At 63.3% G+C, this 55,949-nt stretch carries 55 protein-coding genes and 3 pseudogenes (1 of these 58 only partly in view); 24 read left to right on the forward strand and 34 right to left on the reverse strand.

Annotated features, from left to right (window positions below):
* Both ileS and IG197_RS04450 read right to left on the reverse strand, forming a co-directional pair.
* On the reverse strand, positions 1-2,581 hold the 5' portion of the coding sequence (gene ileS / locus IG197_RS04445; protein ID WP_192317227.1) for an isoleucine--tRNA ligase. The gene continues 341 nt to the left of window position 1, outside the view; the window shows 2,581 of its 2,922 coding nt (coding positions 1-2,581); its start codon is at positions 2,579-2,581; its stop codon lies beyond the left edge, outside the window.
* Between the two features lie 231 nt (positions 2,582-2,812).
* Positions 2,813-3,616, reverse strand: coding sequence for a MipA/OmpV family protein (locus tag IG197_RS04450; protein ID WP_182573669.1), 804 nt, complete (start codon positions 3,614-3,616; stop codon positions 2,813-2,815).
* Between the two features lie 227 nt (positions 3,617-3,843).
* Between IG197_RS04450 and IG197_RS04455 the strand changes: the two genes are divergently transcribed.
* Positions 3,844-4,410 carry an HdeD family acid-resistance protein gene (locus IG197_RS04455; RefSeq protein ID WP_246765302.1) on the forward strand — a complete coding sequence of 189 codons (567 nt, stop codon included), beginning with the start codon at positions 3,844-3,846 and terminating at the stop codon, positions 4,408-4,410.
* 13 nt (positions 4,411-4,423) lie between these two features.
* Here the strand turns inward: IG197_RS04455 and IG197_RS04460 are convergent, their stop codons facing one another.
* Entirely contained in the window at positions 4,424-5,407 is a 984-nt protein-coding gene (locus IG197_RS04460; protein WP_192317229.1) for a bifunctional riboflavin kinase/FAD synthetase, read from the reverse strand.
* 8 nt (positions 5,408-5,415) lie between these two features.
* A complete protein-coding gene (locus tag IG197_RS04465) occupies positions 5,416-6,276 on the reverse strand; it encodes a TIGR01459 family HAD-type hydrolase (RefSeq protein WP_182573667.1) in 861 nt (286 codons plus the stop codon).
* A gap of 266 nt (positions 6,277-6,542) precedes the next feature.
* Between IG197_RS04465 and IG197_RS04470 the strand changes: the two genes are divergently transcribed.
* Positions 6,543-8,522 carry a pilus assembly protein gene (locus tag IG197_RS04470; RefSeq protein ID WP_192317231.1) on the forward strand — a complete coding sequence of 660 codons (1,980 nt, stop codon included), beginning with the start codon at positions 6,543-6,545 and terminating at the stop codon, positions 8,520-8,522.
* 81 nt (positions 8,523-8,603) lie between these two features.
* On the opposite strand, the gene IG197_RS04475 is transcribed toward IG197_RS04470, so the two are convergent.
* From IG197_RS04475 to IG197_RS04485, 3 genes are all read right to left on the reverse strand, one after another.
* Positions 8,604-10,145: a DHA2 family efflux MFS transporter permease subunit gene (locus IG197_RS04475; protein ID WP_192317233.1), complete on the reverse strand. Its 1,542-nt coding sequence runs from the start codon at positions 10,143-10,145 to the stop codon at positions 8,604-8,606.
* Between the two features lie 117 nt (positions 10,146-10,262).
* The gene (locus IG197_RS04480) at positions 10,263-11,411 is read right to left on the reverse strand and encodes an HlyD family secretion protein (protein ID WP_192317235.1); all 1,149 of its coding nucleotides are present in this window, start codon (positions 11,409-11,411) and stop codon (positions 10,263-10,265) included.
* On the reverse strand, positions 11,408-11,878 hold the full coding sequence (locus tag IG197_RS04485) for a MarR family winged helix-turn-helix transcriptional regulator (protein WP_154385466.1): 471 nt from the start codon (positions 11,876-11,878) through the stop codon (positions 11,408-11,410). Before IG197_RS04485 ends, IG197_RS04480 begins: the two co-directional genes overlap by 4 nt.
* Positions 11,879-12,048: 170 nt before the next feature.
* Here IG197_RS04485 and IG197_RS04490 point away from each other — a divergent pair, with 170 nt between their 5' ends.
* The 3 genes from IG197_RS04490 to groL all read left to right on the forward strand — a co-directional run bounded on the left by IG197_RS04490 (position 12,049) and on the right by groL (position 14,835).
* On the forward strand, positions 12,049-12,663 hold the full coding sequence (locus tag IG197_RS04490; RefSeq protein WP_192317237.1) for a DsbA family protein: 615 nt from the start codon (positions 12,049-12,051) through the stop codon (positions 12,661-12,663).
* 158 nt (positions 12,664-12,821) lie between these two features.
* Complete coding sequence (gene groES / locus IG197_RS04495) at positions 12,822-13,118, forward strand: co-chaperone GroES (RefSeq protein ID WP_018427182.1); 297 nt, start codon at positions 12,822-12,824, stop codon at positions 13,116-13,118.
* Between the two features lie 64 nt (positions 13,119-13,182).
* On the forward strand, positions 13,183-14,835 hold the full coding sequence (gene groL, locus IG197_RS04500) for a chaperonin GroEL (RefSeq protein WP_067963396.1): 1,653 nt from the start codon (positions 13,183-13,185) through the stop codon (positions 14,833-14,835).
* Between the two features lie 95 nt (positions 14,836-14,930).
* On the opposite strand, the gene IG197_RS04505 is transcribed toward groL, so the two are convergent.
* Complete coding sequence (locus IG197_RS04505; protein WP_192317239.1) at positions 14,931-15,689, reverse strand: DeoR/GlpR family DNA-binding transcription regulator; 759 nt, start codon at positions 15,687-15,689, stop codon at positions 14,931-14,933.
* A 122-nt stretch (positions 15,690-15,811) separates the two neighbouring features.
* Here IG197_RS04505 and IG197_RS04510 point away from each other — a divergent pair, with 122 nt between their 5' ends.
* Together IG197_RS04510 and IG197_RS04515 are read left to right on the forward strand one after the other, a co-directional pair.
* Positions 15,812-16,168, forward strand: a complete 357-nt coding sequence (locus IG197_RS04510) for a DUF4406 domain-containing protein (protein WP_192319568.1) — start codon at positions 15,812-15,814, stop codon at positions 16,166-16,168.
* A gap of 223 nt (positions 16,169-16,391) precedes the next feature.
* The gene (locus IG197_RS04515) at positions 16,392-17,789 is read left to right on the forward strand and encodes an MATE family efflux transporter (RefSeq protein WP_192317241.1); all 1,398 of its coding nucleotides are present in this window, start codon (positions 16,392-16,394) and stop codon (positions 17,787-17,789) included.
* Between the two features lie 200 nt (positions 17,790-17,989).
* Here IG197_RS04515 and IG197_RS04520 read toward each other — a convergent pair whose 3' ends face one another.
* Positions 17,990-19,441 carry a patatin-like phospholipase family protein gene (locus tag IG197_RS04520; RefSeq protein ID WP_371746507.1) on the reverse strand — a complete coding sequence of 484 codons (1,452 nt, stop codon included), beginning with the start codon at positions 19,439-19,441 and terminating at the stop codon, positions 17,990-17,992.
* Positions 19,442-19,513: 72 nt separating this feature from the next.
* Positions 19,514-19,828, reverse strand: coding sequence for an EthD family reductase (locus tag IG197_RS04525; protein WP_067966780.1), 315 nt, complete (start codon positions 19,826-19,828; stop codon positions 19,514-19,516).
* 381 nt (positions 19,829-20,209) lie between these two features.
* Here IG197_RS04525 and IG197_RS04530 point away from each other — a divergent pair, with 381 nt between their 5' ends.
* Positions 20,210-20,389, forward strand: a complete 180-nt coding sequence (locus IG197_RS04530; protein ID WP_067963408.1) for a CsbD family protein — start codon at positions 20,210-20,212, stop codon at positions 20,387-20,389.
* Between the two features lie 155 nt (positions 20,390-20,544).
* Here the strand turns inward: IG197_RS04530 and IG197_RS04535 are convergent, their stop codons facing one another.
* On the reverse strand, positions 20,545-21,324 hold the full coding sequence (locus IG197_RS04535) for a TetR/AcrR family transcriptional regulator (RefSeq protein WP_371746508.1): 780 nt from the start codon (positions 21,322-21,324) through the stop codon (positions 20,545-20,547).
* Here IG197_RS04535 and IG197_RS04540 point away from each other — a divergent pair.
* From IG197_RS04540 to IG197_RS04555, 4 genes are all read left to right on the forward strand, one after another.
* A complete protein-coding gene (locus tag IG197_RS04540; protein ID WP_192317243.1) occupies positions 21,300-22,055 on the forward strand; it encodes an NIPSNAP family protein in 756 nt (251 codons plus the stop codon). The two genes, IG197_RS04535 and IG197_RS04540, sit on opposite strands and share 25 nt — an antisense overlap.
* Positions 22,056-22,152: 97 nt before the next feature.
* On the forward strand, positions 22,153-23,550 hold the full coding sequence (gene fumC, locus IG197_RS04545) for a class II fumarate hydratase (protein WP_192317245.1): 1,398 nt from the start codon (positions 22,153-22,155) through the stop codon (positions 23,548-23,550).
* A 203-nt stretch (positions 23,551-23,753) separates the two neighbouring features.
* Positions 23,754-24,179 carry a DoxX family protein gene (locus tag IG197_RS04550; protein WP_192317247.1) on the forward strand — a complete coding sequence of 142 codons (426 nt, stop codon included), beginning with the start codon at positions 23,754-23,756 and terminating at the stop codon, positions 24,177-24,179.
* A gap of 133 nt (positions 24,180-24,312) precedes the next feature.
* A complete protein-coding gene (locus IG197_RS04555) occupies positions 24,313-24,726 on the forward strand; it encodes a DoxX family protein (RefSeq protein ID WP_182573663.1) in 414 nt (137 codons plus the stop codon).
* Positions 24,727-24,734: 8 nt separating this feature from the next.
* Here the strand turns inward: IG197_RS04555 and ppx are convergent, their stop codons facing one another.
* Together ppx and IG197_RS04565 are read right to left on the reverse strand one after the other, a co-directional pair.
* A complete protein-coding gene (gene ppx / locus IG197_RS04560; RefSeq protein ID WP_192317249.1) occupies positions 24,735-26,270 on the reverse strand; it encodes an exopolyphosphatase in 1,536 nt (511 codons plus the stop codon).
* Positions 26,270-28,477, reverse strand: coding sequence for an RNA degradosome polyphosphate kinase (locus IG197_RS04565; protein ID WP_192317251.1), 2,208 nt, complete (start codon positions 28,475-28,477; stop codon positions 26,270-26,272). Before IG197_RS04565 ends, ppx begins: the two co-directional genes overlap by 1 nt.
* 154 nt (positions 28,478-28,631) lie before the next feature.
* Here IG197_RS04565 and IG197_RS04570 point away from each other — a divergent pair, with 154 nt between their 5' ends.
* A complete protein-coding gene (locus tag IG197_RS04570; RefSeq protein WP_154385476.1) occupies positions 28,632-28,880 on the forward strand; it encodes a zinc-finger domain-containing protein in 249 nt (82 codons plus the stop codon).
* Positions 28,881-28,895: 15 nt separating this feature from the next.
* Positions 28,896-30,131 carry an FAD-dependent monooxygenase gene (locus IG197_RS04575; RefSeq protein ID WP_192317253.1) on the forward strand — a complete coding sequence of 412 codons (1,236 nt, stop codon included), beginning with the start codon at positions 28,896-28,898 and terminating at the stop codon, positions 30,129-30,131.
* Here IG197_RS04575 and IG197_RS04580 read toward each other — a convergent pair.
* From IG197_RS04580 to IG197_RS04605, 6 genes are all read right to left on the reverse strand, one after another.
* Positions 30,074-30,787 (reverse strand): TIGR02117 family protein, encoded by a 714-nt coding sequence (locus tag IG197_RS04580; RefSeq protein WP_192317255.1) that lies wholly within the window; start codon positions 30,785-30,787, stop codon positions 30,074-30,076. The genes IG197_RS04575 and IG197_RS04580 overlap by 58 nt on opposite strands.
* A gap of 187 nt (positions 30,788-30,974) precedes the next feature.
* Entirely contained in the window at positions 30,975-31,778 is an 804-nt protein-coding gene (locus IG197_RS04585; protein WP_305866842.1) for an amino acid ABC transporter ATP-binding protein, read from the reverse strand.
* A 23-nt stretch (positions 31,779-31,801) separates the two neighbouring features.
* Complete coding sequence (locus IG197_RS04590) at positions 31,802-32,959, reverse strand: amino acid ABC transporter permease (protein ID WP_067963434.1); 1,158 nt, start codon at positions 32,957-32,959, stop codon at positions 31,802-31,804.
* A 10-nt stretch (positions 32,960-32,969) separates the two neighbouring features.
* Positions 32,970-34,160 (reverse strand): amino acid ABC transporter permease, encoded by a 1,191-nt coding sequence (locus IG197_RS04595; RefSeq protein ID WP_192317257.1) that lies wholly within the window; start codon positions 34,158-34,160, stop codon positions 32,970-32,972.
* Between the two features lie 63 nt (positions 34,161-34,223).
* Positions 34,224-35,252: an amino acid ABC transporter substrate-binding protein gene (locus IG197_RS04600; RefSeq protein ID WP_192317259.1), complete on the reverse strand. Its 1,029-nt coding sequence runs from the start codon at positions 35,250-35,252 to the stop codon at positions 34,224-34,226.
* A 260-nt stretch (positions 35,253-35,512) separates the two neighbouring features.
* Positions 35,513-36,340: a phosphatase PAP2 family protein gene (locus tag IG197_RS04605; protein ID WP_192317261.1), complete on the reverse strand. Its 828-nt coding sequence runs from the start codon at positions 36,338-36,340 to the stop codon at positions 35,513-35,515.
* Positions 36,341-36,392: 52 nt separating this feature from the next.
* On the opposite strand from IG197_RS04605, the pseudogene metC reads away from it, so the two are divergent.
* Positions 36,393-37,274: pseudogene (gene metC, locus IG197_RS04610) on the forward strand (cystathionine beta-lyase); the annotation flags it as partial.
* 44 nt (positions 37,275-37,318) lie between these two features.
* Here the strand turns inward: metC and IG197_RS04615 are convergent.
* A pseudogene (locus IG197_RS04615) lies at positions 37,319-40,326 on the reverse strand (Tn3 family transposase).
* A gap of 5 nt (positions 40,327-40,331) precedes the next feature.
* Positions 40,332-40,958, reverse strand: a complete 627-nt coding sequence (locus IG197_RS04620; RefSeq protein WP_192317263.1) for a recombinase family protein — start codon at positions 40,956-40,958, stop codon at positions 40,332-40,334.
* 206 nt (positions 40,959-41,164) lie between these two features.
* Here IG197_RS04620 and IG197_RS04625 point away from each other — a divergent pair, with 206 nt between their 5' ends.
* The 3 genes and pseudogenes from IG197_RS04625 to IG197_RS04635 all read left to right on the forward strand — a co-directional run bounded on the left by IG197_RS04625 (position 41,165) and on the right by IG197_RS04635 (position 42,649).
* Positions 41,165-41,557, forward strand: coding sequence for a hypothetical protein (locus IG197_RS04625; RefSeq protein ID WP_192317265.1), 393 nt, complete (start codon positions 41,165-41,167; stop codon positions 41,555-41,557).
* A gap of 48 nt (positions 41,558-41,605) precedes the next feature.
* Positions 41,606-41,911: pseudogene (locus tag IG197_RS04630) on the forward strand (PLP-dependent transferase); the annotation flags it as partial.
* 213 nt (positions 41,912-42,124) lie between these two features.
* Positions 42,125-42,649, forward strand: coding sequence for a cupin domain-containing protein (locus IG197_RS04635; RefSeq protein ID WP_192317267.1), 525 nt, complete (start codon positions 42,125-42,127; stop codon positions 42,647-42,649).
* A gap of 175 nt (positions 42,650-42,824) precedes the next feature.
* Here the strand turns inward: IG197_RS04635 and IG197_RS04640 are convergent, their stop codons facing one another.
* From IG197_RS04640 to IG197_RS04650, 3 genes are all read right to left on the reverse strand, one after another.
* Positions 42,825-43,373 (reverse strand): hypothetical protein, encoded by a 549-nt coding sequence (locus tag IG197_RS04640; RefSeq protein ID WP_192317269.1) that lies wholly within the window; start codon positions 43,371-43,373, stop codon positions 42,825-42,827.
* Between the two features lie 203 nt (positions 43,374-43,576).
* A complete protein-coding gene (locus IG197_RS04645; protein ID WP_192317271.1) occupies positions 43,577-44,005 on the reverse strand; it encodes a hypothetical protein in 429 nt (142 codons plus the stop codon).
* Between the two features lie 214 nt (positions 44,006-44,219).
* Entirely contained in the window at positions 44,220-44,918 is a 699-nt protein-coding gene (locus IG197_RS04650; protein WP_192317273.1) for an SOS response-associated peptidase, read from the reverse strand.
* A gap of 167 nt (positions 44,919-45,085) precedes the next feature.
* On the opposite strand from IG197_RS04650, the gene IG197_RS04655 reads away from it, so the two are divergent.
* From IG197_RS04655 to IG197_RS04665, 3 genes are all read left to right on the forward strand, one after another.
* The gene (locus IG197_RS04655) at positions 45,086-45,811 is read left to right on the forward strand and encodes an outer membrane protein (RefSeq protein ID WP_192317275.1); all 726 of its coding nucleotides are present in this window, start codon (positions 45,086-45,088) and stop codon (positions 45,809-45,811) included.
* A gap of 467 nt (positions 45,812-46,278) precedes the next feature.
* On the forward strand, positions 46,279-46,836 hold the full coding sequence (locus IG197_RS04660; protein WP_192317277.1) for a hypothetical protein: 558 nt from the start codon (positions 46,279-46,281) through the stop codon (positions 46,834-46,836).
* Between the two features lie 342 nt (positions 46,837-47,178).
* Positions 47,179-48,744, forward strand: a complete 1,566-nt coding sequence (locus tag IG197_RS04665; RefSeq protein ID WP_192317279.1) for an inverse autotransporter beta domain-containing protein — start codon at positions 47,179-47,181, stop codon at positions 48,742-48,744.
* Positions 48,745-48,824: 80 nt separating this feature from the next.
* Here IG197_RS04665 and IG197_RS04670 read toward each other — a convergent pair whose 3' ends face one another.
* From IG197_RS04670 to IG197_RS04690, 6 genes are all read right to left on the reverse strand, one after another.
* On the reverse strand, positions 48,825-49,124 hold the full coding sequence (locus IG197_RS04670; protein ID WP_192317281.1) for a hypothetical protein: 300 nt from the start codon (positions 49,122-49,124) through the stop codon (positions 48,825-48,827).
* 103 nt (positions 49,125-49,227) lie between these two features.
* The gene (locus IG197_RS04675; protein ID WP_154385493.1) at positions 49,228-49,443 is read right to left on the reverse strand and encodes a hypothetical protein; all 216 of its coding nucleotides are present in this window, start codon (positions 49,441-49,443) and stop codon (positions 49,228-49,230) included.
* A gap of 52 nt (positions 49,444-49,495) precedes the next feature.
* Positions 49,496-49,726, reverse strand: a complete 231-nt coding sequence (locus IG197_RS04680) for a hypothetical protein (protein WP_154385494.1) — start codon at positions 49,724-49,726, stop codon at positions 49,496-49,498.
* Positions 49,723-49,854, reverse strand: coding sequence for a hypothetical protein (locus IG197_RS36635; RefSeq protein WP_256441234.1), 132 nt, complete (start codon positions 49,852-49,854; stop codon positions 49,723-49,725). Before IG197_RS36635 ends, IG197_RS04680 begins: the two co-directional genes overlap by 4 nt.
* Positions 49,851-50,051, reverse strand: a complete 201-nt coding sequence (locus tag IG197_RS04685; protein ID WP_067963503.1) for a hypothetical protein — start codon at positions 50,049-50,051, stop codon at positions 49,851-49,853. The genes IG197_RS36635 and IG197_RS04685 overlap by 4 nt, the downstream gene beginning before the upstream one ends.
* A complete protein-coding gene (locus IG197_RS04690; RefSeq protein WP_192317282.1) occupies positions 50,039-50,743 on the reverse strand; it encodes a glycoside hydrolase family 108 protein in 705 nt (234 codons plus the stop codon). The genes IG197_RS04685 and IG197_RS04690 overlap by 13 nt, the downstream gene beginning before the upstream one ends.
* A 250-nt stretch (positions 50,744-50,993) precedes the next feature.
* Between IG197_RS04690 and IG197_RS04695 the strand changes: the two genes are divergently transcribed.
* On the forward strand, positions 50,994-51,257 hold the full coding sequence (locus IG197_RS04695; protein ID WP_067963511.1) for an XRE family transcriptional regulator: 264 nt from the start codon (positions 50,994-50,996) through the stop codon (positions 51,255-51,257).
* Between the two features lie 486 nt (positions 51,258-51,743).
* Positions 51,744-51,980: a hypothetical protein gene (locus IG197_RS04700; protein ID WP_192317284.1), complete on the forward strand. Its 237-nt coding sequence runs from the start codon at positions 51,744-51,746 to the stop codon at positions 51,978-51,980.
* Positions 51,981-52,248: 268 nt separating this feature from the next.
* On the opposite strand, the gene IG197_RS04705 is transcribed toward IG197_RS04700, so the two are convergent.
* The gene (locus tag IG197_RS04705) at positions 52,249-52,857 is read right to left on the reverse strand and encodes a hypothetical protein (RefSeq protein ID WP_192317286.1); all 609 of its coding nucleotides are present in this window, start codon (positions 52,855-52,857) and stop codon (positions 52,249-52,251) included.
* Positions 52,858-53,143: 286 nt separating this feature from the next.
* On the opposite strand from IG197_RS04705, the gene IG197_RS04710 reads away from it, so the two are divergent.
* Complete coding sequence (locus IG197_RS04710) at positions 53,144-53,617, forward strand: hypothetical protein (RefSeq protein WP_210346895.1); 474 nt, start codon at positions 53,144-53,146, stop codon at positions 53,615-53,617.
* On the opposite strand, the gene IG197_RS04715 is transcribed toward IG197_RS04710, so the two are convergent.
* Genes IG197_RS04715 through IG197_RS04725 form a run of 3 tightly spaced genes read right to left on the reverse strand, consistent with a single transcriptional unit; the run spans position 53,562 to position 55,769 of the window.
* Positions 53,562-53,828 (reverse strand): hypothetical protein, encoded by a 267-nt coding sequence (locus IG197_RS04715; protein ID WP_192317290.1) that lies wholly within the window; start codon positions 53,826-53,828, stop codon positions 53,562-53,564. The genes IG197_RS04710 and IG197_RS04715 overlap by 56 nt on opposite strands.
* Entirely contained in the window at positions 53,825-54,112 is a 288-nt protein-coding gene (locus IG197_RS04720) for a hypothetical protein (protein WP_192317291.1), read from the reverse strand. The genes IG197_RS04715 and IG197_RS04720 overlap by 4 nt, the downstream gene beginning before the upstream one ends.
* Positions 54,113-54,116: 4 nt before the next feature.
* A complete protein-coding gene (locus tag IG197_RS04725) occupies positions 54,117-55,769 on the reverse strand; it encodes a hypothetical protein (protein WP_192317293.1) in 1,653 nt (550 codons plus the stop codon).
* Positions 55,770-55,949: the final 180 nt, after the last annotated feature.

Raw genomic sequence — 55,949 nt, forward strand, 5'->3', positions numbered from 1 at the left:
CCAGCTCGAGCGCGCCCGTAACCACGCTGCGCACCTGGCGGACCTTGCGCCACTTCTCGGCCAGCGCTTCGTCGCGCCAGGCAGCCGGCACGTCGGGGAACTGTTCGAGATGCACCGACTCGGCGCCCGGGTTGCGTTCGAGCCAGGCCTCTTCGGTGGTGAAGGGCAGCATCGGCGCGAGCCACTTGACGACGCAGTTGAACAGCGCGCGCACGACATGGACGGCCGCCTTGCGGCGGATGCTCGACGGCGCATCGCAGTAGAGCACGTCCTTGCGGATGTCGAAGTAGAAGGCCGACAGCTCGACGACCATGAAGTCGATCAACGCACGGGTGATACGCTTGAACTCGAAATCGTCATAACCCTTGCGCACCAGCGCATCGAGCTCCGACAGCCGGTGCAGCATCAGCCGCTCCAGCTCCGGCATCTCGGCCAGCGCCACCTCCTCGCCGTCGTCATGAGCGAGCGTGCCGAGCATCCAGCGGATGGTGTTGCGCAGCTTGCGATAGGCGTCGATGTTGGTCTGCAGCACGTTCTTGCCGAGGCGCTGGTCTTCCCAATAGTCCGTCGTCATCACCCACAGGCGCAAAATGTCGGCGCCCGACTGCTTCATGACGTCCTGAGGCACGACGGTGTTGCCGAGCGACTTCGACATCTTGCGGCCTTCCTCGTCCATGGTGAAACCATGGGTGACGACCGTATTGTAAGGCGCGCGGCCGCGCGTGCCGCAGCTTTCGAGCAGCGACGAGTGGAACCAGCCGCGATGCTGGTCCGAGCCTTCGAGATAGACGTCGGCCGGCCATTTCAGGTCGGGGCGATCCTCCAGCGTGAAGACATGGGTCGAGCCCGAGTCGAACCAGACGTCGAGGATGTCCATCACCTGGGTCCACGCCTCGTTGGCGCGGGAGCCCAGGAAGCGCTCGCGCGCGCCCTCGGCGAACCAGGCGTCGGCGCCCTCGTCCTCGAAGGCCGCGACGATGCGGGCATTGACCGCCTCGTCCTTCAGCACATTGCCGTCGGCGTCGGCAAAGATGGCGATCGGCACGCCCCAGGCGCGCTGGCGCGACAGCACCCAGTCGGGGCGGTCCTCGATCATGGCGCGCAGGCGGTTCTGGCCGGCGGCGGGCACGAAACGCGTGTCGTCGATCGCCTGAAGCGCGCGGCTGCGCAAGGTCGTGCCGTCGCCGAGCTCCTTGTCCATATAGACGAACCACTGCGGCGTGTTGCGGAAGATGATCGGCTTCTTCGAACGCCAGCTGTGCGGGTAGCTGTGCTTGAGCCGGCCGCGCGCAAACAGCGCCGCGTGCCTGATCAGCTCGTCGATGACCGCCTTGTTGGCGTCGCCCTTCTTGCCGTTGTCGTCGATGACGCGCGCCGCACCACCTTCGCGGCCGGGACCGAAGCCCGGCGCGTCCTTGGTGAAGAAGCCGCCATCGTCGACGGTAAACGGGATCGCCGGGTCGATGCCGCGCGCGTGCAGATCCTTCGCCGCATCCATCCAGGCGTCAAAGTCCTCGCGGCCATGGCCGGGTGCCGTGTGCACGAAGCCGGTGCCGGCATCGTCGGTGACATGGTCGCCGGCAATCATCGGCACGCCGAACAGATAGCCGCCGCCGAAGCCCTTGAGCGGATGCGAAAGCACAGCCTTTCCAAGCTCTTCGCCGGAAACGCTGGCGATCTGATTCAACGTCACCTTGGCCTTGGCCGCGGCCTCGTCGGCAAGGGCTGCGGCAAAGATCAGCTTTTCGCCCGGCTGCGGGCCGAAATCGTTTTCGGCAGCGGTGACCTCATAGAGGCCGTAGGCGATGCGCGGCGAATAGCTGACGGCGCGGTTGCCGGGGATGGTCCAGGGCGTTGTCGTCCAGATGACGACATGGGCGCCGGCCAGGGCTTCGGAGCCGGAAGCGACCGGGAACTTCACCCAGATCGTGTCGCTCTCGTAATCCTGGTATTCGACCTCGGCCTCGGCGAGCGCGGTGCGCTCGACGACCGACCACATCACCGGCTTCGAGCCGCGATAGAGCTGGCCCGACATGGCGAACTTCAACAGCTCGCCGGCGATGCGCGCCTCGGCGTGGAAGTTCATCGTCGTGTACGGGTTCTTGAAGTCGCCGATGACGCCGAGACGCTGGAACTCCTCGGCCTGGATGCCGATCCAGCCGGCGGCGAATTCACGGCATTCCTTGCGGAATTCGTTGATCTCGACCTCGTCCTTGTTCTTGCCGGCGGCGCGGTATTTTTCCTCGATCTTCCACTCGATCGGCAGGCCGTGGCAGTCCCAGCCCGGCACGTAGTTGGAATCGTAGCCGCGCATCTGGAACGAGCGGGTGATGACGTCCTTGAGGATCTTGTTCAGCGCATGGCCGATATGGATGTTGCCGTTGGCATAGGGCGGGCCATCGTGCAGCACATATTTTTCGCGGCCGGCGGCACTTTCGCGCAGGCGCTTGTAGAGGTCCATCTTCTGCCAGCGCGCAACCGTCACCGGCTCCTTCTCGGGCAGGCCGGCGCGCATCGGGAATTCCGTCTGCGGCAGGTAAAGCGTCTTGGAATAGTCGAGCTTTTCGAACGTGTCGGTCATTTGTCTTGCCATCTTGCCCGGCAAAGCTGCCACGGGCGTTCAACTGTCATGATCTGGAAAAGGCGCCGGTAGCGCGCAGGCAAAAAGTCCCGGACTTGCGGACAGCCTCAGGCCACCCGGAAGGCCGGGCCTGTAATTCGTATCGACGTCGCAAAGACGGGCGCGAAAAATCTCATGGCCGCGCTTTTAGCGGAGCCGGAGCGCGGAATAAAGCGCCTAATTCGCCTGATATCAAAGGTTGAAGTCGAAGCGGTAGCTGGTCGACACGCCGATCGTCAGCTGGTCGCGCGAGCCGCGCTCCCTGACGATGGTCGAATCGGCCGCCGGCCCCATCAGGCGCGAATACTCGGTAAACAGGCTGGCGGTGACATTGTCGGTCGCCTTCCAGGTGACCGCGCCGCCGAGACCCGCCGAGCGCATGCCGCTGCCGGGATTGTACTGGCTGATGCCGGAAGCGGCGGCTTCCTGGGCGCTGACGCCGTAATAGGTGTCGAAATAATCGTTGGAGGCAAAGGACACACGCGGGCCACCCGAGACCCGGATTTCGGGGGTGACGTCGTGGAACGCATCGACGGCGATGTCGGCGACGATGCCGCTATGGGCGCGAATGCCATGCCGGACCTCGGCGCGGGCGCGCATCCAGTCGGTCGGGTAGAATTCGAAGAAGCCACCGACCTCACCGCCCCAGCGCACGTCGTGCAGGCCCTGCAGCTCGTGCTCGGCGTCGCGGCCGAAGATGATCTTGCCGTTCAGGCCGGCGCGGACGCCGCCATCGTCGATCAGCGCCAGGGAGATGTTGTCGTTGCGCGAGGAAAAGCGCACCTCATTGCCGGCCTTCCCCAGCGAAATGATCGGCTGGGCGCTGAACAGATATTTCTTGGAGCCCTCGAAACGGGGCGCGACCATGCCGGTGGCGCCGAGCGTCAGGTACCAGTCGCCGGAGAGAAAGCCGAATGCGCCCTCGCCGGCCGTTGCCGGAACCGTCACCAAGGCAAGCGCGGAGGCTGCCGCCAAAATACGAGCGAAACTAGGCATCACAACCCCGCGTACACGAAACACACCCAACAGGACACCCCCGGGTTTGGCCCAACTCGGTAAAATTTGATTTAATTTCTAGCCCTGGCACAACATTGGCCCACGCCCCGACGAAACCGGAATGCCGAAACCGGAATGCTGGACGGATACAACCGCCGGTACTAGCGTTGGCGGTGTGGCCGGAGGTCACGCAACTGAAGCAGGCAACTTTTCAGGAGAAGGGACCGATGGCAATTTCCGATCAAATGCCGCAAGGCGACATCGCCGCGTTGCGCTCCAAATGGGGCTGGTTCGTGCTTTTGGGCGCAGCACTCACCGTGCTGGGGATCGTCGCTGCCGGCAACCTGATGATCGCGACCGTCGCGTCGGTCTATTTCGTCGGCTGGCTGATGATCCTGGCAGGCGTCTTCGAAATCATCCACGCCTTCGGCATAAAGAACTGGGGCGGCTTCCTACTCTGGCTGCTCGGCGGCGTGCTCTACATCGTCGCCGGCTTCCTCACCTTCAACAATCCGCTGTTGGCATCCTCGATCCTGACGCTGTTCCTGGCGGCCAGCCTCGTCGCCTCGGGCCTGATGCGCATCTGGATGGGCATCAAGGGCAGAGGCCTGCTCGCCAGCTGGGGCTGGATCGTTGCCGCAGGTGTCGTGACATTGCTCGCCGGCATCGTCATCGCCATCGGCTGGCCGGTGAACAGCCTGATCGTGCTGGGCGCCTTCCTGGCGATCGACCTGATCTTCCAGGGCATCGGCTACATCGCCTTCGGCTTCGGCCTGAAAAGCGCCAACGCCTAGCGCTTTCGCATTTCTAGAACGCGATGGCCTGGTCCAGTTCGGAGAGGGGGCGCACGCCCTGGAGCAGCGCCCTCGCCTCGGCCTCGTCCTGTTTCATCTGGACGACGAGGGCGTCGAGGCCTTCGAACTTGACCTCGCCCCTGAGGTAGCCGAACAGCGACACCGCAGCGATCTCGCCATAGAGATCACCGGTAAAGTCGAAGACGAAGGTTTCGAGCAGCGGCGCCAGATTGTCGCCCACCGTCGGGCGGCGGCCGAAGCTGGCGACGCCGTCAAACAGCGTTCCGTCGGCGCGGCGGAAACGCACGGCATAGATGCCTTCCTTGAGACCGCTCTCCGAAGACAGCCGCATATTGGCGGTCGGAAAGCCCAGGGTGCGGCCCAGCTGCGCCCCGCCGACGACCTCTGCTTCGACCGTGTAGCGATAGCCGAGCAATCCGGCCGCTTCCGCCGCCTCGCCCCTGGACAGGAGTTCGCGGATCCGGCTCGACGAGATGATCTCGGTGCCTTCGTCGCGGAAGGCGTCGACAAGGGTCACGCCGAAGCCGTGCCGCTCGCCCGCCGCCATCAGGAAAGCCGGTCCGCCCTGCCGGTTCTTGCCGAAATGGAAATCGAAGCCGGTGACGACGTGGCTGATGCCGAGGCGCTGCTCCAGGATGGAGGTGACGAAATCCTCGGCCGATAGGCCGGCAAATTCGCGCGTGAACGGCGTTTCGACGACACCGGCAAAGCCGAGCGCCTCGATCAGCCGCGCCTTGACCGGCGGCGGCGTCAGCACGAACAGCGGCACGTCGGGCCGGAACACTTTGCGCGGATGCGGTTCGAAGGTCAGTACCAGTGCCGCCACGCCGCGCCGCTGCGCCTCTTCGAGGGCGCGCTCGAGCACCGCCTGGTGGCCGCGATGGATGCCGTCGAAATTGCCGATGGCAACGACGCTGCCGCGCAACCGCTCCGGCACCGGCTCTTCCCCCGAAATGCGAAGAAAGCTCTGTGTCATCTTGGCGCTTACCGCAGCTTCGGAATGGTCGCCACCGGCGAATAGCCATGCTTGTCGAGGAACGCCGCGAGCATGTCAGGATCGGGCGCATGCGCCTCGCCATAGTCGCGGGCATGGATGCCGCCCGAGACGTAGAGCACGTCGATGCCGTTGTCGGCGGCACCCTTGACGTCGGTGAACATGCCGTCGCCGATCGCCAGCGCATCAGCCAGCTTGACCTCGCGGCCGAGCACTTCGCCCGCCGCCGCCAGTGCCGCCTCATAGATCGGCCGGTGCGGCTTGCCCGACACCAGCGTGCGGCCGCCGAGCTGGCCGTAGTCACGCGCCAGCGCGCCGGCGCACCAGATCAGCTCGTGGCCGCGCTCGACGACGATGTCGGGATTGGCGCAGATGAACGGCAGGTTGCGCGCGCGCAGGCGGCGCAGCATCTCGGCATAGTCGTCGGGCGTTTCGGTCTCGTCGTCGAAAAGCCCGGTGCAGACCACGACGGAGGCCTCGAACTCCTCGACAAGATCGACATCGAGACCGTCATAGATCGGAAAATCGCGGTCGGGGCCGATGTGGAAGACCCGGCGCGGCCCCGAGCGGATCAATTCGCGGGTGACGTCGCCGGAGGTTACGACACGGTCCCAGGCGCTTTCGGGCACGCCAAGATTGGCGAGCTGGGCGATGACACCGGCGCGCGGACGCGGCGCATTGGTGATCAGCACGACAGCCACGCCCTTGTCGCGTGCCGCCTTGAGTGCTGCCGCAGCTTCGGGGAAGGCGTCGACACCGTTGTGGATGACGCCCCAGACGTCGCAGAGCAGAGCCTGATAGCGGCCGGTGAGCGCTTCGAGCGACGCGATTGATTGCGGCAAGCCTGCCATTTCCTGTCCTTCGATCGATCCCAACGGGAGACTTTGGCTGAACGGCCAAGTAGCCCGGAATTATCCGAACCGGTCCGTCCTGTCACCAGCTTTTGCCCCTGATGCAACTATGCCAGCGGCGTCGACGGCGTCCCGGCCACGACGGACCGGCGTCCGCTTGGTAAACGGGACGCTAATCCGGAGCTGCGACTTCACAATAGATTAGGAACCTCAAATTTAACGATTGTGTGCGATTTTGCCGGGGTTGAGCTCGGGGACCCCCATCCATGATCCGCAAATTCTTGCGCGACCGGCGCGGTAGCTATGCAATCCTCACAGTCGCAGCAATGGTACCGATCATGGGGGCTCTGGCTCTCGCGATCGACTATTCGGAAATGTCGCGTCAGCGCGAGATCACACGCAACGCGCTTGACGCCGCCGGCATCGCCACGGCCAGGCGCCTCATCGAAGGCGCCACCGACGACCAGCTCAAGACCTATGCGAGCGACTTCTTCAAGGCCAATCTCGGTCCGGTGAACCCGGCGAACACCACGCTGGTGGTCACCCTGCCGAGCAACAATTCGGGCGGCGGCACGCTGAAGCTCGAAGCCAATCTCAAATACGATCCCTATTTCGTGCCTGCCGCGGCAGCCCTGCTCGGCAAGGGCAGCGGGTCGCACCGGATGGATTTTGCCGTCAAGTCGGAGATACGCCTCAAGAACACGCTCGAGGTCGCGCTCGTCCTCGATAATTCGGGGTCGATGAGCTATCTCGGCTCCGGTACCGGCCAGAAGCGCATCGACCTGCTCAAGGCAGCCTCCAAGCAGCTGGTCGACAAGATGGCCGAACAGGCCGCCGCGATGAAGCAGATCGACAAGCCGGTGCAGTTCGCACTGGTGCCCTTCGCCGCCTCGGTCAACATCGCGCCCGACAATGACGACCAGTCGTGGATGGACACGAACGGGCTTTCGCCTGTCCATCACGAGAACTTCGACTGGTCGAAGATGACGCAAGCCAACATGACGAGCGCCGACATCGCCCAGATCGGCGAGAGGTTCGCCGAATATTCGGGCGGCATGTGGCGCAAGAAGGGGGCCGGCTGGGGAGCAGAGGCAGGCGAACCGCTCACCCGCTTCAGCCTGTATCAAGACATCATCGCGCAAACGGACCGGGAGGCTCTACCAAACACCGTCAGGCGGGTTTGCAAGCGCTACAGCAGCGGCAGGTGTCGCGAGTATACCAACGAACCAGAATACGAATACACGGTTACCCAATATACGAGCTGGCAAGGCTGCGTCGAAGCACGGCCGGCGCCCTACAACACCAATGACACGGCAGCAACATCGACACATCCCGAAACGCTGTTCGTCCCGATGTTTGCGCCCGATGAGCCGAGGCATCTGTGGACCGACCTGAATGATGACGGCATTCCCGATCTGAACACCGACAACTGGAGCTACGACAACGACTGGTGGGCGGACTGGGAAAACACCACCACCAAGCCGAGACAGGCGGACATGCGCAAATATTTCCGCGTCAAGCCTTATGACGCGGCAGCCGCCCCTGACGGCAATGGTCCGAACTATTCCTGCACCACCAATCCGATCACCCCGCTGACCGACATCAGCGTGACCGGCGGAAAAGACGATATCAAGAAGGCCATCGACGACATGGAGCCGTCGGGCAACACCAACGTGCCGGAAGGCACCGCCTGGGGCTGGCGGGTCGTCTCGAGCCCTGCGCCGTTCACCGGCGGCAGGTCTGAATCGGAAAAGGGCAACGACAAGGTCATCATCGTCTTGACCGACGGCGCCAACACCTACAGCTCGTTCGGCGATTCGAGCTATGCCAACAACCGCTCGACCTATGCCGCCTATGGTTATGCCGGCAAGGGCTACAATGGCACCAGCACCTCGCGCATCTTCATGGGCACCAGTTCGTCGGTGAGCAAGTCGACCTACACCAGCGACAACTTCCAGGCGGCGATGGACGAGACGATGCAGACGGTCTGCTCCAACGCCAAGGGTCCCAATGCCCGCAAGATCGACGGCCAGGGCAATGACGCCGTCGTCGTCATGACCGTGTCGCTCGACCTCAGCGAAAGCAAGACCGCCGAGAAGAAGGCCATCGACGCGATGAAGTCCTGCGCCTCCTATTCGCGCACGACCATCGGCAAGAAGCTCTACTGGAACGCCACCGGCGCCAATCTGATGCAGGTGTTCAAGGAGATCGCCGACGAACTGTCGAACCTGCGCATCGTCGGCTAGCCGCCGATACGGACATGAAAAAGGCGCCGTCCTCGCGGGCGGCGCCTTTTCTTGTCGGTCCATATGCGCTGCCGGGGCAGCTCAGTCCATATGCGCTGCCGGCGCAGCGCCGGCCGCTGCCTGCACCTTCGGCTTGCGCAGCAGAAGCGCCAGCGGAATGGCGCAGAGCGAGACGATCATCATCAGCTTGAAGTCGTCGATGTAGGAGATCATCAGCGCCTGGATGTTGACCAGGCCGTCGACCTGCGACAGCGCCGTCGGGTTGCCTGATACCGCCCCCGGCGACAGTGCCATCAGGTTCGGGTTGAACGGCGTGATGTTGGCCGACAACTCGGCGTGGTTGATCTGGACATTGCGCGTCAGAAGCACCGAGACGATCGAAATGCCGATCGACGAGCCGATGTTGCGGACCAGACTGAACAGGCTCGCGGCATCGGTACGGTATTGCGGCGATAGCGTCGCGAAGGCCACCGTCGACAGCGGCACGAAGACGAGGCCGAGGCCCAGGCCCTGCACGACGCCGGTCGAAACGATCAGGAACGCATCCATCTGCGGCGTGAAGCCGGTCATGTAATAGAGCGACAATGCGGTCAGAAGCAGGCCTGCGACGACCAGGTAGCGGTTGTCGACCATGCGCACCAGGCGTCCGACCAAAAGCATCGAGATCATCGTGCCGACGCCGCGCGGCGCCATGACCAGGCCGGTGGTGATGGTCGGGTAGCCATAGATGCGGGCCAGCATCGGCGGCAGCAATGCCAGGCTCGCCAGCAGGATCACGCCGATGACGAAGATGAACACCAGGCCGGTGACGAAGTTGCGGTCGGTGAATATCCTGGGGTCGAGGAAGGTGTTCTTCGACATCGCCATATGAACGGCAAAGACCCAGAAACCTGTGATCGCCAGGCCGAGCTCGATCCATATCTCGACGGCCGAGAACCAGTCGACCTCGCCGCCGCGGTCGAGCATCAGCTGCAGCGCGCCGACGCCGAGCGACAGCATGGCAAAGCCGAAGAAGTCGAAGCCGCGCAGGCGCTTGCCGATGGCCGGCAGATAGGCGGCCGAGCCGAGGAAGGCGACGATGCCGACAGGCAGGTTGATGAAGAACACCCAGCGCCAGTTGAAGCTCTCGGTCAGCCAGCCGCCGAGCGTCGGGCCGATGATCGGGCCGACCATGATGCCGGCGCCCCACAGCGCCATGGCCTGGCCGTGGCGCTCCTTGGGATTGATGTCGAGCAGGAAGGTCTGGCTCAACGGCACGATGGCCGCGCCGAACACGCCCTGGAGGACGCGAAACAGCACCATCGTCTCCAGGCTCCAGGCGACGCCGCAGAGCATCGACATGATGGTGAAGCCGACGACCGAGACGAGGAACAGCTCCTTGCGGCCGAAACGGTCCGACATCCAGCCGGTCAGCGGCGTCATGATGGCGGCGGCGACGATGTAGGAGGTCAGCACCCAGTTGATGGTGTCCTGGGACGCGCCGAGATCGCCGACCATCGAGGGCAGCGCGACATTGGCAATGGTGGTGTCGAGCACCTGCATCACCGTCGCCAGCATGATGGCAACGGTGATCAGGCCGCGATGCGGCACGTCGGTGAGGGATTTTGCTGCTGACTGGCTCATTCGACCAACCCTTGGGACCTGATGGTCGTCAAGCGGCGACCAGAAGCCGGAGTTCCGGCCGCATCAACGCGACCGGATCCACTTCGAAAATTCACTTAGACATTGAGGTGACGGCGCCTATTCCGCCGCCACCGCGTGACCGAAGATGCTGCCGAAGCCGCGCGACACGCCGGTGTCGATCGACACGGTGGCGCTCATCCCGGTGCGCATGGCGAGACCGGCGTCAGTGGCGTCGACCTTGATCCTGACCGGAATGCGCTGCGTGACCTTGACCCAGTTGCCGGTGGCGTTCTGGGCCGGCAGCAGCGAGAACTCGGCGCCGGTGCCGGCGCCGATCGCCTCGACGGTGCCGCGGAAGGTGCGATCCGGATAGGTGTCGAGCACGATCTCGGCTTCCTGGCCCGCCTTCATGTGGGTCAGCTGCGTTTCCTTGAAATTCGCCTCGATCCAGGTGTCGCCCGTCTCGACGAGGCTGAACAAGGCGGTGCCGGTGCCGACGAACTGGCCGACCTTGAAGGACGCGGCCTGCGAGACCACGCCGTCGGCGGGGGCGCGGACCGTCGTCTGGGCCAGGTTGAAGGCGGCCTTGTCGCGTGCGGCAAGCGCCGACAGAACCGTCGGGTGCTTGTCGGTCTCGATGTCGGGATTGCCGCCAAGCGCCGCCTTGGCGCTGGCGATGCCCTGCACCGCCGCACTGTGCTGCTCCTCAGCCTTGTCGAGGTCCATGCGGGCCTCGTCGAGCGACGACTTGGTGTTGACGCCCTTGGTGACCAGGCCGTTGCTGCGGTCGAACTGCGCCCGGGCATAGTCGAGGCCGCTGGCCGCGACCCGTTCCTGGGCCACCGCCTGGCTGTAGGCGGCGCGCAACTGCTCGACATTGAGCCGGGCTGCGGCAAGGGATGCGTCCGACTGCGCCAGCGCGATCTTGTAGGGCTCGGGATCGACTTCGAACAGGACGTCGCCTGCCTTGACCGTGGTGTTGTCCGACACGTCGACCTTGACGATGCGGCCGGCCGCTTCCGAGGCGATGTTGACCTTGGCCTGGCGCAGATTGGCGTTTTCGGTTTCCTGGTAGCGGCCGCCGGTGACCCAGAAATAGCCGCCGCCGACCACCAGGGCGAGCGGCAAGGCCGCCATCAGCATGACGCGACCGCGCTTCTTCGGCGCAGGCTGAGGTGCCGCGATCACGGGCTGGAGCTGGGTTGCGGCCGCACCATCCAGTTCGACCTTTGTGCTGTTCTCGTTCACTTTCGCCACCGCGTTCATGTCTTCGTCTCTCTCAAACAATTCGCATCCGTGGGCTCGCCAGCGGAAAGGTTGTCGATAATGGTGCGCAGGCCATGGACCGTGGCGAGGCGCTGTTCATCGGAAAGTCCTGCCAGCGCCTTCTCGTACACTTCACCGGCCACCGCCTTGACCTTGGAAAAGGCTTCCAGCGCCTTGTCGGTCGGAAAGATCATCCGCACCCGTCTGTCGCTGGCGCCCTGGCGGCGCTCGATCCAGCCGCCCTCCTCCATCCGGTCCAGCAGTCGCGAGACGCTGATCGGCTCGATTTCGAGGAGCTCGGCAAGCCGCGCCTGGGCCACGCCCTCTTCCTTGACCAGCCGGACCAGCAGGCGCCATTGCGCCGCCGACAGCCCGAATTCGCTGCCGCGCTGCTCGAAACTGCGCCGCACCAGCCTTGCCGCGTCGTGGATCAGGAAGCCCAGCCTGTCGATGCCTTCGTTTTTCATGAGCGGCATATATTATAAGCATGCTCACCATTCAAGCGGCGTTTTTGCATTGCACACCTGCATTCACGTCCCGGCATTCACATCATCGTGTGCCGGCGCGGCGATTAGGCGACTGTTAATCATGCCCGCTCATCGTCTAGGAGATTGCGACGGAAAACAGGATCGATCGCATGCCGGACCCCTCGCCCAACCGGCGTCATATCCTCAAGCTCGTTGTGGGCCTTGGCGCGCTGGCGCCGCTGCCGCTCTGGGCCAACCCGATGCCGAGCGTCGAAGACGTCGCCTTCGACCCCGATATCCCGGTGCTCGGCAATCCCGACGGCGACGTCACGGTGGTCGAGTTCACCGACTATCAGTGTCCCTATTGCAAGCTGAGCTTCCTGCAATTGTCCGAGGTGATGAAGGAAGACACGGGCATTCGCCTGGTGCTGCGCGACTGGCCGATCTTCGGCGAGGTCTCGCGCAATGCCGCCCTGCTCACCCTGGCCGCAAACAGCCAGGGCCGTTATGCCGATGCCGTGCAGACATTGATGACCGCCCGCGAACGACTGACATTCCGCAGCACCGCCAATCTGCTTGGCGAGGCCGGCGTCGATGTCGAGCGCGCCCGCGGCGATCTCCAGGCCAGGCAGGACGTGCTTGTCGGCGTGCTTCAGCGCAATGCGGCACAGGCCAGCGCCTTCCAGCTCCAGGGCACGCCCGGCTTCCTGATCGGCAAGGCGCTCTACAAGCGCGGCATGACCTCAGACGACTTCCGCAAGGCCGTTGCCCAGGCACGCGCCTGACACCCCCAAAAACTCGCTGTCGCGAAGCTGTCATTCCCTTGACAGCCGAGGGGTGGCGGACTATCTCAGCGGCACGTTAGCACTCGCCTGGAGTGAGTGCTAACCAAGTCCGGTTCAGCCGGACCGAGGGTTCTCAACAGTTCACCGAGGAAGTTCAAATGGCAAAGTCGAAGTTCCGCCCGCTTCATGACCGCGTGGTCGTTCGCCGGGTCGAATCCGAATCCAAGACCGCCGGCGGGATCATCATCCCTGATACGGCCAAGGAAAAGCCGCAGGAAGGCGAAATCGTCGCCGTCGGCTCCGGCGCGCGCGATGAAGCCGGCAAGCTCGTCCCGCTGGACGTCAAGGCTGGTGACCGCGTGCTGTTCGGCAAGTGGTCGGGCACCGAAGTGAAGCTCAATGGCGAAGACCTTCTGATCATGAAGGAATCCGACATCATGGGCATCATCGGCTAATCGCCACCCATCCGCACCATCCAATCTGAAATTCGGGCCGTAAAGGCCCATCGAGGAGCTTAAAATGGCTGCTAAAGACGTAAAGTTCTCCCGTGACGCCCGCGAGCGCATGCTGCGCGGTGTCAACATCCTCGCCGACGCAGTGAAGGTGACGCTCGGTCCGAAGGGCCGCAACGTCGTCATCGACAAGTCGTTCGGCGCCCCGCGCATCACCAAGGACGGCGTCACCGTCGCCAAGGAAATCGAGCTTGAAGACAAGTTCGAGAACATGGGCGCCCAGATGGTCCGCGAAGTTGCTTCGAAGACCAACGACATCGCCGGCGACGGCACCACGACCGCGACCGTTCTGGCCCAGGCCATCGTTCAGGAAGGCCACAAGGCCGTTGCCGCCGGCATGAACCCGATGGACCTGAAGCGCGGCATCGACCTCGCCGTTGCTGAAGTCGTCACCCACCTCGTCAAGTCTTCGAAGAAGATCAAGACTTCGGAAGAAGTCGCCCAGGTCGGCACCATCTCGGCAAACGGCGAGAAGGAAATCGGCTCGATGATCGCCGAGGCGATGCAGAAGGTCGGCAACGAAGGCGTCATCACGGTTGAAGAAGCCAAGACCGCCGAGACCGAGCTGGAAGTCGTCGAAGGCATGCAGTTCGACCGCGGCTACCTCAGCCCCTACTTCGTCACCAACCCGGACAAGATGGTTGCTGACCTCGAAGACGCTTACATCCTCCTCCACGAGAAGAAGCTGTCGAACCTCCAGGCCATGCTGCCGGTCCTCGAGGCCGTCGTGCAGACCTCGAAGCCGCTGCTCATCATCTCGGAAGACGTCGAAGGCGAGGCTCTGGCCACGCTCGTCGTCAACAAGCTGCGTGGCGGCCTGAAGATCGCTGCCGTCAAGGCTCCGGGCTTCGGCGATCGCCGCAAGGCCATGCTGGAAGACATCGCCATCCTGACCGGTGGCCAGGTCATCTCGGAAGACCTCGGCATCAAGCTCGAGAACGTCGGCCTCAACATGCTCGGCCGCGCCAAGAAGGTGTCGATCTCCAAGGAGAACACCACCATCGTCGACGGCGCCGGCAAGAAGGCCGAGATCCAGGGCCGCGTCGCCCAGATCAAGCAGCAGATCGAAGAGACCACGTCGGACTACGACAAGGAGAAGCTGCAGGAACGTCTCGCCAAGCTGGCAGGCGGCGTTGCCGTCATCCGCGTCGGCGGTGCGACCGAGATCGAGGTCAAGGAGCGCAAGGACCGCGTCGACGACGCGCTGAACGCAACCCGCGCCGCTGTCGAAGAAGGCATCGTTCCTGGCGGTGGCGTTGCCCTGCTGCGTTCGTCGCTCGCCATCAAGGCTGTCGGCGAGAACTCGGACCAGGCTGCCGGCATCAACATCGTCCGTCGCGCTCTGCAGGCTCCGGCCCGCCAGATCGCCTCGAACGCAGGTGCGGAAGCTTCGATCGTTGCCGGCAAGATCCTCGAGAACAAGACGGCTACCTTCGGCTACAACGCCCAGACCGGCGAATATGGCGACATGATCGCTTTCGGCATCGTCGACCCGGTCAAGGTCGTTCGTACGGCCCTGCAGGACGCAGCTTCGGTTGCCGGCCTGCTGGTCACCACCGAAGCCATGATCGCTGAAGCCCCGAAGAAGGACTCGGCCGGCGGCATGCCGGGCGGTATGCCTGGCGGCGGCATGGGCGGCATGGGCGGCATGGACTTCTAAGAAGTCCAGCTCCAGAAGCTTACGGAAAGGGCGCCTTCGGGCGCCCTTTTTCGTTTTGTACCCTCGTATCAGGCTTCGGCCCGAGGCCGCGGATTCTACTCGGCGCGCAGGACCGAAACGCCGGTGTCCGCGAAGATGGCCACGCGCTCATCGGCAATTTCACCCTCGACGATCAGCGTCGAAATCTCGCCGATGCCACCGATGCGGAACGGCGACACCGCGCCAAGCTTGTCGCTTGTCGCCAGCACTGCCGTCTCGGCCGATGCTGACATCAGCTGCCTTTTGATCGCCGCCTCTTCCATGTCGCCCGTCGTCAGCCCCTCGCCGGCATGGACGCCGGTGACGCCAAGGAAGAAAAGATCGGCGCGGATGCGCGCAATCGCTTCGGCCGCCAGCGCGCCGACCGACACCATCGAGTGACGGAAGAGTTTGCCGCCGATGATGACGACGTCGACTTCTGGCCTGTCCTCCAGCGCCACCGCAATTGTCGGGCTGTGGGTGATGACGGTGCAGCGGGCCTGCACCGGAAGGTGGCGGATGATCTCCAGATTGGAGGTGCCGCCGTCGAGGACGACCGTCATGCCGTCCCGGATCATCGCAGCACCGGCCTTGCCAAGCGCCGACTTGGCAGCGGTTGCGATCTCTCGCCGTTCGGCGATCGGCACCGCCGTCGGCGACACCGGCAGCGCGCCCCCATGCACGCGCAATAGCAGGCCGTCCGCCGCCAGCTCCCTGAGGTCGCGCCGGATGGTGTCTTCCGACAAAGCGAGTTCGTGGCTGAGCTGCTTGGCGACGACCTGCCCGTCCCGGGCGAGGCGATCGAGGATCAGGCGTTTGCGTTGGCTGGTGAGCACTTCGAACGACTCCGTCAATTCAGTGATGCCACACGATATTGCACGATGATGCATGAAGCGATATTTATTTCGTGCAGATTCGTGCAATATCTGGAGATATCATGAACACCCCTGGAAAACCGCTGCTCATCCTGATTGCCGGCCCCTATCGCTCCGGCACCGGCGACGACCCGGTCAAGATGGCGGAGAATCTGAGCCGCCTCGAAAGCGTCGCCGTTCCGCTGTTCCGCGCCGGCCACCTGCCTGTCATCGGCGAATGGGTGGCGCTGCCGCTCGGGCGGCAGGTCGGCTCGCAAGGCGCCGGCGACCCGCTCTATGACGAGTTCGCCTATCCGGTCGCCGACCGGCTGCTGCATCATTGCGACGCCGTGCTGCGGCTGCCCGGCACTTCCAAGGGCGCCGATGAGGACGTGCGGCTCGCCCGGGAACGTGGACTTCCGGTCTATTTCGAGCTGTCGGAGGTGCCCGGCATGGCCTGAGGCAACCGCGCCGCGCCAGACGGCCGTGCTGTCGGGCGCGCCCGCCGCCGAGATTGACAGCCGCCATCTGCGGGCCTAGTCAGCGCCCAGGGCATGAAGGGCCCGCCGCCCGCAGCGCAAGCACGGTAAAGCCTTCACTGTGTCAGTCGAAACCGACGCATCAGACCAATGGCAATGCGGGCCCCATTTGATCTCCGTTTGATGCGCTATCGGAGACGACGAGATGACCTCCCCCGACGCTCGAGGCGCGAATGCCTTTCTGCATGCCCCCTTGCCCGGCCTGTTCCTCAGGACGGCGGCACCGATCATCCTGATCATGGCCACCAACGGCCTGCTCGCCATCGTCGATGCCTATTTCCTCGGCGAATATGTCGGGCCGGACGCGCTCGCCGCCGTGACCCTGATGTTCCCGGCCTTCATGCTGCTTGTGGCGCTTTCGACGCTGGTGGCGAGCGGCATGGCGAGCCAGCTCGCCCGCCTGCTCGGCGCCGGCGAGCGCGACAAGGCGCGGGCGACCTTCCTCGATGCGCACGGCCTTGCCCTGCTCGTCTGCGCACTGGCGATCGCTGCCTTCCTGCTCGGCGGCAAGGAGCTGGCCTTGCGGCTTGCCAACGGGTCGCGCCCGCTCGCCGAGATGGGCTACGGCTACATCTCCATCCTGATCTGGGGTGCGCCTGTGATGTTTGCGCTGTCGCTCAACGGCGACGGGCTGCGCTGCGAAGGCCGCCTCGGCATCGTCGCCGCGGCCAACCTTTTGACCTCGGTCGGCAATGCCGGCCTGAACTACGTGCTCATCGTCGGCTTCGACTATGGGGTTTCAGGCTCGGCCCTTGGCACCGTGCTGGCCCAGGCGATGGCCGTTGGGTTCGTCGTCGTCTACCGGCTGCGCGCCGGCACGGTGCTGCAATACGCAGCGGTCCCGTCGATGCGCTGGACCGCCGCCTGGCGGCCATTGCTGTCGCTTGGGGCGCCGCAGAGCCTGAGCTTCATCGGCATCTCGCTGCTCGCCGCCACGGTCATCTATTCGACCCAGCTCTGGGAAGGCGAGGCCTATGCGGCAACCGTCGCCGCCTATGGCATCATCACCCGCATCATGACCTTTGCCTTCCTGCCGATGCTCGGGCTGAACATGGCGATGCAGACGATCGTCGGCAACAATTTCGGCGCCGGGCAATGGCAACGGTCGGATGCCGGGCTGAAGCTGGGGCTCTTGCTGGCGCTCGGCTATTGCGCGCTGTTCGAGGCGGCGATGCTGCTCAGCCATGGCAGCCTCGGCGCGCTCTTCGTCGACGATCCGGCGACACAGAGCGAGGTCGCCCGCATCCTGCCGATGACGGTGGCGCTCTACATGCTGGCCGGGCCCATGATGATGTTGTCGGGTTATTTCCAGGCCATCGGCGATGCCCGCAGCGCTTTGCTGCTCAGCGTCGCGCGCACCTATCTGCTGGCCATCCCGCTGACCATCGGCCTGCCTCATCTGCTCGGCGAACGCGGCATCTGGCTGGCCTCACCCATCGCCGAGCTGCTGATGGTGCTGGTGGTCTCAGCGCTGCTGCTGCACGCAAGGGCACGGACCGGCTTCGCCTGGGGCCTGTTCCGGGCCAAAGCCGCCATGGCCTGAAACGGCGTCGAAAAAACTTCGGAATTTTTTTCGAAACCGGTGGAACCTTTCTGCCGCCCGCGCATTGAGGTGATGTCGTCGGTACCTGAAGAAGCAATTCGGACGGAACATCGAACGACGAACAGGACGCCTCCAGCACTGTCACAGGTGCGGGAGGCGTTCTTTTTTGTGCCTGCGGCGGGCCATCCGTGGCCCACGGCTCAGTTCGCGCCGCCGGAGGCGACCTGCTGTTGGTCGAGCACGCCGGCGTGCCGACGGATGTCGGCGACGGCTTCCTGGAAGCTGTCATTGACCCGAAGCGCTTCACGCCCTGCCGCAATCGTCAGGTCGACCTGTTCGACGGGCAGTTTCAGCCGCGTCGGCACGCGGTTCAGCTTTGCCTGGGCGGCAGCATCGAGGTCCTGGAATGACAGGTGCTCGACCACCAATCTGATGTCGCGGCAGTTCCAGCCGGCAAGTGTCCCGCGATAACGCCTGACCGTTTCAGCCGGCAGGCTGCAGCGATAGCGGATCAGTTCGCCGCGCCACTCGCCGACGGCAAAGGTGAGCGCGTCGAGCTGGTCGCGAACGGCAGCCGAGAAGGTCGTGTTGGTCACCGCCTCGAGCAGGTCGCCGAGGCCCGGACCGTGGATGGTCTCGCCCCAGTCGACATCGTCCTCACGACCGGCATCGGCGACGATGAACAACAAGGTCCGCAGCTTGACGGCCGCCGCCGGCGACAGCGGACCATAGGGTGTGCCGGCCGACGAACGCTCGATGGTGAAGCCGGTGATGCCGAGATTGTCGGTCAGCCCGCCATCGAGCAGCTTCACATAGTCGAGCCGGTCGGCATGCTGGTAAGCCTTCAAGGCGCCGGCATAGGCCTTGAGCCGCACCGAGGCATCGGGATCGGCAAGCGCGCGGCTCAGCCACGCAGGCTGGCTGTACCCGCATTTCGGCATGATTGCCGACAGGACGACGGGTGCAAAGACCACGGGAACCGCAGCAGATGCTGCAACCGCATCGGACAGCCTGACCTTGTCGAGATCGCTGCACAGGGCAGCGAAGGTGTCATAGGTGAACAGGAACGGCGTGCGGTTGTAGATGTCGGAGGCGTTTATCCAGACGATCGGCGCATCCGGTCGCCTGAAATTGGCATAGGTCGCGCCATTGAAAAGATTGTCCTCGAGCCATCTGGCCAGGCCGTTGCGGTCGTTGACGCCGCCATTGAGCGCCCGCGCCAGGTTGAGCGGCGAGAGCGTCGAGGTCCTGAGATAGGCTTCGGCGTCCTTGATCAGGAAGCGCTCGCGGAAATCGCGATAGTCGTCCCGTCCCCTGTAGCCGAAATAGGACGCCGCGACCGCCCCGCCCGACGCGCCTGAAATCATGCGGATGTCGTCGACGAGGCTGCGCGTCGCCGGGTGCTCGTCGATGATGGTGTCGTCGAGTTCGCGCAACACGCCATAAGCGAAGGCCGCAGCCCGCGTGCCGCCGCCGGAAAAACTCAGGCCCACCACCGTCGAGCCGTCATCGCCCATGTCGGGAATGAATTCGGGCGAGGCCTGGCCGACATGCGCGGTCAGCGTGTTGATCGGACCGACGTCGCTGGCGACGCAGCCGGCTGCCGACACTCCCGCCACCACGGCCCAGGCCGCGCGCATTGCCAACCGCATCCCCACCTCCGATGCCCGACAAGATCCGGCCGAGCCTAGCTCACCGTTTCATAAAGCGCATCCAGATTTGCCCTAGCCTTCAACGACTTCGCTGATCTGCACGATGGGGGCGATGTCGGTATAGTTGGCGACATCAGCGGCGATCTCGGCGCGGTGGGGAGCCAATGCTTCCTGGAAGGTCGCCAGGTCAGGCGAGTAGACGTGGCATGCTGCGACGAACTCCGGCGCGCTTCCGGCTTCGCGACCCGCAAGGCCCTTGTCGATCTCGTAGCGCAGGCAGGCATCGCCGAGCCGTTCCTGGAGCAGTGGCATATGACGGGTGCGGTAGTAGTCGTGATCGAAGGTCGAACCGCCATCGGCGCTATAGTAGACGCTCATCTTGATCATGGTCATGCTCCTGCCTGAACGCCTCTCCGAGCGTTCGCCGGGCCTTTCTAGCTCGCCGACTGGTGACGCGCATCCCGATTTGGTTGAGCCAGTTTGGCGAGAGCATGGTGGCTGTGCTCTTCGAAGCGGTGGCCACGGCACGGAAGTTCCTGAGTTTGCCGAGCACGCAGTCGACGATGTTGCGGCACCGACAGAAGCAGGCGCTGAGCGGCGGGCGGCGATTGCGGCTGGCCCATCAGCAGCTCCCTTCACGACCAGAACCTTGCAGCTCCCGCCAGCAGGTCATCAGCGACCCGACCAGGCAACATCGCGGCAACCGGGCGCCGGAACCGTAACGCATGCCGAACGTTATGCTGCGCCACCCACCACAGGAGATGCGACATGGTGAACAAGGATCAGGTCAAGGGCGTTGCCAAGCAGGTCGCCGGTTCGGTCAAGGAAGCCGCCGGCAAGGCCACCGGCAACAAGACGACCCAGGCCAAGGGCACGGCCGAAAAGATCGCCGGCAAGGTGCAGAAGGCCTATGGCGACACCAAGGAAAAGATCAAGAAGGCGCTCTGACCGTCAGCGAACGCCAATCGCGCAATCCCAGCCACGGACCCAGCCACGGGCATCCGGCAACTGTTGTCCCAGCCACGGCTATTCCAATGGAGGCGGCGCCATGCGCCGCCTTTTTGCTGCGGCAACGGCGCCGCCTGACATGAGGTGCCGCCTGGTCAGCCGCCTCGCCCCGTCGGATCGAAACTGACCGCACAGGACCGCAGCACAGCTGCATTTTGCACGGTCTTGGCCATCGACATGGCGCCGGAATATGTCGCGACTGCCAAGGCAGCGAAGCGATCCGGATCCGTCTGCCGATCTTCGACGCCGCTGTGCTGGTCAGCCCTGATCCTGTCGGCAATGGCCGCCTGCCAATCGGCAAAAATCCGCGCCAGTGCTGCGCGAAACTCCGGATCGGCGAGCGACAATTCATGCGCAAGGTTGTTGAGCGGGCAGCCGCGCACGAAACCCTGGCGCTCCAGTTGATCGGCGACCCCGGCAAAAACCTGTCGCACGCCCTGCCGCGCTGAAAGCGCGCCCTCGACCGGCCGGATCCAGGTTTCCGCCACCGCCGCCGCCACCCTTTCGTTGATGACAGCCAGGCCAAGCGCCTTCTTGGTTGGAAAATGGTGATGCAGCGCCCCGCCGGTCACACTGGCCGCCTGCATCAGGTCGCCGAGGCTCGTGGCGTGATAGCCCTGTGCCTGAAACTTCTCCTCGGCAACGTCCAGAAGCTTCTGGCGCATGCCTTCCGGGTCGTTCGTGCGGGTCCTTCGATCTGTCGGTTTCGCCATGTCGTTTCTTTCGGATCGCTCCCAGGCATTGCCGGCCAGAATTCCAGCCAAAAACACCAGCCAAAATAGCAGATTGACAAAACCGGGCAACCGGTCTGTTATAAAACAGGTCAACCGGTTTGTTTTAGGAGGGACATATGTCTGCAGCTTTGGGCATTTCACAAACAGCGACCAGCGAACGCTTTTCGCCTGTTGTCGAACTCAGGCAATACACATTGCATCAGGGCCAACGCGACGTGCTGATCGACATCTTCGACAGCCATCTTGTCGAGAGCCAGGAAGCGTGCGGCATGAAAATCATCGGCCAGTTCCGCGACCTCGACCGATCGGATCATTTCGTCTGGCTGCGTGGCTTCGACGACATGGCTGCCCGAAAGGCGGCGCTCGAAGCCTTTTACGGCGGACCGGTCTGGGCTGCCCACAAGGATGCGGCCAACAGGACCATGATCGATTCCGACGACGTCCTGCTGCTGCGCCCAGTCGGCGGCGGTTTCGATCTTTCGGGCAAGGCGCGCGGCATGGCTGGCCAGGTGCAGCCGGGCGCGATGATCGTTGCAACGATGTTCCACCTCCGCCCCGCATCCGAAGCCGAATTCCTCGCGCTGTTCGAAAGCGACGTCGTTCCGCTGCTTGCCCGCCTCGGCGCGCCGCTGCTTGCGATATTCATCACCGAACATGCCGAAAACACCTTTCCGCGCCTGCCCGTGCGCGACGACGTCAACGTCTTCGTCGCCTTTTCCGCGTTCGAAAACGCCGAAGCGCATGGCCGTCACCAGGCCGCTCTTGCCGCCGAGCCGTCATGGGTCGAAGGCGTCCTGCCGCGTCTTCACGGCCACCTCGCGCAACCGATCGAGCGGCTTCGCCTGATGCCGACCTCGCGCTCACTGCTTTGAACCGATTAGGATTTCGGCACGCCCCAATCTCCGCTTGAAGCGATGTGTGCAACGCGATAGGCCGATGCCCGCAACGAGATTTTTCGGAGACCTGATCGTGACAGCCCAGAAGACCAGAACCGAGACAGACACCTTCGGACCGATCGAGGTCGCCTCCGACCGCTATTGGGGTGCGCAGGCGCAGCGCTCGCTGGGCAATTTCAAGATCGGCTGGGAAAAGCAGCCGCTGTCGGTGGTGCGGGCGCTCGGCATCGTCAAGCGCGCCGCTGCCGAAGCCAACATGGCGCTCGGCCGCCTCGACCCCAAGATCGGCAACACCGTGGTTGCCGCCGCCCAGGAAGTCATCGACGGCAAGCTCGACGACCACTTCCCGCTTGTCGTCTGGCAGACCGGCTCGGGCACGCAGTCGAACATGAACGCCAATGAGGTGATCTCCAACCGCGCCATCGAGATGCTGGGCGGCGAGATGGGCTCGAAGAAGCCGGTTCATCCCAACGACCACGTCAATATGAGCCAGTCGTCGAACGACACCTACCCGACGGCCATGCACATCGCCTGCGCCGAGCGCATCGTCCACGACCTTCTGCCGGCGCTGAAGCACCTGCATGCCGCCCTCGACAAGAAGGCGCGCGAATTCGACCACATCATCAAGATCGGCCGCACCCATACCCAGGACGCGACGCCGCTGACCTTGGGCCAGGAATTCGGCGGTTATGCCGCCCAGGTTGCCTCGTCGATCAAGCGCATCGAGCTGACCCTGCCCGGCCTGCAGGAACTGGCCCAGGGCGGCACCGCCGTCGGCACCGGCCTCAACGCGCCGGTCGGCTTCGCCGAAAAGGTTGCCGAAAGCATTGCCGCCATCACCGGCATCGCCTTTGTCACCGCGCCGAACAAGTTCGAGGCGCTTGCCGCCCACGATTCGATGGTCTTCTCGCATGGCGCCATCAATGCGGCGGCCGCTGCCCTGTTCAAGATCGCCAACGACATCCGTTTCCTCGGCTCGGGCCCGCGCTCGGGCCTCGGCGAGCTGGCGCTGCCCGAAAACGAGCCGGGCTCGTCGATCATGCCGGGCAAGGTCAACCCGACCCAGTGCGAGGCGCTGACCCAGGTCTGCGTCCAGGTGTTCGGCAACAATGCCGCGCTGACCTTCGCCGGCAGCCAGGGCCATTTCGAGCTCAACGTCTACAATCCCGTCATGGCCTACAACTTCCTGCAGTCGGTGCAGTTGATGGCTGACGCGGCAATCTCGTTTACCGACAATTGCGTCGTCGGCATCGAGGCGCGCGAGGACAACATCAAGGCAGCGCTTGACCGCTCGCTGATGCTGGTCACCGCACTGGCGCCGACCATCGGCTACGACAACGCCGCCAAGATCGCCAAGACCGCGCACAAGAACGGCACCACGCTGCGCGACGAAGCGCTGGCGACCGGGCTGGTCAGCGCCGAGGACTATGACCGCATCGTCCGCCCCGAGGACATGACCCGCCCGGGCTGATTTCGGCCCCGGGGTCGATCCCCTTGAAACGGCGCGGCAGTCACCTGCCGCGCCGTTTCTTTATGTGCAGCGCAGATCGTTCGGCCGACGGCTTCGAGCAATTCATTCTAACTGTGAACGATCTGTCGACACATCCACACCTTTAGTGAACAGTCGAGATCGACTAGGTGTTGGCCATCGAATTTCAACGGAGCCCCAAGCCCATGTCCAACGCTTCCATTGCCACCGCAAAGTCCGGCCTCAGCACCAACGCTTCGGCCCTCACCCTTGCCGGCCGCGTGCTTTTGTCGATCATCTTCATCCTCGCCGGCTTTGCCAAGCTGACCGCCATTTCAGGCACCGCTGGCTGGTTCGCCAGCATCGGCCTGCCGCTGCCGACCGTCACCACCGTCGTCGTCGGCCTGGTCGAAGTGGTTGGCGGCATCGCCATCCTGGTCGGCTTCCAGACCCGCATCGCCGCGATCGTGCTCGGCCTGTTCACTTTGGCTGCCACCGCCATTGCCCATCTCGACTTCGCCGACCAGGTCCAGGTGATGTTCCTGCAGAAGAACCTCGCCATTGCAGGCGGCCTGTTCGTGCTCGCCGCCTTCGGCGCCGGCGCCCTGTCGATCGACGGCCGCCGCCGCTAAGCTGCAGAAATTCCTCCCAAGAAATGGCCCGGGCTCGTCCCGGGCTTTTTTGTGCCCTGGCCCTGACGCCGGTTCGAGACGGTGATGACATCGAAAGTGAGCCGGTGCATCCTGCGGCTGCGAGGACACCTCCATGCTGAACAGCCTGCTTCTTCTTGTCGCCAGAATTCTGATCGCCGCGCTGTTCGTGCCGGCGGGCATCGGCACGCTGTCCAACATCTCGGGCACCGCAGGCTATTTCGCCGGGCTGGGCTTTCCCTTGCCGACGCTCGTCGCGTTGGGCGTCGGGCTGTTCGAGCTGGTCGGCGGCCTGCTGGTGCTTACAGGTTTCCAGTCGCGCGTGGTGCCCGTCCTGCTCGCCGCCTTCGCGCTCGCCGCCGGCTTCATCGGCCATTACGGCCAGGGCGGCGACGACGCCGCCATGGCCTTCATGCACCAGCAGGCGCTGATGAAGGACATCGCCACCGCGGGCGGCTTGCTGGCGCTCTCAGTGGCGGGTGCCGGCGCGCTGTCGCTCGACCGGCTGCTCGCCCGCCAGCCTGTTTGACGGCGATGCTATTTGACTGAGATGCTCGGGCCGTCCTCGACCGCCAGCACCAGCTTGCGGCCGGTGACCTTGGCAAGCTGGGCCAGACGTCCCGCCGGCCGCTCGCCATAGAGCTGGCCGAACTCCGACGGGATCACCAGCGCCAACACGCCATTGCCCCTGTCTTCCCAGCGCAGCTTCGGCATCACCCCCGGCATCGAGGCCGAGAGCAGATAAACCACACGCATCATCGCGCCGAGGATGCGGGCGCGCTCGAGATAACGCGGCGTCGCCAGTTCCTTGAGCTCAGGGGCGAAGCTGTCGTTGAAGACACCGTCATGGCGGAACAGATTGGCCAGCGCCAGGAAGGCACGGCCGGGATGATCGACGCCGATGAACGAGGCATGCGCGATGATGTTGAGCGACTGGCGGCCGCGATATTCCGGATGCGCCCGCCAGCCGATGTCGGCGAGAAGGCAGGCGGCGTGACGGTAACGCGCCTCCTCTTCGGTTTCCTCGATGCCGAAGGCGGCGAAGGACTGTTTGGTCCACTCGGTCAGTTCATGGGCATGGCGCACCGAACGCGCCCGCAGCACGGCCAGCTCCTCGGCCGCCGAGATCAGCGGATCGGCGCGCTGTTCCTGCTCTTCGAGCAACGAGAACAGAAAACCCTCGCGCACGCCGAGCGCCGAGACCACGATCTTCTCCGGCTTCATCGCCGTGATGATCTCCTGCAGCACCAGCGCGCCATAAGGCAAAAGCGACCGGCGGTTCTTGGAGACGCCTTCGATGCCCTTGATCTTCTCGACCTCGCCGCGCGCCACCTGGCGCAGGAACGGCACCAGGGTCACCGGGTCCATCTGGTAGTGATGCATCACCTCCAGCGGATAATTCGAGGTGTTCATGTGCAGCCGGGCGAGGTTTCGCCAGGTGCCGCCGACGGCATAGAATGTCCTGCCCTGCCCGCCCTTGAGCAATTTGGCGCGGGCGAGTTCGGCATGCGCGATCTTGGCGGCCGTTACAGGCGAGCCCTTGGCCATGTCCTGCAACCTGAGGCCACCCAATGGCAAGGTGATGCCGTCGCCGATGGCTTCGCCCCTGACGTCGACAAGCTCGAGGCTGCCGCCGCCAAGGTCGCCGGCGATGCCGTCGGCGGGATGGAAACCCGAGATGACGCCGAGCGCCGAATAATAGGCTTCCTCGCGGCCTGTCAGCACCTGGATCTTGGTGCCCAGCACGTCCTCGGCACGCTGGATGAAGTCGGGGCCGTTGATCGCCTCGCGTGCGGCGGCGGTGGCCAGCACATACATCTTTTCCGCGCCGGCCTGCTCGGACAGCGCACGAAAGCGCCGGAACTCCTCCATCGAGCGGGTCACGCCCTCGGGGTCGAGCTTGCCGGTGGAGACGATGCCGCGGCCGAGGCCGGCGAGCATCTTTTCGTTGAACAGAAGGGTCGGCGAGCGTGCCAACCCTTCATAGACGACGAGACGTATGGAGTTCGAGCCGATATCGATGATCGACAGCGGTCGGCGGTCCTTGAGCCGGCCCTGCGAAAGCTGCGCCATCAGCCGGCCGCCGCCTCCGCCTTCTTGCGACGCTTGAACTGGGCAATGCGTTTGGGCGCGTGAGACTTCAGCGCGTCACCCCGTCCGGAGAGGCTCGGATTGGTCATGAAATATTCCTGCGCATTGAACGGCTCTTCGCCCTCGTCGAGCGTTATCCGCCGCGAGGTTCCATCCGCCAATACTTCGAAACTTTGCTGGTTGTCCATGATATTTCCCAGCATGACCTGACCCAGCACCTGCTCGTGCACGGTCGAATGTTTGGCGATCGGCACCATGGTTTCGACGCGCCGGTCGAGGTTGCGCGGCATCAGGTCGGCCGAGCTGATATAGACGATCGCCTCGTCCGACGGCAGGCCGTGGCCATTGCCGAAACAATAGATGCGGCTGTGCTCGAGGAAACGGCCGACGATCGACTTGACGCGGATATTCTCCGACAGGCCGGGAACCTGCGGCCTGAGGCAGCAGATGCCGCGCACCACCAGGTCGATCTCGACGCCGCTGCGGCTGGCGTCATAAAGCGCGTCGATGACGTCGGGATCGACGAGCGAATTCATCTTCATCCAGATCTGCGCCGGCCGGCCGGCGCGGGCATGCTCGACCTCGTCGGCGATGTGCTTGAGGATGCGGCTGCGCAGCGTGTAGGGCGACAGTGCGATGCACATCTCGTCGGCCGGCTCGGCATAACCGGTGATGAAGTTGAAGATATGCGCCACATCACGCGCGATCGCCGAATCGGTGGTGAAGAAGGACAGGTCGGTATAGATGCGCGCGGTGATCGGGTGGTAGTTTCCGGTGCCGAGATGGACGTAGTTGCGCAGGCGGCCGTCCTCGCGGCGCACCACCAGCGACATCTTGGAGTGGGTCTTGAGTTCGAGGAAACCGAACACCACCTGCACGCCGGCGCGCTCGAGATCGCGGGCCCAGCGGATATTGGCCTCCTCGTCGAAACGCGCCTTGAGCTCGACGAGTGCGGTCACCGACTTGCCGGCCTCGGCGGCGTCGACAAGGGCGCGCACGATCGGGCTGTCGTTGGAGGTGCGGTAAAGCGTCTGCTTGATCGCCACCACTTCCGGATCGATCGCCGCCTGGCGCAGGAACTGCACCACCACGTCGAACGATTCATAAGGATGGTGAACGACAAAATCCTTCTCGCGGATCGCCGCGAAACAGTCGCCGCGATGGTCGCGGATGCGCTCGGGGAAACGCGGATTGAAGGGCGGGAACTTCAGGTCGTCACGGGCGATCGAGACGATCTCCGAGATCTGGTTGATCGCCAGCGGCCCGCTCAGCACGCTGACGCGGTTCGAGGCGACACCCAGTTCGCTGGCAACGAACTCGCGCAGCTCGGCCGGCATCAGGCTGTCGAATTCGACGCGGATCACCGAGCCGCGGCGGCGGCGCTTGAGTGCCGTCTCGAACAGCCGGACGAGATCCTCGGACTCTTCCTCGACCTCGATATCGCTGTCGCGGATGATCTGGAAGGTGCCCGAGCCCTTGACCTCATAGCCGGGGAACAGCTTGCCGATGAACAGGTTGACCGTTTCCTCGATCGGGATGAAACGCACCGAGCGCTTGCGGTCGGGCAAGCGGATGTAGCGCTTGAGGGCGACAGGGAGACGCAGCAGCGCCGTCATCTCCTCGCCGCTCTTGCGGTGGCGCAGTTGCAGGGCGATCGAGAAGCCGAGATTGGGGATGAAGGGGAACGGGTGCGCCGGGTCGATCGACAAAGGCGTCAGCACCGGGAAGACCTGCTCCATGAAATGATCTTCGAGCCACTTGCGCTCTTCCTTGGTAAGATCCGCCGAGGCGATGGTCTCGATGCCTTCGAGCTTGAGCAGCTCGAGCAGGCTGGCGAGGCTTTTCTGCTGGTCTTCCTGCAGTCGCTCGACCTCGTGCAGCAGCTGGTCGAGCTGCTGTTCCGGCGTGCGGCCGTCGGCGCTGCGGATGGTGATGCCTTCGCGCACCTGCCCGGCGAGACCGGCGACGCGGACCATGAAGAACTCGTCGAGATTGCCGGCCGAGATCGACAGGAAGCGGACGCGTTCGAGCAGCGGATGGTTGGGGTTCTGCGACTGCTCGAGCACCCGCCTGTTGAACTGCAGCCAGGAAAACTCGCGGTTGACGAAGCGGTCCGGATTGCCGTCGACCGCGCCGGTCGGCGACTTGTCGTTGACGAAATCGGTATGGACCGGTTTCAGCTGATTCATTTGGACAACCCTTCCCCACTGCCGCGTTCCGCCGCTTATCCGGCTCAACTTATCCTCTGACAGGCAATTGCGACAGTTTCATTTCAGCGTCTTGCAAAGCCGCCGCTTATGATACAAACGCTCTGCAATAAGGGTCCTCAGAAGGGAAAATACCATGGCCGGTGGCTCCATCCCCCACTTCCAGAACGACGCTGGACATGCCGTGATCGAGATCGGCGTCAAGGAGTTCATGTGCGTGGGCGCCAAGGCTCCGTTCGACCATCCGCATGTGTTCCTCGACATGGGCGCCGATTCCGAGAAGGTCTGCCCCTACTGCTCGACGCTGTACCGCTACTCCGCCAAGCTGAAGGCCACCGAGACCCTGCCGGCGGGCAGCCTCTACGCCATCGACCGCGCCGCCTGAGGCCCAGGCACGATCATGCAGTCGCCGCCGGTCGTCATTGCAGGCGCCGGCATCGCGGGGCTGACCGCCGCCCTTGCCTTTGCCCGGCACGGCGTCAGTGTCCACGTCCATGAACGTTCACCGGTGCTCGAAGAAGTCGGCGCCGGTCTCCAGCTTTCTCCCAACGCCACCCGCATTCTCGACCGCCTCGGCGTGCTCGATCTGGTCAGCAGGTCTGCCGTGCGGCCCGAGGCGGTGGTGCTGCGCTGCGCGGCAAGCCTGATCGAGCGCGGCCGCGTGCCGCTGGGTGCTGCGGCCGAACGCCGCTGGAAGGCGCCTTACCTCGTTGCCCACCGCGCCGATCTGCAGTCGGCGCTGCTCAGCCGCGTCAGCGAAAGCCTGCTGATCTCGGTCGCCACCGGATCGACGGTCGACACGGTCGAGCCCAGGGCGGACGGCCTCAGCATCTCGATCACCCAGGACGGCATCGCGTCACAGCAAGAGGCCGGCCTGTTCGTTGCCGCCGACGGCGTCTGGTCGGCCAGCCGGCGCCTTGTCGGCCCGCATGAAAAGAGCCGGTTCTCGGGCGAGCTGGCCTGGCGCACGACGATCCCGGTCGACAGCGAGCTGGGCCGGCAGTTCGCCGGAGTGACATCGCTGACGACTGTCACGACCTTCCTGCATCCGGGCTTCCACCTCGTCGCTTATCCGGTCCGCGCCGGCCATGCGGTCAATCTCGTCGCTTTCACCCCCGGCACGGCAATTTCCGAGCAATGGTCCGGTGAAACCGATGCCGGCGCCCTGGCCCGCGCCATGCAGGGCACGGCCCCGGCACTCTCCCGGCTTGTCCAGGAGGCCGGGCCGTGGACGGTGTGGCCGCTGCACACTGTCGATGCCTCCCGTCCCTGGACCTCGGCATCCGGCATCGTGCTGATCGGCGATGCGGCGCACGCCATGACACCCTTTGCCGCCCAGGGTGCCGCCATGGCGATCGAGGATGCCTGGACGCTGGCCGACGCCGTGCTCGCCGCCCAGAACAAGGCGGATGCGCTGCAACAGTGGGAAGCGGCGCGCAAGGCGCGTGTCGCCAGGGTGGCGCGGCGCGGCGCGCTCAACCATTTCGCCTGGCATGCGAGCGGGCCGGTGGCGCTCGCCCGCAACCTGTTCCTCAGGTTCAAGTCGCCGGCGAGCCTCGCCGCCGACATGGACTGGCTTTATGGCTGGACGCCGCCGGGCTGGTCGCCGCCTGGATCATCCGACGACCGGTTGTAGAGGCCGAGCGAAAAATTCAAGGTCGCCGGCAGCGGGTTCCACCAGCCTGTCGTCAAGCCGGCTTCCCGGAGTGCCGCCGCCGTCCAGGTGTTGCAGCCGGCGAGTGCGTTGAACTTGCCATGGGCATCGAAGAAGCCGTCATATTCGCCATAGGCTACCCCGAAAATGCGCTGAACGGCCCCTTCGTCGCGCACGAAACTGCGCTCGATGAAGTCGAGCATGGCGGCAAAACCCGCCTCGCCGAGTTCGAAACGCTGGACGGCGGGCTGAGGCAGGTCGACATCGCCGGCGAGGTCGACATGCATGACCGAATTGTCGAGGGTCAGCGCCGCAAACACCGGGCCGGGCTTCAGCTCCGACCAGGTCGGCGTGCCGATATAGAAGGCCTTGCTGCCCCAGCCGAACACCAGGTAACGCGCCGCCGGCAGGTCGGCCTGGATGCCGGCGTCGAGCAGGAAGCCGAATTTCTGCAGCACGGCATCGTCGATCGGCACGGCGATGTCGGTGTGGATCGGGTTGGTGAAGACGAGGATATGACGGGGTGCGGCCTGATCGTCAGCACGCCCGAACAGCGGCCGCGGCACCAGCGTGCCCAGGGCCACCGCCGCCACGGCCACAAGCACGACAGCGCCGAGCAGACGTAGAATTCTTTTCAACCGGTCCCGTCCCCGCTTCGGTCCAGCAGTAGCAACAAAAAAGCCCGGCCAAAATACGACCGGGCTTTTTGATCTTGCGGCAGGTCCCTGGAGAATTTCCGCTTTTCTTCGAATCGCGGAAACTCTCTAGAACCTTGTTGTTGCGCAATTCCTAGGGAAAACCGCCGCACACTTTCCTGGAATTGCGCTAGTGCAGGATCTGGCTCAGGAACAGCTTGGTGCGCTCATGGCGCGGATGGTCGAAGAACTCGCTCGGCGTGTTCTCTTCGACGATCTGGCCCTGATCCATGAAGATGACGCGGTTGGCGACCTTGCGGGCGAAACCCATTTCGTGGGTCACGCACAGCATGGTCATGCCCTCTTCGGCGAGGCCGACCATGGTCTCCAGCACCTCCTTGATCATTTCCGGATCGAGCGCCGAGGTCGGCTCGTCGAACAGCATGATGCGCGGGTTCATGCACAGCGAGCGGGCGATCGCCACGCGCTGCTGCTGGCCGCCCGACAGCTGGCCCGGATATTTGTTGGCCTGCTCCGGGATCTTGACGCGACGCAGGAAGTGCATCGCCTGCTCCTCGGCCTGCTTCTTCGGCGTCTTGCGCACCCAGATCGGCGCCAGCGTGCAGTTCTCCAGGATCGTCAGATGCGGGAACAGGTTGAAGTGCTGGAACACCATGCCGACTTCGCGGCGGACCTCGTCGATCTTCTTGAGATCGTTGGTCAGCTCCTTGCCGTCGACGATGATCTTGCCCTTCTGGTGCTCTTCCAGACGGTTGATGCAGCGGATCATTGTCGACTTGCCCGAGCCGGACGGACCGCAGATGACGATGCGCTCGCCGCGCATTACCTTGAGGTTGATGTCCTTGAGCACGTTGAACTCGCCATACCACTTGTGCATGCCGACGATGTCGATGGCGACGTCGGTATCGGAGATGTGCATCTTGGCGCGATCGACCTTGATCTCGTCGGCGCTGACTGCGTTTTCTATGGCCATGGGCCGTTCCCTTTTGTTGTTCGTTATCGCTTGTGCCCGGTGTCGAGGCGATGCTCCATATAAATGGAATATCGCGACATTCCAAAGCAGAACATCCAGAACACCAGCGCCGCAAAGACGAGCCCTGATGCCGGGGTCTGGGGCGAAGCCCAGGCCGGATCCGAAAAGTTCTGCCTGACGACGCCGAGCAGGTCGAACATCGAGATGATGTAGACCAGGCTGGTGTCCTTGAACAGGCCGATGAAGGTGTTGACGATGCCCGGGATGACCAGCTTCAGCGCCTGCGGCAGGATGATCAGTCCGGTCTTCTGCCAATAGCTGAGGCCGAGCGAATCGGCCCCTTCATACTGGCCCTTGGGGATCGCCTGCAGGCCGCCGCGCACCACCTCCGCCATATAGGCCGAGGCGAACAGCGACACACCGATCAGCGCCCGCAGGAACTTGTCGAAGCTGACGCCGGCCGGCAGGAACAGGGGCAGCATGACGCTGGCCATGAACAGCACCGTGATCAGCGGCACGCCGCGCACCGTCTCGATGAAGATGACGCTGAGCATCTTGACGACAGGCATCTTCGAGCGCCGTCCGAGCGCCAGGAGGATGCCGAGCGGCAGCGACACGACGATGCCGACATAAGACAGGGTCAGCGTCACCAGCAGGCCGCCCCAGAGCGGGGTCTCGACATGCGGCAGGCCGAAGAACCCACCGATCAGCAGGAAGGCCGCGACGATCGGAAACACCACCAGGAACAGGAATGCGTTCAGCCCCTTGCGCGGCACCCGGGGGATCAGCAGCGGCACCAGAAGCGCCACGAACATGATCGCCACCAGAATGACGCGCCAGCGCTCCTCGATCGGATAGCGGCCGAACATGAACTGGCCGAACTTGGCGTTGACGAAGGCCCAGCAGGCGCCGGACCAGCCTTCCGGCTGGATGCCGCCCTGGGCGACGGTCGAGCAGAAGGTCCGGTCGGTGCCGGTCCATTGCGCCTGGACCAGCGCCCAGTCGACCAATGGCGGCAGGATCATGATCACGATGATCATGCCGATGATGGTCAGCACCGAATCGAACGGGTTGGCGAACAGGTTCTTGCGAATCCAGGCCACCGGCCCGCGCTCGCGAAGCGGCGCTGGTTGCGGCAGCGCCATTTCGGTGCGGACGTAATGAAGGTCGTTTTGCGACATGTCCGCCTCCTTACCTTTCCACCAATGCCATCTTGGCATTGAACCAGTTCATGAAGGCCGAGGTGATCAGGCTGAGGCCGAGATAGACGACCATCCAGATGACCACGATCTCGATCGCCTGTCCGGTCTGGTTGAGCACCGTTCCACCGACGGCGACCAGATCCGGATAGCCGATGGCGATCGCCAGCGACGAGTTCTTGGTCAGGTTGAGAAACTGGCTGGTCAGCGGCGGGATGACGATGCGCATCGCCTGCGGCACCACCACCAGCCTGAGCGCCTGGCCGGAGCGCAGGCCGAGCGCCGAGGACGCTTCGGTCTGGCCCTTGTTGACGCCGCGAATGCCCGCCCGCACGATCTCGGCGATGAAGGCTGCGGTGTAGAACGACAGCGCCAGATAGAGCGACAGGAACTCGGGCTTGATCTGCAGGCCGCCGGTCAGGTTGAAGGTCGACTTCTGCGGCAGGTCGAAGCTCAGCGGAAAGCCGGTGGCGACAAGCGCCAGAAGCGGCAGTCCGACGATCAGGGCCAGCGAGGTCCAGAACACCGGGAATGTCGCACCCGTTGCCATCTGCCGCTGCCTTGCCTGCCGGGCGACGAACCACGACATGGCGATGCCGAGCAGGAGGGCCACGCCGATCAGCCACGCGCCTTCGCCCCAGACCGCCTTGGGGAAATAGAAGCCACGGCTGTTGAGATAGGAACCGAAGGGCAGCTCGATGCTCTCCTTCGGCAAGGGCAGCACGGAAAGCACGCCGAAATACCAGAAGAAGATGACCAGGAGCGGCGGGATGTTGCGGAACAGCTCGACATAGACGGTGCAGATCTTGCGGATCAGCCAGTTGTTGGACAGCCGTCCGATGCCGATCAGGAAGCCGAGAATCGACGCCGTGACGATCCCGGCGCCGGCCACGACCACGGTGTTGATCAGGCCGACGAGCAAGGCGCGCTTGTAGGTCGAATCGGAATCGAACTGGATCAGCGTGTCGCTGACGTCGAAACCGGCGCGGCCGTTGAGAAAGGCGAAACCCGAGGCGATGTTGGCGCGCTTGAGGTTTTCGATCGTGTTGCCGATGATCCAGTAGACGAAGGCGGTGAGCGCAACGACCACCAGGATCTGGAAGAAGATGCCGCGCACCTTCGGGTCGTAGAGCAGCGACGCGCGGCCGCCCCCTACGTCTTGGGGAATGTCCTGCGTAGCCATCGGAAGTCCCTTCAAAAGAGGAGCCGGAAGGCGGCAGCGCCGCCCTCCGGGTGAGACTTCGGATCAGCGGATCGGCGGTGCGTACTGCAGGCCGCCCTTGGTCCAGAGCGCATTGATGCCGCGGGCGATCTTCAGCGGGCTGCCCTGGCCGACATTGCGTTCGAAGACTTCGCCGTAATTGCCCACGGCCTTGACGATGCTGACGACCCAGTCGTTGCCGAGGCCGAGATCGGTGCCGATCTTGGTGTCGGCTTCGGTGCCGAGCACGCGCTTGACCTCGGGGTTACCCGACGCCTTCATCTCTTCGACATTTGCCTGGGTGATGCCGAGTTCCTCGGCGGTCAGCAGCGCGAAATAGGTCCACTTGACGATGTGATACCACTTGTCGTCGCCCTGGCGCACGGCAGGTCCGAGCGGCTCCTTGGAGATGATCTCCGGCAGCACGACGTGATCGTCCGGCGCGCCCAGCGTCAGGCGGATGCCGTAGAGGCCCGACTGGTCGGTGGTGTAGACGTCGCAACGGCCGGCGTCATAAGCGGCGTTGACCTCTTCGAGCTTCTCGAAGACGACCGGGTTGTACTCCATCTTGTTCGCCTTGAAGTAGTCGGCGAGATTGAGTTCGGTCGTGGTACCCGTCTGCACGCAGACGGCGGCGCCCGAAAGCTGCAGCGCGGAATTGACGCCCGGCAGCTTCTTGGCGTTGATCATGAAGCCCTGGCCGTCGAAATAGGTGACGCCGACGAAGTTGAGACCAAGTGCGGTGTCGCGATTGATGGTCCAAGTGGTGTTGCGCGACAGCAGGTCGATTTCACCCGACTGCAACGCGGTGAAACGCTCCTTGGCGGAGAGCGGCGTGAACTTGACCTTGGTGCCGTCACCGAACACGGCAGCGGCCACCGCGCGGCAGAAATCGGCGTCCAGACCCTGCCAGTCGCCCTTGTCGTTCGGTGCCGAGAAACCGGCCAGGCCGGTGCTGACGCCGCATTGCAGGAAGCCCTTTGCCTTGACGTCCTCAAGGGTGCCGGCAGATGCGGCCGTCGCCACCATGCCGAGCGTGGCTGCCCCGAGAATGCCTGAAATGATGTACTTCATGACCCACGAACCCTTCTGTTTTTTACAGGCTTTTTTTGCCTGCCTTTTTGAATTGTGAACTCAGCATCCCCTACCCGGCCCAAATCCGGATTGCGCGTCCTGTCCGGCGCACATTGCTGCAGTCCGGTTCACGGATGCATCGAAGGCGATAATTCTTGTGAGGTCAAGCAATAAAGGCCCGCTGCCGCCGGCTGCGCCTTTAGTATTAGAAATCAGCGGCAATGATTGCTGCGGCCGGTCTCGGCTTCACTTCGAAGACGTCAGCGGGCGGCGCGTTTTCGTCTGCCAAAACCGACAGCCGCCGGCAGCAGCTTTCCCGCCACCAGCCTGAAGCCGACCCGCCGCACGGCGAAGAATCGGGCGGCGACGATGGTCACGATCAGGCCGAACAGGAAGCCGGCGGTGATGTCGGAGGGATAATGCGCCGCTGCCGGAATCCTGAGCGCCGACAGCGCCAGACCGACGATGCCGATCGGCAGCCAGTGACGCGGAAACCAGATCATCAGGATCGCCGCCACGGTGCCGATTGTCGTGGCGTGGCCGGAGGGAAAGCTCGAGGAATAACGCGTCACCACGAAGGGGTCGAAATGATAGGCGCCATATTCGCCATAGAAGGCCGGCCGGGCGCGGCCGAAGAACAGCTTGACGATGTTGACGGCAATGCCTGTGAAGGCGACCATGCCGAAGACGAAGGCGGCTTGGCCGAACAGCGTCACCAGCCGCGCCTTCACGCCGTGACCGACGCCGCGCCAGTCGGCGGCGGCGGTGGCGAGATAGACCAGCAAGGCGGGCACGAGATACCATTCCGACTTGCCGATATCGCTCAGCCAGGCGAGCCAGGCGGTGAAGCCGTTGCGGTTGCTGAGCATGAAGTTCATCGCCGCCGAATCGATGATGAACAGAAGCGCGACGCAAACGGCGCCGCAGAAAAGCAGCAAGGTCAGCCCGCGTGGCCACACCGGCTGCGGCGCGCCAACGGGGCGGCGCCGGATGCGGCGCGAGGAAAACGCCACCGTCTCCCACAGCCGACCCAGGAAACCTGCCGGCCAGATCTGGCCCAGCCGAACGGGCGCCTGCGGCGGTTGCACGGCTCGGGGCGTCGCTTTATGGCTGGCGTCTTCACTGAAAGGGTGCGGATTCATGACTCGTGACAATGGCAGGATCAAAGGCGTCAACACGCGGCTGACGCATTCCGGGCACGATCCACACGGCTTTCATGGCTTTGTCAATCCGCCGGTCGTGCACGCCTCGACGGTTCTGTTCCCCAACGCTGCGACGATGGCCGGGCGTGCTCAAAAATACACATATGGCACGCGCGGAACGCCGACCAGCGACGCGCTGTGCCACGCCATCGACGAGCTCGAAGGCTCGGCCGGCACCATCGCCGTGCCCTCTGGGCTGGCCGCGGTGACGATCCCCCTGCTCGGCTTCCTGTCGTCGGGCGACCACATCCTGATCACCGATTCCGTCTATCTGCCGACCCGCCATTTCGCCGACACCATGCTCAAGCGCCTCGGCGTCGAGGTCGATTACTACGATCCGCATGTCGGCGCAGGCATCGCCGCTCTGATCAAGCCCAACACCAAGGTGGTGTTCACCGAATCGCCTGCGTCCAACACCTTCGAGATCCAGGACATTCCGGCGATCTCCAAGGCAGCGCATGAAGCGGGCGCCATCGTCATGATGGACAACACCTGGGCGACGCCGCTCTATTTCAAGGCGCTCGACTTCGGCGTCGACGTCACCATCCATGCGGCGACCAAATATCCGGCCGGCCATTCGGACGTCTTGAGCGGCACGGTGTCGGCCACTGCCGCCTGCTGGCCGAAGCTGCACGACGCCTATGTCACGCTCGGCTGCTGTGCCGGCCCCGACGATGTCTACCAGGTGCTGCGCGGCCTGCGCACCATGGGCGTGCGGCTCGCCCATCACCAGAAGAGCACGCTCGAGATCGCGCGCTGGCTCGAAGGCAAGCAAGGTGTCGCCCGCGTGCTGCATCCGGGCCTCGAAAGCCACCCCGACCAGGGGTCTGAGTAGCAACGGAACAGAAAACCTACATAAGGATTTCAAGGCTCTTCGTCCGGATCGACATTTTTCGGATCGCGTAGCGGCCTGAGTTCGCCTCGGGCCACGAATTCTGGGAGCGTAAATGCGTATCGGCCGACCATGTTGACATGTCTGAAGCCGAGCGGCGACAAGCGCGCGACATCCTCCGGCCTGACATCGTACCTTTCGACTACGAGTTGGTTGAGGGCGGCATCCGTGTAGATGGTGTTCCACAGCACGACGAGATTGACGACCAGACCGAGTGCTCCGAGCTGGTCTTCCTGACCTTCACGATAGCGCTGGCGCAATTCGCCGCGCTTTCCATGGAAGATGACGCGGGCGAGCTGATGGCGTCCTTCACCGCGATTGAGCTGGATGAGAATACGGCGCCTGTAGCTTTCATCGTCGATGAATCGCAGAAGATAGAGGGTCTTGATGAGGCGGCCGAGTTCCTGCAGGGCGCGAGCAAGACGGGTTGGCCGGTCATTGGTCTGAAGGGTCCGGGTGAGGCCAGCGGCCTGTACAACACCGAGTTTGAGGGAGCCAGCAAGCCGCAACAGATCGTCCCAATGGTCGGCGATCAGCTTCATGTTGATCCTGTTCGACGCGATATTGTCGAGGATGCCGTAGTCGGCTTTAGCATCGACGCGCCAGAATCTCGCGCCGCCGACATCTGCAATGCGAGGGCTGAACTGGTACCCGAGCAGGTAGAATATGCCGAAGATGGTGTCGGTATATCCAGCCGTGTCGGTCATGATTTCTGTCGGCTGAAGCTCGGTCTCCTGTTCCAGCACGATGGCGAGCAGATTGAGGCTGTCGCGCAGGGTGCCGGGAACGGTCATGGCGTTAAGGCCAGTGAACTGGTCCGAGGCGAGGTTGTACCAGGTGACACCGCGCTCCTGCCCAAAATATCGCGGATTGGGGCCGGAATGAATGGTGCGGACCGGCACGACAAACCGCAATCCATCGGCGGAAGCCACTTCGCCGCCGCCCCATTTCCTCGCCAACGGGATGGCGTTTTGCGCCGCGACCAGGGCGGCGTTTGCAGCGATCAGCGTCTCGGCGCGCAGGAAGTTTTGCTTGACCCAACTGAGCCGCGAGCGTCGAAGTGCCGGGACATCGAGGCGTACCAGCGGCTCGAATCCAGTATTGGTCGCCTCGGCGACAAGAACGGCGCAGATGCTGGTTGCGATGTTTTCTGCGCGGGAACCGCCCTCGCTGGCGTGGGTAAAGAGATCGGCAAAGCCGGTTCTCGCATGCAATTCCATGATCAGTTCGGGCAGATCGAGCCGAGGCAGACGCGCGTCGATCGCGGCGCGCAGCGCGGTGAGGCTTGGCGGTTCCTCGATCTTTTCCAGGCGTTCGAGGGACAGGTCAGAATCTTCCGAGGTATTGATGATGGTGACGGCTGGGTTCATCGGGACACGATCGGCGGTTTCCCGATAGGCGAGGTCCAGCCGGCTCGACAAACGCCCGAGTTCTTCGTCAGCGATGGTGGAGACGCCGACGGTACGGCAGACCGTCGGACGAGCCGCTTCCCATGCCGGACCTGATAGCAGCCCCTTGCGCGGATCGGCATACCGCAATGAGCGAACCGGAAAGATGTCGCGCCGGCGAATAGCGCGGCGAAGCTCATCGAGAATGCAGAGCCGGTATCCTGTCAGATCGACAGCCCCGTCGACGGTCTTTAGTTGAGTAAGCCATGCCTTCGGCGCAAAGGCTGTCGGCGGTGGACCTGTGCGTTTGCGGCCGGAATGAACGGCACGAAGATAGTCGATCGCCTCCAGCAAAGGCCGGCCAGCGGGGGCAGCACCAAGATCGAGGCTGGCGAGCAGCCCCGGCGTATAGGCAATCTTCCGATTGTGTTTCCTGAGTTCGGTAAAATAGGTGTCGTCATGGGGCTCGGCGAGTACGCCGACGCGCTCGACCGCCGCATCGAGCGTATTCCTGTCAATCAGCTCGAAGATCGCAGCGCGAACGGCGCCGTCGGGCGTTTCGGGATCGAGGATGACAATTGCCGCGTCCCGCAACTTCAGCGCTGCGGCGTCGAGATCACGCAGCGACCGTAACCTGGCCTGTTTGGCGGCCGAAGACGCCTCCGACACCATCGATGTCGTGACCGCATCAAACAGATCGATGACATCGTCTCCAGCCGAAGCCTCAAGGGTTCGGATGAAGGCCAGCAGAGTTGCGGCGCGTCGATCATCCGGCAGTCGCGAAACGGCCTGAGCCTTTGCGGCGCTGGCAAACCGCGCCAGCGCCATGACCCTGCCCGGCGGCAAGCGATCGATTGAGGGCAACCCGCTGGCAAGGGTCCGATCTCCTCCAGTCGCCCGAGGGCACGGCTGATCTCCCGGCCGCTTTGAATGTAGGGACCATCGCGTAGCCGGTCGAGCGGACTTTGCCTGTCACCTTCGGGAACCGCGACCAGGCTATCCAGCCGCGCCCGCTGCTCTGGTGTCATCGCCCCGATCAGCAATTTATGCAGCCGGCTGTTCGCCCGCGTGCGAACCCTTGCCACGGCTCTTTCCAGCACAGACAGGCCCGGCAGCAGCACCTTGGCTTCCAGCAACCATGCGACGGCACGGTCGAAGAGCGCCGAGGGTCGATCCGATCCCGTCCAGCACAGGGCGTAAAGAAAGCGGTTGAGCCGAAACGCGACGCCGTAATTGGTGTAGGTCCGGTAGCCATAGTGCTGACGAATGCGGAGCGCATGTCGCCAGCGTCCTTCACTGCGCACATATTCTGCAATCAGGCGCTCGGGATCGGAGAACGAAAGCTGGCGCCCGGTGAAGCGCAGCGCGGTGGCAGGAACCTGACCTGGATCTTCGAGAAACATCCCGAGCATCCTCAACGATCCGAGCTGGACAGCCACGCCGAGCCGATTGTGATCGCCGCGATGCGTCGCGACGAATCCGCGATCGACGTCATCGAGATGGAAATAGCGCGCCAATTGATCCGGAGTAAGCTCACCGGGAAAGCGGCCATATTCCCGCGCCTGGCTCTCGCTCAGAAACCCGACCGGCACGGCCTTCACGCCTGAACGCTGTTGTCGCGCTTCACTCGACGCTTGCTTGCCAGCAGCTCATTTGCCCGCTCGCGGGGCTTTCCATTCGCATCGACATAGGCATAGAGCGTCGACAGCGAAACGCCGAGTTCCGCCGCAACGTCGCGCGCTGCGTTGTCGCGGTCGGCCATCATAGCCATGGCTGCCTTCAGCTTCTTCAGCGTCATGACGCGCGGGCGCCCGCCGGCGCGACCTCGGGCACGGGCCGCTGCCAGCCCCGCCATGGTGCGCTCATGGATGAGATCGCGCTCGAATTCCGCCAGAGTGGCAAATATGCCGAATACAAGGCGGCCGGTTGTCGTCGTGGTATCCACGTCGCCGGTAAGGACTTTGAGGCCGATCCCACGTTTCTGCAGGTCGCTCACCATCGTGACGACATGCGCAAGCGAGCGGCCGATACGATCGAGCTTCCAGACGACAAGCGCATCGCCAGCTCGAGCGATCTCAAGGGCCTTGTCCAGACCGGGGCGCTCGGTGGCACGTCCGGAGCACACGTCATCATAAATCTTCTCGCAACCGGCACGCTCAAGGGCGTCGCGCTGCAGATCGAGATTCTGTTCGCCGGTCGAAACCCGCATATAGCCAATCAGCATGATCGCTCCCCCTTCATATTAACTTAGGCGTAAAGGAGTTTGTCGGCTATAGGTTTCTGGATGGGTATTTATGAAATTTGACGGCTTCTCCGGAATTTTTGCGGGCAGCTTTGCAGCGTCACATCAAACCGGGGTTTGTTGCGACGTTCGGGCAGGGCTTTTGTGGATGCCACAGGTGGAGCAAAATCTCTTGCGAGCGAAACGTGATGACTGAAAATGACGACCACCAGGATGTCGCTGACCTGCCGCCAGAAGACAAAATGGGCTTTGCTGTTCCGAAGACACCGACCCACTCGCTCATGCTTTTGAACAGCTACATGCGGACCGACATGCTGCAGCACATCCATTTGCGCCTTCATAAGATGAGGGATGAGGACGGGCCTGGTTCGCCGTTGCATCATATGGCGAAAAGCCTCGAACAGGTTATCGACACCTGGGACGGCATCAATCTGTTCGAGTGTTTTACCCGCAACCAATTCCACATCGATCCGGATTACGAGTTTCGGCCGGAGCAGGATTACCTCCATGACATCAGGCTGATGAAGCATCAGCTCAAATGCCACAGGAAAACGATTAGGGAGCTGGGCCGCTGGCGCTGACCGCTGAGATGTGAAATCCCTTATGTAGGTTTTCTGTTCCGTTGCTACTCAGACCCCGACCACAAGCTGTTCAAGCGCGACTTCTCCGGCTCGAGCGGCATCTTCTCGGTGGTGCTTGCGGGCGGCGGCACTGACAAAGCGCATGCCTTCCTCGACGCGCTCGAGATCTTCGGCCTCGGCTATTCCTGGGGCGGCTATGAAAGCCTCGCCGTGCAGGTCAGCCTCGCCGACCGCAAAATCGCCAACGGTCCTTATGAAGGCCCGATCATCCGGCTGCAGATCGGCCTCGAAGACGTCGCCGACCTGAAAGAAGACATTGCTGCCGGCCTGGCAGCGGCAAACGCCGTGGGGTGAGACCGGCGGGCGGCCGGGCGCCTGATGCCTTGACGCCTGCCCTGATCTCTTGTCGGGGTTTTGGCCTGATCTCTTAGCCTGATCTCGTGGCCTGATCTCTTGGCCTGATCTCTTGGCCCGATCCTTCGGCCTCATGGCTGAATTGACAGGCGCCGCCGCGACCGCGACGCTCGCTCTTTTCTTGATGTCGCAAGCTTTTCGGGGAGTATCGAGATGACCGCTTCAGGCCGCCCTGCCGAAATCGCCCACTGGAGCGAGATCGAAAAGCCCGACGGCGAAACCTTCATCGGCACCTCGGAGCTGCGCGGCCTCGGCGCGCCGCTTGCCCAGCATTTCGGCCTCGAACGGCTCGGCATTCATCATGTCCGGCTGCCGCCGGGCCGGCGCACCTCGTTTCCGCATGCCGAAAGCCTGGAGGAGGAATTCGTCCATGTCATCGAGGGCGAACCCGACGTCTGGCTGGACGGGGTGCTGCATCGCCTCAAGCCGGGCGATTCCGTCGGCTTCCCCGCCGGCACCGGACAGGCGCACAGCTTCCTCAACAACACCGACAGCGACGTCCGGCTCCTGGTCGTCGGCGAAACCAACAAGGACGAGAACCGGATCATCTATCCGGTCAATCTCGAGCGCAAGGCGATCCGCGAGGACTGGTGGCACGACGCCCCGCAGCGGCCGCTGGGCGGTCATGACGGCATGCCGGACCGGGTGCGTGCTGAGCGGACAAAGGCTGACGGGTAGACGGCAAATCCGGGCTGCCCGTCTGCGGGTGCCGCGTCGAGGAGGATAGGTGTGTCGACTGCCCGGAGATGCCCCGCAAAGGCGACGCGCGTCCCACCGAAGCCGCACTGACTCTGCTACGAGCATAGGAATGATGGCGAGAGCCTATCGACTTACCTTCTTGGGTCGATGCACATCACGTCCGTGCCCTAGGCAGAACAGCCCATCGGGCTGCCAATCCTCCGGCCGAGCCTGCCAGTGTGAAGCACGCCACATTCACGATTTCAAACGCCCAGCCGACCAAGGTCGGCAAGCCGTCTTCTCTCACTTGGTAACCCCAAATCCATTTGCTGAAGCTGGCGTTCGCATCAAGGTAGGTCAGCAGACCCATAAGGAAGCCGAAGGCTACCACAAGTAGCCCGATGATGGCCCCAGCCATCGCGCCGAGCTTTGCTGCGTGGCGACCACTTCGCAAGGTGCGCGACTCCGCCCTCCTCCATATCGGCAGTCCAATGGCAACGCTTAGAGCGAAGGACAAAGGGAGGCCGAGGATCAAATAGAGCAACACAATCTGCAGAATTGGCGGCGTTGTCCACTTTTCGCCAAAGACCAATGAGGCAACGCCGAGTTCGAGCAAATGGGACAGTAGCGTAATGCCAATGTACACTGCCAGCCCAACAGCGGCTGCCGCAGCAAGACCAAGCAGCATTTGATTTGAGGTCAGCGCATTTCGTTCAGCTGTCATGTGGAGATGGTCGCACCTTGGACATATGACTGCAACGGCAGGATGCGCCCGAGACTTTCGGCTATCGGCCCGTGACGGTCGTTCGGACGATCAGGCGCACGGCCTGAAAAAGATCCATGGTCCGCTGCGGGCGCAGATCGACGAGATCATTGCCACCCGGTTATGTCCCTGATCCGTTTCCATAGTCTCAATGGGACCTGCGCTCAGCGCATCTCGCACCCGTCGCTTGAACAATCGCACATGTCTTCTGTGGGGTTGGGGCTTCGGAGGTGCTTCGTCAGCACGCTAAGCTTCGGCTGGCCTTCCCGGGCGAACAGATGAAAGCCGGGTTTTGGCGACTGGTTGATGACATACGGATCGATCAGGTAATTGAAGCAATAGCCCTTGCGCCTGCTCGGCCTTATCTCGTTGCGCTCGTCGGTTGGACCGGTAATAGACAGCGCGAACCCGGCTTTTTTTGCCCGCTCCTGTGCGCTCCAGGAGGGCAAACTTCGCAGGTCGGGAACGTTCAAGAGAAGCTGACCTGGATGTCTCGGAAGTTTCTTGGCGCTTGCATAGCCCGGCAGGAAAGCCACTGAAATCACGAAGGCCAAGAGAGCGGACAGCGTGAGCTGTGACAGCAGGCGATACATGATCCCCCTCCCAAATTGCGGCACGCCAATAAGCCAATCCTAATATTGCGCTTCAATCGCAAGAATTGGAAGTTCCTCGCCGGCTGGTCAGCTGCAAGTCGAGAAGCTCGACTACACTTGCAATGCTCCGGTCCGATCCAGTTGGATGGCCTGCGTGTTGAAGGGCTCGATGAGCCCAAGATCAGTCGACGTGTCTTGCGCAGCTTCCGGGCGGCTACGGCTCTGCGGGATCGAGTATGTCAGGCGTGTCGTTCTTCGGTGACCCGACCTTGCGGCCGATCTTCCACATCGTCATCAGCCCGGCGGGGAACGGCTTCATCAGCTCGGCCGGATCGGCATCCGGGCCGATCCATCTCTGGTAATCCACTGGTGCCAGGATGACCGGCATGCGGTCGTGGATGGTGGCCATCAGTTCGTTGGGGGCACAGGTGACGATGGCGAAGCTGCGCAGAAGCTCGCCGGTCTCTGGGTTGCGCCAGAGATCGACGATGCCGGCGAGCGCGAAGGGTGAACCGTCCTTCATCGCAATGGCGTAGGGCTGCTTGTCCTTGCCGGTGCCGTGAATGTCGTGCCACTCGAAATAGCCGTCGATCGGCACCAGGCAGCGCCGGGAGGCATAGGCACGCTTGAACAGGCCGTTTGTGGCGATGCTTTCCGAGCGGGCGTTGACCGGCGGCGGCCGGCCCGTGCCGGCCTCCTTCTGCCAGGACGGCACCAGCCCCCATTTCGCCTGGACGAACATCGCGCTGCCCTTCTGGGCTTCGTCCTGCACGATGACCGGATAGATCAGGCTCGGGGCGCCGTTGTAGCGGGGAAAGCTGTTGTCGAGCGCGCCGACGTCACCGGGGTCGGCAAAGCTGAAGCCGCGCACCATCTCGGCAAGGGTCGATCTGACAAAGACACGGCCGCACATGCTCCAACTCTGCCGCAACGCGCCTGATAAAGCCAGCCAGACAGGAGAACACGCCGCGCCAAAGTTGCCTGGGGCGCTTGCACACCACCATAAGCTGCAGTAGACAGCCCTTTATCACCACGAACGCTGCCCTGTTCGTTCTGCAGTCGCCAAAAACAGGGAAAGCCATGACCACGACAAGATTCATCCGCCAGGCGTCAGTTCTGATGCTGCTGACGGGCTCGCTGCCTTTTGCCGCCTGCCTGCCGGCCAGGGCCGCCGACGCGGCCTCCGCGCCAGGGTTTGTCTGGGCCGGCGGCTATGCCGGCGTCCATCTCGGTTATGGCGGGGCCCGAACCACCGTCACCGAACTGGACGACTATTCCTTCTCGAATTTCGGCGACACCGAATTCAAATTCGATTCGGACGGTTTCCTCGGCGGCGTCCACGCCGGCTACAACTGGCAATCCGGCCAACTGGTCTATGGCGTCGAGCTTGATGTCACCGGCGCCGACATCGACGCCACCGTCGCCAACTCGATGATCCCGGGCTCCAATGAGAGCTTCTCGACCCGCATCGACTGGTTCGGCACGGCCCGCGCCCGCCTGGGATATTCGGTCGACCGCTTCCTGCCCTTCGTCACCGGCGGCCTCGCCTTCGGCCACGTCAGGAGCAGCTATGACGACAACGATTTCAGCCCAGGCAACCACGCCGTCGCCGACGATGTCGTCGCCGGCTGGACCATAGGCGCCGGCGCACAATATGCGCTTTCCGACAACTGGTCGCTTCGCGCCGAATATCTTTATGTCGACCTCCAGGACAACAGGGGATCGTTCGGATCTGGCGACGCCTACCGCTACGACTTCGACACCAACCTCCATGTCGTGCGGCTCGGCGCGAGCTACGGCTTCTAGGGGCCATGCCGTGGCCCGCATCGCGCAGACGCGTCATGGCGGGGCCGCCCCAAAACCCGCTCCATCGAGCTACGCCATCCAGTTGACTGTCGGCCGGCCGCTGCCTCAAGTAATATCAAGCATTGGCAAGGTGGGGTTGATCGCCGGCGCAACGCCTTACATCGACGAATGAGTGTTGCGTCGGCTGCCCCGCCAACCCATGCTACGCAACGAACGGCCCGACCTGGCGACGTCCAGGCGGGCCGTACTTGTTGCCCTGACGACTTTGCGCTCGACAAAAGCCCCGCAGCCTTTCGGCAGCGGGGCAGGATGGGAGAGGTTCACGCACACAGCATAACATGAGTCGCGCCGGCCTCGATGCGCTGCTCTCCCGCCATCAGCCCCTTGCCTGCCTGCCGCCAGCAGCTATGCTTTTTATCATTCGGGATGGCCATTCCGGAGGGCGGCGGGGAGCTCCGAATGTTCGCATGTGCAACGATCCGCGCGGCGGCGAGGAAGCCATGACGGCTCCGGCCGACATCAGCGATCCGGGACGGCGGCGACCGCATCTGCGCAGCGCGATTGCGGGGGCAGTCCTGCTCGTCCTGCCTTATCAGGCCGCGCAGGCATTTGAATTCCCGATCGATTCTGACGGATACGGCCAGCATCTGCGCGAGCTCTGCCTGATCAAGGCAAGGGTCGCCATGCCGGGCACAAGCTTTTCGGCTTCGCACCGCTTCTGCAGCCTGTACTTCGCAATACCCATGCCGTTGGCCGCATCCTGCGCCGAGGCGCTGGAACCATGCACAAGGCGCTTCCTGAGTGACTACTTCAATGTGCGCCTGTCGAACCCGATCGACAATCTGACGCGCTGCGACGACAGGGGATGCGCGGTCTACTACAATTTTCGCGACGCGGAGAACCTGTACGAATCCGCGACGGAATGCGGTTTCGACATCGGCGGCATCGCCCGGGCCGACAAACAGGGGAGGTTTTTCTCCCTGGTGTCGGTTTCCATCAACAGGAACTGCCTGAGAGACGGATAGTCTCGCGGCCTGCATGAACGAAAACGAAAAAAGGCCCCGCTGCTTTGCGGCAGCGGGGCTCCTGGGAGGTCAGTGGCGCCAGCATAACATGTTTCCGGTGTCGGGAGCAGATCTGTGGTGCCGTTCGCCAGCTTCGCCGAACCGCACCCGATTTAAGGCGACCAAAGACCCGCTCTACGGCGAGCACTGCCGAAATACGGCATGTGACGTATTTTTTTCGAAGCGTCCTCTGGGTAGACGGCCGACTTGGGAAACGTCTGCCGGGAGCTACCAGTGGGGGACTTGCATCGAACGAATGGGGGCATCTGGCTGGTACTGGCTACAGGTGCCTGGCTTTTTGCAATGCCCTTTGCCCACGCCTCGGACTTCGCAACGAAGTGGGGCGCGCATCTGGAGATTGAAGGTCGAGTGAGCTCGGCCCGTACGCTGGGCGATGCCGCATTGTTCGCGCCGCTGTGGCAGAATGACACCTCGCTTTTGTTCGCCGACGTCCGAGCAAGTTTCGACGACAACTCCAATCGCGAAGGCAATTTTGGCGTCGGTCTTCGCCATATGCTCGACAAGGGCTGGAACATTGGTGGGTACGGCTACTTCGACGTTCGCCGGTCGGTTCACGACAACACGTTTCGACAGCTGACCCTCGGCATCGAGGCACTCAATGCCGACTTCGAGCTGCGCCTCAACGGTTACCTGCCGATCGGGCAGCGCACCCGCGACACAGGCCAAGCCGCCACCGCATCGATTTTCGGTACCAACATCTGGATTCAGGGCACGGAAGAGCATGCCCTCGCCGGCTTCGATGGCGAGATAGGCTGGCGTCTGCCCATTCTTGACCCGAGCGACGCCACCCAAATCCGCGCCTATGCCGGTGGCTTCTATTTCGACAGCGACAAGGTCGACGAAGCTATAGCAGGCCCGCGCGGCCGCCTCGAGGTCAGCTTCGACGGCCTGTCGGATCTCATCGGTATGGCCGAAGGTACCAGATTGACGGTCGGCGCCGAGCTGCAGCACGACAATGTCAGAGGCACCGAAGCGTCGGCCATTGCCCGCCTTCGCATCCCCCTTGGTCCAGCCGGCAGAAGCGGTCACCTGACCGCCCAGGAATCGCGGATGACCGAACGAGTGGTTCGGGACCTCGATGTCGTCACCCAGGTGACAGGTGGACCAGCAGAGCTGGCTACGCAAACGGCGGACGGTCGCTCGCTTTCGGTGATCAGCAGCAGCACGACGACTGGCGCAGATCTTGCCGGCGCAGTGGCCGGCGCAGGCGCCAACAGCCATGTCATATTGTCCGGCACATTCGACACCAATGCCCCGGTTCGACTTCAGACCGGCCAGACGTTGATGGGCGCCGGCGCCACGATCGTCAGCAGCGCTTCGGGCCGAAGCGCCACGTTGTACACCCAGGCAGCTACCATCAACTCGGCAATTTCAGGCAATCAGGCTGCGGTGGAGATGGCGGACTACAGCACATTTTCCGGAATGGTTGTTCATCGCCAAAATCCGGGAAGCTTTGGCAATCCTATCGCAATAGTCGCCAGAAACGTAAATCATGCAACAATTACCAACAACGCGGTGAGCACGACATCGGCGGGCCACACTGCGTTTGGTATCAGCGCTCGATGGTCTAACAATGTGACCATAGCCGACAACATCGTCGCCGTTGAGCACTACACCGATGGCAACGTTACTGGTGTTCAAATGTTCATGTCGAGCGGGACTGTCCGTGGCAACTCCATCGACGCTCGCGCATCTGACGTCGTCAACACGCGCGCCGTGCACATCTATGAGGCAAACATCTTCACCGGCTCGACAGGCAATACGATCGTCAACGGCAGATGCGACGCTGCGGCTCCAGGCTTCGGTGTCGCCGTTGAATTCACCAATGCCCCGGCATGCGGGCCATGAGCACCCGCGCCAGCTTGCACAGAAAAAACTCGCCGCCTCCAGGCAGCGGGGCTCAAGGAACGTCGGCTTTCGGTCCATGATCAGGGCAGCTTGAAGCCACCGCCCATCATGAAGGCGACGATGGCCAGGATGATGCCGCTGATGACCAGCTTGGCGATCCAGTTGAGCGTGCCGCTGACGCCGTCGATCTTGGCGTCGAGCGTCGAAAACCGCATGTCCATGTGCTTGAACTGTTCGTCCTTGCGTGCCTCGGCGATATCGCTCTGGCGCTGCCGGGCTTCGAGTGCCGCCAGGCGCTGGTCGCGGCTGGCGCCCTGATGCTCGAGCGCCACCAGCCGGGACCGCAGGTCGCCGTCGATTTCCGTGTTCCGTTCGCTCATGTCGGCGCCCCCCGCCACCAACCGGCCACCGCCAGCCAGCCGATCGACAGGCCGAAGCCGATCAGCAGCACGTCGTTGACGATGAGAAGCGTGGCCTGGGTGATCATCTCGACCTCGGGCAGAGCTGTTCGCGCAGCTTGAGGGCGGCCAGGTGGCGCGCTGCCTCGGCTTCGTTCATGGCGTCATAGACCTGTTGCCGATAGCGGAGGTCTGGACCCAGGCAGATGCTGCCGCGCGCGGCGGTGCAGGCGGCAGCGCCCGTCAGCACGACGATCAGAAGCAGGATACGGGTGATCAGGTCGAGCAGCCGGCGCTTCATTGTCGTGTCCTCATTGCCATTTCCTCATGGTCGTGTGGTTCTGGCCGCGCCCTCATTGTCGTGTCCTTCGGGCGAGCTCGGCGCGCAGCTGGTCGGGAGACATGGCGCCAATGTCCGACTGCACCTCGCAGGCGATGTCCCTCGCCTTCTGCTCGGCCCTGGCCTGCCGGTCGCGCTCACGGCGGGCGCCGCGGCTGTTGCCTTTGAGGAACGCGACCAGTGCGGCCAAAAGGCCGCCCATGACCGCCAGAAGCGTCGGGTTGGAGAGCAGGAAGCCGGTCATGAGCCGCCCCTTCCCCAGCGCTGCCGCGTGGCATGCATTGCGAGCAGGATGACGACGGCAACGGCCAGCCCCAGGACAGAGCCCATGACAGTCAGCGCCTCGCCTGATGGGACGGCGCGATCGGTCATTTCGTCCACCCGAAGCGGCGCGCGCCCCAGTACCAGCCCTCGGCGACCATCGAGGCGACGAGGCCAAGGCCGGTGCCCAGCCATTCGACAAGCTGCGGATCGGCGATGAGCGCCTGCTGTTCCTCGGGCAGGATCAGGCCGAGCGCCAGCAGGGGAAGCGAGACATAACGCAGCAGGATGCGGATTATCGGTGCCATGGTCGGTGTCCTCTGATGAACCAGGCGGCGATCGCCCTGGTGATGAGTTGCAGGAATGAAGCCAGGCCGCTCCCGCGCCCGGCGGGATGCGGCGCGGGTCTGGTGGGGGCGGTCGGTTGCTTGTCGTCCACTGGGTGCCCCACCGGCGCGGGTGACGGCGGCGCGTGTTCAGGCGCGTTGGGCGCGGCCAGCTTCAGCGCCGCCGACCGAACGGCGGAGACACGGGCCGTCCAGCCCTTGCCGAATGTCGGCCAGGTGGCGAGGCCGCGCAGGAAGGCCATGCGCCTGTCGCACAGGTCGTTGATGATGGTGGCGCGCATCATGGCGCTGACAGCGTTCAGCGTCGCCGGGCCGATCCGGCCGTCCTGGACGGCACCGACGACGCCTTGCAGATATTTCGCCGCCCTGCCCGGCCCGCTGTTCACGGCGAAGTCGAAGACGGCATGATCGACGCCGTCGGGCAGCTCGGCGCCATGCACGGCGTCCCAGTAGAAACGCCGGTAGACGGTGGCCAGCTGCGCGTCGGTGATCCCGCGCAGATCGTCCTTGGTTGCATCCGCCTTCACGTAGCGGCGGAAATTCGCCAGCGTCACCCCCTTCATGGTGGCGCCGCCAGGATCGGCCGGATGATCCGACCAGCCCCCCTCATGCTTCAGGACGAGCGTTAGCGCCCGCGTGAAATTGCGGTCCATGAAAAATTCCTTCGGTTGAGGGTTGGTTTGAGCAGCCAGCAGGCGCGGTGACGCGACGTCGCGTTCGTCCGACGATCTGACATCGGCGGAATGGCTTGATCACTTCGGGGCCAGGCACCATATTGCGATTGCGCCTCTCACCGTTTCGGGAGTGACGCTTTCGGTTGCCGGCTTTTCCGGCATGCCATCTCAATCAGCGCTGACGCATTTCAAACAACCGCCAGCGCTGTACTCAAAATTTGGAGGCTAAATGTCTATTGCAACGCCCTTCGCGCTGCCGGCGCAAGTTCTGTCAGCAATTGCAAATGGAACGCCCGCCATCCAGGCTTACCGCCAGTATTTGGGCTATTCGATCGGCGCCGTCGCTGTGACAAGCGGGCTTACGGTCGATGAAGTCGAAAGCATCGAGGCCGGACATCGCTTCGAAAAGGGATACCGGGACCGCATTGCGCGAGCCCTCGGCCTTCCGGATGGCATTTTCGACCAAATGTCGGACGTCTCGGACGCCGCGTAGTCCTGATGGGCCCCGCAGCCGTGAGCGGGGCCATCCCTCTTGCTCCAACGGGGGCGGCCAGGCGCCAGACTGCCCCGCACTGGCATGGAACGGTCAGCCGTCCAAGGAGTTAAGCAATCTTCTTAGGGAGGCGAATATGACGGCCGATCTGAAGTCGTCTCGCAGCGACAATGACCTTGAAAGACGCGCTCTATATCTCCGTGGCTCAGGGAGCTCACGTGTCGAGCACATGGCACCTGTCGACCATCTGAGCGACGTTCCAGGACCGCAATGGACTGACCTGTTCTACATCGCCGTGGCGTTCGGTGCGGCGAGCGGCATCTTCTGGCTGGCCGGCTACTAGCTAGCGGCCATGGCCTCCGGATCACGGTGCGATCAGCCCCCCTCACGTTTCAGGACGAGCGCCGGTGTAGATTGCGGCCACTGGTGATTTCCTTTGATGATGAAGTCGTTCAATCTGCCAGCATCAACGGGAGGGAGGGCTGAATGAAGTGGGTGATCCTCATCGCCGGCGTGTTCCTGTTCTTCAACGGAATGTTCACGCGAACCTACAGCTTTGACAACGAAAGCCCGGCCAGACATTGCTACCAGATGGATTACATCGGCCTCTATGGATGTTTCGGCAGTCCGATGATGCCGGCGCTGATCGCCTGGGGTGCAACCCTGATCGGGGCCGGCCTGATTGCATGGTCGGTATTTCGCGGCAGGCACAAGTCGGCCTGACAACTGCCATTGAGGTCCCAAGCTTCTTGATGCAATGTCGTTCGCGCAGGTGGGGCGGTCAGACGCGAACGCTTGGATGCGTTGCCTCCCGGTTACGCGTCCCCCGAGCCCCCCTCGGGCACCTGCAGCTTCAGCTACGGCGAGCCGAGCAGCAGCGCCGTTGACCTGGCTTTGCGAAAGCGACGTCCCGAACACGCCAGACGAGCGAGCGCGCAAGGCCGCGTAGAACTTGCTACGGTCCATGGGAATTCCTCAGATGTGTGGAGTTTCAGGAAACCCGGCGAAACGGGTTGAACATGATCTTGATCATGTGCCGGCGGCCGTCGACGGCGGACCAATGCCAGCCGATCCAGATCTTGGCGAAGCGGTTGCCCGGCAGCATCTGATCGCGGCGATAGGAGAAATACCGGCGTCCATTGGCGGCCTGCATGACGACAAGGCGCGAGACGGTCTTGCCTCGATCAAAGTCGACAACGCCGCTGTCAGAGACGATCTGCACGCCGGCAGCCTCGAAGCCGAGCACATACGCATCGAAGCCATAGCCAGGGTTTCGCCAGAGCCACCAGCAGGCCGTCTTTAACCGCCCCCAGACCGTCGCCGGCTTGTCGACGAAGCCATAGATATCGTCGTCGTGGGTGTGGATGTAGGCGAAGACCCCGGGTAGCCTGTCAAGGTTGGCCACAGCAGCCCAGGCCGCCCAGACCGGGGCCGTCACCATCACGAACAGATTAAAGGCGAGCGAAAGCGTCGTCATCAGGAGGTAGCGGGTATACATAGCCAGTTCCTTTAGGGCGTGCGCCGCCAGGCCCGCAGGATGCGGGAGGTCAGCGCGAAACTCGAAGACGGTTGAAAGCGGATCGCTTGGCGATGTATCCATGAGCAATGACGCTCATGACGCTCGGCGACAGTCACTCCCTATTCAGTTTCGCCGGTATAGCCGAGGCTAAGATCTATTGGCATGGGCCGAGGACGATGCATCGGGCCGCTCGCGATGGCATAGCGTCGTTGGTTCCCCCAAGAACTGTCGACCGATCAGTGGTGATGTGCTTGTGTTGTCATTTGGCGAAATTGACAGCCGCGTCCATGTAGGGCGCCTCGCTCGCCAAAATGGTCGCACATCAATCGCAGAAGCCGACGCGCTTTGCGACAGGTTCCAGGTAGCTTTGGATCAGTTCAAGACGAAGTGTCCCGCGCGCTTGGCCTTGGCCTGCATCGGTCCGTTCAATCCCGCCTATCTGGAATATGAGGGCTACGAAAACGAAGACGCATGCCGCGCCGATGTGAAAGCTATCCGTGACCGGATGAACGCCCGCATGGCGATGATGAGTGTTGCGTTCGTGGATTTCCGGGCTGCCTATAGCAACCCGGATGGATCGATTATCCCCTCCTTTTCAGACAACAATGTCCATATCGACCCGCGCCATTCTGAGCCGGTCTTGGCAGCTTTGCAGAAGGCCATTGGCAGCCGATTCAGCCTTCGGCAACCGCCTTGGCCGCCAGACAGTCTAGCAGAGAAGCCTTGCCAATCGCCCTGGAAGCGGTTCCGCCGCGCCGTGCGGGCTAAGGTGAAGGGATGGTTCTTCAGAGTTTTCCCGCATTTCGGAAAAACTCATCGACTGCCGCCTCAGGGAAACTGAGCGCAGCGAACCCTGACTGCAGCATCGGATCGATACGATCAAAGGTCTTGCTCTCGGCGTAGGCAATCTGGACCAGCTTCGGCTGGGCGGAAACCCAAGCCTCGACTTGGTCTAAGATTTTGTCGATCTCGAGCTGCATCTTGAATTGGCGAGAGGACACACGCTCGGGCACGGGCAGTGGCGGCGCTGGCCGAATGGAAATGACGCTCATTTGGTATCCTCCGAACCCAGTTCTTCCGCGTGCGCAGCGGCAATGATCGCCTCCTGCTCCGCAAACCATGCGGCGGCCCCGATGCCGTGGCCGTCAGGGATGCTGAAATCGGCCGTCCAGAGCTCTCGCTGTGAACGGTCGCTGGGAATGCCCGCCGTGGCGACGATGCGGAACGGGACACCGATCGGTACATCCTTTCGCGCGACTTCGCCGATAGGCAGTTCCCCACTTGGGATGATGACAGACACACCGTCGCCGTTGGGGAAGATAATTCGCTGGGTCATTCTCCTACCTCATAACAATGACATGGACCGCAACAGGGTCGAGGACAGCACTAGAGGCTTCATCTGCGCGCCCGCACTGAATGCGAACCGAGCTCGATGCGAATGCTTTAGGCGAGCCGTGGGCGCGGTAGTCGTTGGTGCCTCCTTGGTTGCCATAAGTCGCAACAGAACATGCGAAGTTTGCGTCAACCAGCGCAGACGTGAAGTTGATGGTATAGTCACCAGTGCCGTTATCCGTGATCGACGACACGTTGAAGGAAGCCGCGATTGCAGGCGTACCAGTGCCATTGAAATTCACCCACGCTTTGGCCATCCCTTGATGGCTGCCCATCGTGGAAACTGATGGGACGCGGGCCGTGTCTGTCCCCGTGGCAACCTCGGCTGCAGTGGCTAGCTCAACGACACCCGTGGCGGTGGTGCTGGCGTCTTGCTTGAGGGCGCCGAACGCCAGTGCAGCAGTTCCCTGGCCGGTACCACCGTCGGCAATGGCGATCACCGCAGCGCTGTCCTTGATCACCTTGCCAGTCGTGCCGTTGAAGCGCGCGAAGCCGTTGTTGGTCGATGAGGCAGGGCCGGTAACGTCGCCCGACCCGTTGTCGCCGGTCCGGTGGAATATGAGCCAATGCGCCGCCCCGTTCGTCAGCGTGCCGGAGCCCCCGACATATGCCAGCGTCAACTTGCGATAGCCGGTACCGTCCACCACAGAGCCGGTGACGTTGTAGCTGTGCCGGATCGTTGCGTTCGTTTTCGAGCGGATCGTCAGGACACCGCGTACCGTGCTCGTGCTGTCGTCCCATGTGTCGAGCACGCCGATAGCCGTCACGCCGTCACCGTCGACATTGTCGATATAGGCAGTGGTTGCCAAGCCGAGAGCCACATTGTTGAGCCGGAAGATGCCGGCACCCGGGTCGGCATCGGTTGTCGTGGTCGAGAAATTGTAGGGCAGCGCTGCCACCGAGTTGGCTGCCGCAGTTGCACTGTTGGCCGATGCATTGGCGCTGTTTGCCGCATTGGTGGCCGAGGTCGCCGCATTTGACGCCGAAGTCGACGATGAGCTTGCCGAAGCCGCCGCAGCGTCGGCCGACGCCTGCGCGGTCACTACGGCGGCCGACAGCTGGCCGAGTGGAAACACCACCTCGAAACGCGCGCCAGTGAAGAACAGCACGGTTTGCCGCCCGGCGGTGAATTCGGTCGCGGCGATGTCGGCGCCGTTGCCGTATTTCACGCCATAGCTGCCGACACCCGCGACCGTGATCGTGGTTGCGGCGCTGTTGTTGGCCGTCGGCGTCATCAGGTACAGCCTGTCGGCCTGAAACCCTGGTGGCTGGCTGACCACGACGGCATTGCCTGTGCCGCCCGTCACCGTAAGCTTGTCCACGGCGGCGCGGCCGAACAGCCTGCCATAGCTCATCGGCACCCATGACGCCCCGGTCGCGTCCCACTCCTTGAGCACGGCCGGATCGACATTCTTGTCGAGCCAGAGCTTGTCGGTTGCGGGTGCGACGATGCCGTCGACCATGTTGCTGAACACGCCGGCCGCGCGAAGCGCCGACAGAACCAGCTCGGACACCCTGACATATTTTCCGGTCTCGCTGGTCAGCGTGGTTCCGGTGAGGAACAGGCCCCAATGCAGCGAATTGTCGAATTCCGTCGCCATATCTTGTCCTCAAGGCAATGGGGCTCGCCGCGGCGAGCGGTTCAGGGTGGTGATGCGGAGAGACAGGCCGATGCTTTCGCGCCTGGCGCGAACCACGCGCCGTCAGATCGATCGACGTCTGGGACGATTGTTGCCATCAGAAGTCAGGGCACCGGCGCAGAAGCAGCGCAGGTCGAGATG

This window comes from Aminobacter sp. SR38, assembly GCF_014843375.1.
In the GTDB taxonomy this organism is placed as follows: domain Bacteria; phylum Pseudomonadota; class Alphaproteobacteria; order Rhizobiales; family Rhizobiaceae; genus Aminobacter; species Aminobacter ciceronei.

Coding starts and splice junctions, on each gene's coding strand:
- IG197_RS04450 (WP_182573669.1), bottom strand. CDS start 3,616: ATGCCTAGTTTCGCTCGTATTTTGGCGGCAGCCTCCGCGCTTGCCTTG.
- IG197_RS04455 (WP_246765302.1), top strand. CDS start 3,844: ATGGCAATTTCCGATCAAATGCCGCAAGGCGACATCGCCGCGTTGCGC.
- IG197_RS04460 (WP_192317229.1), bottom strand. CDS start 5,407: ATGACACAGAGCTTTCTTCGCATTTCGGGGGAAGAGCCGGTGCCGGAG.
- IG197_RS04465 (WP_182573667.1), bottom strand. CDS start 6,276: ATGGCAGGCTTGCCGCAATCAATCGCGTCGCTCGAAGCGCTCACCGGC.
- IG197_RS04470 (WP_192317231.1), top strand. CDS start 6,543: ATGATCCGCAAATTCTTGCGCGACCGGCGCGGTAGCTATGCAATCCTC.
- IG197_RS04475 (WP_192317233.1), bottom strand. CDS start 10,145: ATGAGCCAGTCAGCAGCAAAATCCCTCACCGACGTGCCGCATCGCGGC.
- IG197_RS04480 (WP_192317235.1), bottom strand. CDS start 11,411: ATGAACGCGGTGGCGAAAGTGAACGAGAACAGCACAAAGGTCGAACTG.
- IG197_RS04485 (WP_154385466.1), bottom strand. CDS start 11,878: ATGAAAAACGAAGGCATCGACAGGCTGGGCTTCCTGATCCACGACGCG.
- IG197_RS04490 (WP_192317237.1), top strand. CDS start 12,049: ATGCCGGACCCCTCGCCCAACCGGCGTCATATCCTCAAGCTCGTTGTG.
- groES (WP_018427182.1), top strand. CDS start 12,822: ATGGCAAAGTCGAAGTTCCGCCCGCTTCATGACCGCGTGGTCGTTCGC.
- groL (WP_067963396.1), top strand. CDS start 13,183: ATGGCTGCTAAAGACGTAAAGTTCTCCCGTGACGCCCGCGAGCGCATG.
- IG197_RS04515 (WP_192317241.1), top strand. CDS start 16,392: ATGACCTCCCCCGACGCTCGAGGCGCGAATGCCTTTCTGCATGCCCCC.
- IG197_RS04520 (WP_371746507.1), bottom strand. CDS start 19,441: ATGCGGTTGGCAATGCGCGCGGCCTGGGCCGTGGTGGCGGGAGTGTCG.
- IG197_RS04525 (WP_067966780.1), bottom strand. CDS start 19,828: ATGATCAAGATGAGCGTCTACTATAGCGCCGATGGCGGTTCGACCTTC.
- IG197_RS04530 (WP_067963408.1), top strand. CDS start 20,210: ATGGTGAACAAGGATCAGGTCAAGGGCGTTGCCAAGCAGGTCGCCGGT.
- IG197_RS04540 (WP_192317243.1), top strand. CDS start 21,300: ATGTCTGCAGCTTTGGGCATTTCACAAACAGCGACCAGCGAACGCTTT.
- IG197_RS04550 (WP_192317247.1), top strand. CDS start 23,754: ATGTCCAACGCTTCCATTGCCACCGCAAAGTCCGGCCTCAGCACCAAC.
- IG197_RS04555 (WP_182573663.1), top strand. CDS start 24,313: ATGCTGAACAGCCTGCTTCTTCTTGTCGCCAGAATTCTGATCGCCGCG.
- ppx (WP_192317249.1), bottom strand. CDS start 26,270: ATGGCGCAGCTTTCGCAGGGCCGGCTCAAGGACCGCCGACCGCTGTCG.
- IG197_RS04565 (WP_192317251.1), bottom strand. CDS start 28,477: ATGAATCAGCTGAAACCGGTCCATACCGATTTCGTCAACGACAAGTCG.
- IG197_RS04570 (WP_154385476.1), top strand. CDS start 28,632: ATGGCCGGTGGCTCCATCCCCCACTTCCAGAACGACGCTGGACATGCC.
- IG197_RS04575 (WP_192317253.1), top strand. CDS start 28,896: ATGCAGTCGCCGCCGGTCGTCATTGCAGGCGCCGGCATCGCGGGGCTG.
- IG197_RS04585 (WP_305866842.1), bottom strand. CDS start 31,778: ATGGCCATAGAAAACGCAGTCAGCGCCGACGAGATCAAGGTCGATCGC.
- IG197_RS04590 (WP_067963434.1), bottom strand. CDS start 32,959: ATGTCGCAAAACGACCTTCATTACGTCCGCACCGAAATGGCGCTGCCG.
- IG197_RS04595 (WP_192317257.1), bottom strand. CDS start 34,160: ATGGCTACGCAGGACATTCCCCAAGACGTAGGGGGCGGCCGCGCGTCG.
- IG197_RS04600 (WP_192317259.1), bottom strand. CDS start 35,252: ATGAAGTACATCATTTCAGGCATTCTCGGGGCAGCCACGCTCGGCATG.
- IG197_RS04620 (WP_192317263.1), bottom strand. CDS start 40,958: ATGCTGATTGGCTATATGCGGGTTTCGACCGGCGAACAGAATCTCGAT.
- IG197_RS04625 (WP_192317265.1), top strand. CDS start 41,165: ATGACTGAAAATGACGACCACCAGGATGTCGCTGACCTGCCGCCAGAA.
- IG197_RS04635 (WP_192317267.1), top strand. CDS start 42,125: ATGACCGCTTCAGGCCGCCCTGCCGAAATCGCCCACTGGAGCGAGATC.
- IG197_RS04640 (WP_192317269.1), bottom strand. CDS start 43,373: ATGACAGCTGAACGAAATGCGCTGACCTCAAATCAAATGCTGCTTGGT.
- IG197_RS04645 (WP_192317271.1), bottom strand. CDS start 44,005: ATGTATCGCCTGCTGTCACAGCTCACGCTGTCCGCTCTCTTGGCCTTC.
- IG197_RS04650 (WP_192317273.1), bottom strand. CDS start 44,918: ATGTGCGGCCGTGTCTTTGTCAGATCGACCCTTGCCGAGATGGTGCGC.
- IG197_RS04655 (WP_192317275.1), top strand. CDS start 45,086: ATGACCACGACAAGATTCATCCGCCAGGCGTCAGTTCTGATGCTGCTG.
- IG197_RS04660 (WP_192317277.1), top strand. CDS start 46,279: ATGTGCAACGATCCGCGCGGCGGCGAGGAAGCCATGACGGCTCCGGCC.
- IG197_RS04665 (WP_192317279.1), top strand. CDS start 47,179: ATGCCCTTTGCCCACGCCTCGGACTTCGCAACGAAGTGGGGCGCGCAT.
- IG197_RS04670 (WP_192317281.1), bottom strand. CDS start 49,124: ATGAGCGAACGGAACACGGAAATCGACGGCGACCTGCGGTCCCGGCTG.
- IG197_RS04675 (WP_154385493.1), bottom strand. CDS start 49,443: ATGAAGCGCCGGCTGCTCGACCTGATCACCCGTATCCTGCTTCTGATC.
- IG197_RS04680 (WP_154385494.1), bottom strand. CDS start 49,726: ATGACCGGCTTCCTGCTCTCCAACCCGACGCTTCTGGCGGTCATGGGC.
- IG197_RS36635 (WP_256441234.1), bottom strand. CDS start 49,854: ATGACCGATCGCGCCGTCCCATCAGGCGAGGCGCTGACTGTCATGGGC.
- IG197_RS04685 (WP_067963503.1), bottom strand. CDS start 50,051: ATGGCACCGATAATCCGCATCCTGCTGCGTTATGTCTCGCTTCCCCTG.
- IG197_RS04690 (WP_192317282.1), bottom strand. CDS start 50,743: ATGGACCGCAATTTCACGCGGGCGCTAACGCTCGTCCTGAAGCATGAG.
- IG197_RS04695 (WP_067963511.1), top strand. CDS start 50,994: ATGTCTATTGCAACGCCCTTCGCGCTGCCGGCGCAAGTTCTGTCAGCA.
- IG197_RS04700 (WP_192317284.1), top strand. CDS start 51,744: ATGAAGTGGGTGATCCTCATCGCCGGCGTGTTCCTGTTCTTCAACGGA.
- IG197_RS04705 (WP_192317286.1), bottom strand. CDS start 52,857: ATGGATACATCGCCAAGCGATCCGCTTTCAACCGTCTTCGAGTTTCGC.
- IG197_RS04715 (WP_192317290.1), bottom strand. CDS start 53,828: ATGAGCGTCATTTCCATTCGGCCAGCGCCGCCACTGCCCGTGCCCGAG.
- IG197_RS04720 (WP_192317291.1), bottom strand. CDS start 54,112: ATGACCCAGCGAATTATCTTCCCCAACGGCGACGGTGTGTCTGTCATC.
- IG197_RS04725 (WP_192317293.1), bottom strand. CDS start 55,769: ATGGCGACGGAATTCGACAATTCGCTGCATTGGGGCCTGTTCCTCACC.